Source organism: Acinetobacter sp. ABJ_C5_2, assembly GCF_044538485.1.
Classification (GTDB): domain Bacteria; phylum Pseudomonadota; class Gammaproteobacteria; order Pseudomonadales; family Moraxellaceae; genus Acinetobacter; species Acinetobacter nosocomialis_A.
Genome location: NZ_JBIUCS010000009.1, coordinates 57,672 through 105,856 on the forward strand (window position 1 = coordinate 57,672; position 48,185 = coordinate 105,856).

Below are 48,185 nucleotides of genomic sequence, written 5' to 3' on the forward strand. Positions count from 1 at the left end.
GTAAGTTGTATCGAGGTATTATGTGGCCGTCTATGATTGCCACATTAATTACCGCACACTTTCTTGTAGAGTGGGGCGATGCAACTCGACATTACCATGAAGCCACTTGGTTTTATCTAAAAGTTGGATTAGTGGCTTTATTAGTGGTTTACCATTTTGTTTGTGGTTACTATCGCAAAAAGCTTATTGGAAATGCTCACTATAAATCACATAAGTTCTGGCGCTTCTTCAATGAAATGCCAACCTTAATTTTATTTGCTGTTGTGATTTTAGTTGTTGTAAAACCTCAGTTTTAACTGGGGTTTTTTATTATCTAGGACTCTCACCTCCTTCTCTTATGCATTTTACTGACCCAACCTATTCATAATTTATTATTCAGAGCAAAAGACTTTTACACCAGCCTTAATACATTCTTATAAAAACATCTGATCTTTTTTATAAATTCAATCAACAGAAAGGATAAAGCATGAAAAGTCTGGCTTTTATTCATCGTAACGATACTCGCTTTGCGGTCGGTGATTTTTATCCAGTTCTTTCTATTTTTTCCTACCATGAGTTAGGCAACACCCTCTCACCCTTCTTACTACTCGACCATTTGGGTCCCGGAAAAATTGCACCCTCTATAAAACGTAGAGGAGTTAATGATCATCCTCATCGTGGATTTGAAACGGTAACACTTGTTTATACAGGTGAACTGGAACACAAAGATTCATCTGGTGGAGGTGGGTTTATAAGTGCTGGCGATGTGCAATGGATGACTGCAGCTTCTGGTGTGATTCATCGAGAACTGTTTAGTGAAGAGTTTTCTCGATCTGGTGGTGCTTTTGAAATGATTCAGCTTTGGGTCAATTTACCAGCAGCAGATAAAATGAACTCTCCTCGCTATCAAAGTTTAAAGAAAGCTGAAATACCAGTGGTAAAACTGGACAATGAAGCTGGATTTGTACGTATTATTGCAGGGCAGTTTAACCATGTTATGGGCCCCGCACTTACCCACACTCCTATTACTGTTTTGGATGTAGAGCTCCATGCAGGTCAGCAAGCCACCTTCCCTACTCAATCTGGTGAAACAGCTTTAATTTATTTACGTTCAGGTCGGGCACAATTTCAAAAAGATGAAGATGTTTTAGAGGAGCAAGGCCTAGCAGTCATGTCAAACCAAGGAGAGCATTTCTCTATTACTGCCCTGCAAAGTTGCAAATTACTTATTCTGACAGGACAACCCATCACAGAGCCGATTAATGGTCATGGCCCATTTGTAATGAATACTTATGATGAGATTTTACAAGCCTATGATGATATTAAAAATGGAAGATTTGCCAAGTAAAACAGCCTAACTACTGTATGAAAAACGAATACAGTTATTTGCGTCTGTCTTTCAACATAGTTGATGTATGTTATGCTACAAATCAATAGATGAACTTATTTACTAGCAAAACTATGTTCACTCTCAACGCTTTTAAACTTGTCATATATCGACAATTTATTATTTTCACCCTTTTTATTTTTCGTCACTTAAAAAGCTATCCAATTCGATTTCTTACGCCTGAAGAAAAGGTTTTGGCGCAAAGGGTTTTTGGGGATTTGATAGATTGTGAACGACCTAAAATTATTGCTACTCGTTACTTACCTTGGCAATCTCATGGAATTTTGATGGCTCCAAATGGAAATATTTACGTCAATATTTCTGACTACAGTAGTAATTACGCGCTAGAGTCTAAATTCATTCAGGGTATTTTTATTCATGAGTTGGCTCATGTCATGCAATACCAAAGAGGTATTCATGTACTACTAAAAGGCGCATTACTGCAATCTGCCTACTATCTGAGCCTTAAATATTACAATCCTTATAAATACACTTATCATCCTCAGAAAGCATTTAGCTCTTACAATATTGAACAGCAAGGAGAAATTGCTAGAGATATCTGCTCAGGTAAACTGCCAAATATTATTTGTTCACCTCACTTTGATTTGTAACTAAATAATCAAGATCGTCTTCTACGTAATTTTTTTGCTAACTTACTGGTAGAAAATTTATAAACAAAAAAATATGAAAATAAAGTTGAGATCTAATTTTATTAATGTCAAATTATTGAAAATAAGTATAAAAACTTATTCCAAATTTTGGAGTGTTAAGGCAGTATACAAACAATAAAAATAATGAAGCTTGTTTCTATTGTATACAGAAAATCTCGTTATTTTTACGCAGAAAATATGTGATTGGTATATATTATTGATCTTGACATTTTTGTTTACTATTTTACTTGTTTATTATCGTGCTATACACATCGTTGAAAAATTATATTCATAAAAATCAACACTATGTGTATTTATATTCGTTATGATCTAGGATTAGGTTTGAATGAAAAGTTTTAAAGTTGCCCTTGCTCAGTTTTCTCCGCATATTGGCAATATTGACTCAAACACCCAAAAGATGATTGAGCAAGCAAATCAGGCGAAAAAACAAGACGCTGACCTGATTATTTTTCCTGAGCTTTCTGTGATTGGTTATCCAGCTGAAGACTTATTGTTACGTCCAAATTTAAATAAACGTATGCAAAAAGCTTTTGCTCAACTTAGTGAAGTTAAAGATATTGTGATGGTTTTCGGCTTCGTAAACCAAACAGAAGACGGCGAACGTTATAATTCAGCTGCTGTCATGAAAGACGGTCAGGTTTTAGGTGTCTTCAATAAGCATAACTTGCCAAACTATGGCGTTTTTGATGAAAAACGTTATTTCCAAAAAGGCCATCAGCACTTGGTGTTTGAATACTTAGGCCATAAGTTTGGTGTACTTATTTGTGAAGATATCTGGTCAATAAATACAGTTAAACAATTAAGCCAATTAAATGTTGATACTGTACTTGTGCTTAATTCATCGCCATATGAAGTGGGCAAACCACAGCATCGTATTCAAACATTAAGTGAACTTGCAAAACAGCTTCATTTAAACATTGTTTATGTCAACCAAGTCGGTGGACAAGATGATTTAATTTTTGATGGTACAAGTTTTGTCAGCAACCAAAATGGTGAAATTGCTTTACAAGCTCCAAGCTTTAAAGAAGACCTTTATATTGCTGAGTTTGACCGTGACACAAAACTCTATAAAGTTACCGAGTCTGCGCCTGCATTAGAAACTTTTGCAGAGATCTATCAAGGCTTAGTTATGGCAACGCGTGACTATGTAGAACGTTCAGGTTTCCCTGGTGTGATCTTAGGTCTTTCTGGTGGTATTGACTCTGCCCTTACACTTGCTATTGCTGTAGATGCAATTGGTGCGGAAAAAGTACAAGCTGTAATGATGCCATATACTTACACTTCTCAAATTAGTGTAGAAGATGCGGCTGAACAAGCTCGTCGTATGGGTGTAACTTTTGGTATTGCTGAAATTCACTCAATCGTAAATAGCTTCATGCAAACGCTCTATCCGTTCTTTGGTAATTCACCAGCCGATGCAACTGAAGAAAATTTACAAGCACGTGCTCGTGGCACATTGCTTATGGGCTTATCTAACAAGTTTGGTAATTTAGTACTCGCTACTGGCAACAAATCTGAACTTTCAGTTGGCTACTGCACACTTTACGGTGACATGGTGGGTGGCTTTGCTGTTCTAAAAGATGTTTATAAAACTATCGTTTTTGAATTAGCAAAATACCGTAATAGCTTAAGTGAAACACCTGTTATTCCTGAGCGTGTCATTACTCGTCCACCTTCAGCAGAACTTCGCCCAGATCAAAAAGATCAAGACTCTTTACCAGCATATGATGTATTGGATGCTATCCTTTATGCATACATTGAAGAAGATTTAGGTCAGGCCGATATTATTGCCAAAGGTTTTGATAAAGAAGTTGTTGAAAAAGTCATCCGTTTAGTTGATCGTAATGAATATAAACGTCGTCAAGGTGCGATTGGCCCGAGAATTACTTCTCGTGCATTTAGTCGTGAACGACGTTATCCGATTGTCAACGGTTGGACAGCGAATGACTGAGCAGAAAAACTCATCAAAAACTACAGCACTTGCTCAAGCACTTTTGCTTGAGCAGGTGGAATTTTTCAAAAAACAATTATCTATAGAAAACTCACCTATTTATTTCCAGCAGTTCATTCAGTTATTTATGCAACATGCTGACGAAATCAAGCTACATGAGGTTGTTGATTTAGAACAACTACAAGCCGTTGTGAAACGCTATGCTTTTGAAATGCAGCTAGGTGCCGGTTTACTTGAGTTTATTGGGGAAATCGCGCAGCGTATTTATTTATCTGCTATGAAGTCTCCAATTCAGTTACAAGACTTGGTCTCTGACCACCAATTTGAAATGTGGCTTTCTAAATTTTTAGAAATGGAGCATATTCCTCATTATCTCAATCAGTTTTTAAGAACTAGCCCTTCTGTACAACAGCTTTGCCAATATATTGCAACCTCAACTCTAGAACAAAAATTACCAAAACTTCTAACTGCATCTAGAATAGATGACTACCATTTTGAATGGCAACATAAGCTCAAAAAATTCTCTTTTTTACAACAACAACGCCTCGAGCATAAACTTGAAACTTGGATTGCCAGTTTTATTCATGAGCAACTTACAGAATTAAGTCTTTTATCGAGTGAAGATTTAGAAAGTCTAGTACGTCATGTTTGGGAAGATATTAGACATAAAAAAATGTATGAATTTATGAAACAGCTCACTCCTCTCGATGTTGAAGAGTTTTTTGTTTTAATTTACGAATACTGGAAAGAATTACGCCAGTCACAATTTATGCAAGACCTGATTTTGTATGGCGTTGAAGTTTTTTATGATTTTTATAAAGACCAAAGTTTATTTGAAGTATTAAGTGAGATTGGATTAACCGAAAGCGACTTACAAACAGAAGCTTTACGTTTTTATCCGAAGGTTATGGATGCCTTTAATGAACACGGTATTTTAGAACCTTTACTTCAAGCGCTTTTAGCTCCCTTTTATCAAAGCTCAAAAACACTCGATATGATTGAAAAACATTTTAATGAGTAAAAAATAGATAAAAAGAAACCACGCAGGAGCGTGGTTTTTAAAATGGTGGCTATGACGAGACTTGAACTTGTGACCCCCGCATTATGAGTGCGGTGCTCTAACCAACTGAGCTACATAGCCGTAAACTGTGTGCGCATTATCTATAGTTCTGTATAGCAGGTCAATAGGTAAAAACCCTTAACGCCCATCAATTGAACAAATAAGATTCAGATCATCATTATTTGTTCTTTTTTTTAGCATTTTTTTGCTTTAAACAATCGATCAGCCACAGAAATATATTAAAGATCTAATACTAGTTTTTTACCTTTAGCTCTCGACACACAAATCATCATGCTCTTTTGTGAAGCCTTTTCTGCATCACTTAAGTATTGATCAAAGTGATCTGCTTCGCCTTCTAAAATAGCAGTTTCACATGTACCACAAACCCCTTCTCGGCATAGACATTCCACATCAATATTTAATGTTTCAATAGCTTGTAAAATCGTCTGATTACTTTGTACTTCAATTTCTTGATTAGATTTGGCAAGTACCACTGTAAATGCTTCACCATCTTCAGGAACTGTTGAGGCAAATTGTTCCCAGTGAATGTATTCATCGCGGTAACGGTGCTTATTACAGCAATCAATCACAGCATCAATCATGGGTTTCGGCTCACAAACATACACATGTGTGCCTTTAGGTTGTGATGAAATCAATTCATCCAGCTTTAATGAGCAACCTTCTGAGTCAACATAACTAAACACATGTTCTGCATGTTTCTGCTTTAACTCATCTAACAAAGCCGCATGTTCAGGTGAGCGGTAAGCATAATGTAGCTCAAAATCTGCACCACGTGCTGCAAGCTCATCCATTTGAGGTAAGAATGGTGTAATGCCAATTCCACCTGCAATTAAAATATGTTTATTGCCTGTTTCAGCTAATGGAAATAAATTTTTAGGTTCTGAAATCTGAATTTCACAGCCTTCATTACACTGATCATGCATAAACACTGACCCCCCCTTACCTTCCACATCTTTACGAACGCAGACTTGGTAAGTCGATAGGTCTTGTGTACAACTCATCAATGAATATGCATTTGAAAGCTGTTCATTCATTTTGACAATAATATGGCTTCCCCCACTAAATCGAGGAAAGTTCTGCCCATCTTGACGTTTGAACGTAAACCGTTTGATTAAAGGGGTTAGCTGTTCCACACGAGTAACAACCGCTGGGAACATTTCATAATGATTAGCCATATTAGAATCCTTCTTTTACCGCATATTCTTGTTGTTAGGGCTTATCCTTAAAGCCCTAAACACATGTATTTAATGGTCATAAATTCTTCAAGACCATACTTTGAGCCTTCGCGCCCAACACCTGATTGCTTTACACCACCAAATGGTACAACTTCATTTGAAATTGCTGTGGCATTCATGCCGACCATTCCATATTCAAGCTGTTCTGACACTCGCCATAAACGTGAAATATTTTCGCTATACACATAAGCAGCTAAACCGAAGATAGTGTCATTTGCTTGAGAAACGACGTCTGCTTCATCTGTAAAGCGAATGAGTGGCGCAACTGGACCAAAAATTTCTTCTTGGACAATTTCCATGGTCCGGTCAACGTTAGTTAAAACAGATGGTTCATAAAAGGTTTGCCCTAAAGCATGCTGTTTGCCACCACAAGCGACCTTAGCGCCTTTACTAACTGCATCATCAATCAACTGCTGTGCTTTCAAAACAGCCTTTTCATTAATTAATGGGCCAATTTGCACGCCATCTTCAAGTCCATTTCCGACTTTAAACTTTTGTACTTCTTGTACAAACTTCTCGGCAAAAGCTTGATAAATATTGTCATGGACATAAATACGGTTAGCACAAACACAGGTCTGGCCCGCATTACGGAACTTTGCAAAAATCGCACCTTGTACAGCTTTATCTAAATCGGCATCATCAAAGACAATCAGAGGAGCATTACCACCTAACTCAAGCGCCAATTTTTTTATGGTGCTTGAACACTGCTGCATCAATAAACGGCCCACTGGTGTTGAACCAGTGAAAGTCAACTTTTTCACTTTTTCATGTGAAGTAAATACCGAGCCAATTTCTTGAGATTTACCAGTAACAACATTAATCACACCAGCTGGAATACCTGCTTTCTGGGCAAGTTTAGCAATCGCTAAAGCACAATAAGGTGTTTCATTCGCTGGCTTAATGACAACCGTACATCCTGCTGCTAAAGCAGGAGCTGCTTTACGCGTAATCATGGCAATTGGGAAATTCCACGGCGTAATGGCGGCCACGACACCCACAGGTTCTTTACTAATAATAAAACGCTGCTGGTTATTTACGGTTGGAATCACATCACCATAAATACGCTTACCTTCTTCGGCAAACCATTGAATAAATGACGCAGCATAACGCACCTCACCTTTCGCTTCTGCCAAAGGTTTGCCTTGTTCAATGGTCATAATTAAAGCAAGTTCATCGGTATGATCGAGAACCAGTTTGTACCAAGCCAATAAAATATCCGCACGATTTTGGGCAGTTAAAGCTTTCCAGCTTTGTAAAGCAATATAGGCAGCCTCAACCGCTTGCGTAGCCTCGGCCGCTCCCATATTCGGAATTGTGCCAATTTCTTCACCTGTTGCTGGGTTAGTCACTGGAACCGTTGCATTTGACTGTGCAGCTAGCCATTGCCCGTTAATATAGGCTTGTTGCTGAAATAATTCTGTGCTTTGTAAACTCGACATATCATCTTCCTAACTGAAGAATCAGGTGTAAGTCATCTTTACACCTGAATAAATCCATTTGTTTTATTTGTGATGCTGCGCCACAAGATGCTGGAAGTAAGCAATACCATGCTCACTAATTCCTGAGCGTTGTTTGTCAGTCATAATACGACCCTGACCACGATAACCACGTGATTTCAAACCACGTTGTACGCTTTCTACCAAGTTCAAATCTTCAGGACGGAATACATTGCGATACCACTCAATCAAATCTTTTTGATCTTGAGTAAGTTCTTCGTTGGTGAAGTAAATATCGTAATGCTGCAAAGTCGTTTCTGCATCTACTGGAAACTCATAGATCACCGTCATGAAATTGCTGCCCGGTGGTACGTTGAACATGGTACAAGGCCAAGTCCAGAACCCATGAAATTCAGGATCTGTTACTGATGGATCAAGCTTGAATGATTTCTCTGATGAACGAGCAAAACCGTACTGTAATGTCCAGTTTTGATGTGTTGTATGCCAATATTTGTCGACTTGTACTGAGTCAGCAAAGCCAGGATGTGCAGGTCCACAGTGGTAACATTCTAGATAGTTATCAACAATCACTTTCCAGTTTGCTGGCGTTTCTGTCACGAAACGTGCTGCCAGTTTCAAATCTTTAATTACGCTACATGCTTGATTTAAACGTTCAGCAAATTCCGGAAGTTGGTCTTCTACACAAGTCGCATTTTCATCCATATTAATGAAAACAAAACCAGCATATTCCTCGACTTTTAAAGGAACCATACTTGAGTTTTCTTTATCGAAAGATTCAACATGGTCACAATTACGTGCCAATGCCAAGCTACCGTCTAGCTTGAAAGTCCATGCATGATATGGGCAAGTAATGACATTTTTTGCTTTACCACTGCCACTTAAAAGCTCATGGCCTCGGTGTGGACACACATTATAAAACGCACGTAAAACACTATCTTTACCGCGAATGATGACAATATTTTCACCAATTACTTTACGGGTAATATAGTCATTTGGCTGAGCCAACTCACTGCCATGTGCAACACAAATCCAGCTTTTAGCAAAGATTGATTCTTTTTCATGTTCATAAACTTGAGATGAAGTATAGAAAACTTTAGGGAAAGTCCATGCAACATCTGGGTTTGCGCAAAAATCTTCAGGTAATTTTTCAACTGCACTCATGTTTTTACTCCATTAAATTCTTTTCGTCCAAATGACTCGATATTAAATTGATGTCTTTTCGGCACTACTCAACATGCGGCTTATTGCACTTAGCATGTTTTGATATAAATGTTGAACTTCCGGACAGTCACGCATCAGACGTAAACTGCCATGTAATAAACCTTTACCTAAATGGAATTCGCTCGGGATACCTGCTTGTTGCAATTTTTGGGTAAATAGATATCCGTCATCACTTAAAGGGTCATATTCTGCAACTGCCACAAAACTTGTAGGCATATCTGAAAAATCAGTTGCCAATAAAGGTGCTAGACGAACATCCTGCCAATCTCGTGAGTTAGGTGCATATTCCTTTAAATAAAAATGCATATCTTCCGTTGTAAGTAACGGCGCATGTGCATGCTTTTGTGTGGCTGGTGTATCAAGCGCTGTAGTTAAACACGGATAAACCAAAGCCAGACCTTGAGCTTGCAAACCACTATGCTGTAGATGCACTGCAAGGGCTGCTGCTAAATTACCCCCAGCGCTATCGCCTGCTAGAATGATATTTTCACTATCTATTTGCCAATCAAAACCATGCTGTTTAAGCCATTGATAGACTCCTAAACAATCTTCAAAAGCTGCTGGAAAGCGATACTCTGGTGCCATGCGGTAATCCACACCAATGACAACTGCATTTAAGTCCTGACACAAATAACTGGTAATAAACTCATGTGAATCGAGTCCACCGACCATCCAACCACCGCCATGTAAATACAACACACATGGCCAACCAGCTTCAGGTTGATTAGTTTTTGGTGAATAGATGCGAACAGGTACAAGATGCTCTGCATTTGCAACAACTCGATCTTCTACTTCGATCTTGCCATCACGAGGCAAAGTGTAGTGTCGGCACATCGCGTCATATGCTGCACGAATTGAGTCAATATCTGCATCTGCTGGGGAATAAATGCTGCTCCAGTACACTAGGCTTTGCATTTCTTCACTTAAGACATAAGTAGTCTGTTCACATGTAGTCATTACCGTTCCCTCTAGCTGGTTTTTCTATCCAGTTTGATTGAGCTTGCAAGCTCAAGCTGCATCCGTTTTGCATGTTCATCTTGAGACTGGTTTAAACCAATTTCCGCATCATCATAACCTTGTTGTTCAATCAAATGCGATGGAACTTTGGCATAATCCTGAATCAGCCATTTCACTAAGCCATAGGTTTGAATCAGAATAATCACAATGAATGGTAAAGCTGTAACAATGGTTGCTGTTTTCATGGTGTCTAACGGTGCTTTACTAAAGATCATGGCAATTGGAACCAAAGTCAGCATGACACACCAGAACAAACGGGCATTTGGTGATGGATCTTGCCCTTCACTTAAACCTCGTGTACATGTTGCTGAAACCGCATATCCGACCGCATCCATATGTGCTGCCAAGAACACCACCATGATGCCTAGGAAAATCCACATCATGAGTTTTCCGGCAGGTAACAGGCTGAGTAATTGACCAATTGCAACCTCACCACCTTGTTGACTTAAGATTTGTGGCACATTTACAGCTCCATGAATAAAGCTATAAACACTGTAGTTTTCAAACACACCGAAGATGAACCAAAGACCAACACTGCCGCCAATCACCATGGCAAAGATCACTTCTTTAATGGTACGGCCTTTAGAAACACGCGTTACGAACAGTGCCACACCCGGTGCATATGAAATCCACCACAACCAGTAAAATACAGTCCACTCACGAGTAAACTTGCCATCACCCATTGGGTCGGTAAACAAGCTCATATCAACAAAGTTGGTTGCCATTAACCCAAAACTCATCAATGAGTTATTCAAAATGAACTGAGTTGGACCAAAGCAAAGTACATAAATCGCAAATAACACTACACCTAAGCACACCATGTGACTTAAACGTTGCATGCCCTTGTCCATACCTACATACGAACTTAGTGCGAACAGAACCGAAACACCCAAAATAATGATGACTTTGGTCATAAAGGTATTTGGAATACCCGTGAGCTGAGACAAAATATTGGTAAATGTCACGGCAGTGAGTACCAATGAAATCGTCAATGCGCCAAACATACAAAGCAAGAACATTAGGTCGACTAAACGCCCAACCACGCCGGTTGATTTAAAGCCTGTCACAGCCTCAATCACTGAAGCCAAACTTAATCCTTTGTTTTTTCTTACGTGGTAGCTGTAGCACAAAGAAATTGATGCCAAAGCATAAATTGCCCATGCACTTAAACCTGAGTGAAAAAATGAATAAGCCACGCTATATTTCAAAGCTTCTGCCGACTCAGGCGGTAAGCTCAAACCTGGAGTTTGATAATAGTAGGCCCAGTCTAAAAAGCCCCAGTACAGTGTAGAAGACCCAATCCCTGACAAGATGAACATAAAAATCCATGACATCGTGGTGTATTGAGGTTTACCTTCACCTAGTTTGATTTTGCCGTATTTACTAAAGGCTAGACCAAAAGTAAAAATAATGGCTAAAAAAGCAAACAGTAATACTGGGGTGGTAAATACCGATGTCGTCCACTGCATCCATGTTGCAGCGATCTTGATCGACTCTTGCGAATAAATCGCCAAACCAGCAACTGAAATAAATACAAACAGTAAACTGGTTACGGCAAGAACTTTATCCGTATAAATTTTTGTGTTTTGATTATCCATATCCATACATCCATTTTTGGATGGCGTTATTCCATAGCGAACACGTCCATTTTAATTTGGGCTACACACGATGCAATTGCATCTCCTACCTCATAAGTTTTTGCCTGACCGCCGATATCGGCTGTCTTTGGCCCATTAATTAATACATGCTCAATCGCCTGCATCACGTCCTGACCTGCTTGAATGCAACGCTCGTCTTCTTCACCAAAGAATTCGAACATCATGGCACCCGACCAAATCGCAGCGATTGGATTGGCAATTTGTTTACCGTAAATATCTGGTGCTGAACCATGTACAGGTTCAAACAATGATGGGAATTTTCTTTCTGGGTTTAAATTTGCCGAAGCAGCCAAACCAATAGTTCCTGTACATGCAGGGCCTAAATCGGAAAGAATGTCGCCAAATAAATTCGATGCAACAACCACATCAAAGCGTTCAGGTTGTAAAACAAAACGAGCTGCTAAAATATCAACGTGCTGTTTATCGGCCTGAATTTGTGGATATTGTTTTGCCATCGCATCAACGCGTTCATCCCAATACGGCATGCTGACGGCAATACCATTTGATTTGGTCGCTGCTGTAATTTTTTTCGCGTCACGCTGATTTGCAAACTCAAATGCATAACGCAAAATTCGATCTACACCATAGCGTGTAAATACGGCTTCTTGTAAAACAAACTCTCGGTCTGTCCCTTCAAAAGCTTTACCACCAATGGCTGAGTATTCACCTTCACTGTTTTCACGAACCACGTAAAAATCGATGTCGCCCGGTTTTTTACCTACCAATGGACATTTCACACCCGGCATTAAGCGCACTGGACGTAAATTCACATATTGGTCAAAGCGACGACGGAACTGAAGTAGCGAACCCCAAAGTGAAATATGGTCGGGCACTTTATCTGGCCAGCCTACAGCGCCAAAATAGATCGCATCGTAACCTTGCAAGGTTTCAAACCAGTCATCTGGCATCATTTTGCCGTGCTCAAGATAGTAATCGCAGCTTGCCCAATCAAAAGCATCGAATTGAAGCTCAATACCATGCTTCTCTGCCGCTACCTTTACAACCTTAATGCCTTCTGGTAGAACTTCTAAACCAATGCCATCGCCTGCAATCGTGGCAACTTTATATCTTTTTGCCATAAGCTTCCTTCACACCTTCGACTAATATCCTTGTATGGCTTAAACATGATGTTTTAAGCAAAAATGATCAATAACGGAACTATCACTCCAATGGACACGGATCGTGAATAATCTACCTAACCTATCGGATTTAAAGGTTTTTTGCACAGTCGCCAAACTAAAAAGTTTTGTCGAATCTGCTGAGGAACTTGGGACATCGCCAGCTTTTATTAGCAAGCGAATTAATATTTTAGAAAACACCTTAAGCTGCAAACTTTTTCATCGCAGTACACGTCACGTTAGCCTGACGGAAGATGGCAAACTTATTCTTGAGAGAGTTTCAAATATTCTTGAGGAATTTGATGAAGTTTGTGAACTGGTCAATAACCCGCTCAGTACACCTACGGGTCGTATGGATATTATTAGTAGCTTTGGTTTTGGCAGAAAACATATCGCACCAATTTTGTCTAAATTAATGATGCTTTATCCAAAGCTTCAAATACATTTTGACACCATCGACAATACTAAAGACCTGATTCAACACAGCATTGATTTAGACATCAGAATTGGTAATGAAATTGCGCCAAACATGATTGCGAAGAAGCTGGCTTCTAACTTTCGTATTTTGTGTGCGGCGCCGAGTTATTTACTTAAACACGGCGTACCAGACAGCATTGAAGATTTGCAAACACATGATTGTTTGACGATTAGTGAGCGTGATCAATCGTCTGTATTATGGAAATTTAGACATGCTTCTGAAGATGTCTCGGTTCATGTCAAACCACGCTTTGTTTCTAATAACGGCGAAATTATTCATCAGCTTGCCATAGAAGGCCATGGTATTATTTTCCGGTCAATTTGGGATGTTGCAGATGAATTGATTACAGGCCAACTCCAGCACATTTTGCCTGAGTACTGGCAAGATGCAGACGTCTGGGCAGTTTATCCATCACGACTCAAAAGTTCGTCTAAATTACAAACTTGCATTTTGTTTATTCAAAATGAATTACTTAATCGCTTGCAACATGTGCAAAACCTAAGCCGTGGACAACTCATTTCACCAGCCGTCAATAGAGAACCACCGCCTGAAAAAGTCTTTCTATAAAAAAAGCCCTAAGTGAGCCTATTCACTTAGGGCAGTAGTTTGCTTTCAAATTTTAGAAGTAATATCCAATTGAAAGATAAAACAATTTATCCCAGTCATTACCGCTGCCTTGTGCAAGGCCATTTGCCCCACCACCTACCATTGGGTCATTTTTACTCATAATATATTCACCCTGAATACCAATGGCTTTGTAATTAAAATAAACTCCTGCTATTAAGCGTTCAGAGTCTTTATAGCCATCCTCATCTTTAAAAAAGCGGCTATGAGAGATATAAGGTTTAATATTTTCAAGTTTGTGAAATGGCTGAGCAAAGGTGTAATTAATTTCATTTACTAAATATTTACCTTTATTGGCGACTTGATACGGATAGTCGAATGCACCAATCGTTGAACTATTTGGAAATAAATCATCCCCATTGGTGACATCTTGCTTACCTGCCAAGAACATCCATTGCCATGCTTGATATTGCGTTTGAGCAAAAACGTTCCATGACTTACGATGTCCATCTTCGTTTGTTCTTTTATTTTCTAAATCGGAGTACCAAACTGACCCACCTAGCTCAATCGAAAAGTTTTGAGATTTATCCAGTTCAAATTTTCTAGATGCTCGAGCAATCCACATATTTTTTTCTTCAATATTGGTGCCTGTACTTAAATCATCCGCTTCGACAAAATTACCACTATATCGGCTTGAGTCCTTTGAAGTACCCTTATAATTTCCGCCATCAGATGGATAAAAACCTAAGGTCAAATTGTATTTGTCATCTGCAAATTTATATTTAATACCTAAATTATCAATATCTTCTAAACCAACGGTATTTAAAAGCGTCTCGTAATAACTACTTCCCCAAAATTCGCCAAAGCCAAAATCAACAGGCTGCAAACCTACCGTAATTCTTTGCTGATCAGATAGCTTATAGCCTGCCCATGCTTTTTTTAGGAAAATTGCATCACACAAACGATTGTATTGATAACAACGGGCATCTAGACCTGCAATCCAATCTGGATTTTCATAACCCAAAACTAATTTAATGTCTGTGAGTCGCCAGTCATCATTTTGAGAACCTTCATTCGCCCCAACCACATAATCCTTATGCAAATAACGAGAACGTACTGCACCAGATACTTTAAATTGACCCGAATCTAAAGTTGGATCTCCCCAACTCAAATCAGCCGCAGAGACTTGTGCTCCAGCAGTTAAACTCAAAATTCCTAAAAATAATAATGACCTTTTCATGTCTTCAACATCCTTGTTAAGTGTTATAAGAACATGAAGAAATTGAGTTAGACAAACAATGCCGGAACTATAAAGTCGGTCTTTACAAACTGTGTTTAATCAAAAAATAAGCATAAAAAAAGACCACGCAGGAGCGTGGTCTGTAAAATGGTGGCTATGACGAGACTTGAACTTGTGACCCCCGCATTATGAGTGCGGTGCTCTAACCAACTGAGCTACATAGCCGTAAACTGTGCGCGCATTATCTTAGCTTCTTTACCGCGCGTCAAGAAAAATTTTAAATAAAATGAGGTGAAGTGAGCCTATAAGCCGGGTTCTGTCGAGGATGGTCATTCCTCTAGGCGTACAATCACTCATACGCTCAAGCGACCTACCCGAATCCAGTACGGGCCGTACCTAGGATTCCTATTTGGTCTTGCTTCTGGTGGGGTTTGCCATGCCGTGAACTGTTACCAGACACGCGGTGCGCTCTTACCGCACCCTTTCACCCTTACCTCACGAATGAGGCGGTCTACTCTCTGCTGCACTTTCCGTCGGCTTTCACCGCCCAGGCGTTACCTGGCACCCTGCCCTATGAAGCCCGGACTTTCCTCTCCTGCTTCAGTCACGGAGACCTCCACAGCAGCGACCATCCAGCTCACTTCAGGGGCGCATATTAACAAATTTATTCACTAATTGCTTGTGCTTTTTTGAGCAATTAATCTTTTATATTTGTCTAATAGCTGTTCTTCCGTTTCCTCATGCTGCGGATCTTTAGGAATACAGTCTACTGGACAAAATAATTGACATTGTGGCTGATCATGGTGACCAACGCACTCTGTACATAAATCTGGATGAATTTCATAAATCACTTCACCCATAAAAATAGCTTCATTTGGGCAAACTGGTTCACAAACATCACAGTTTATGCACTCATCGGTGATATATAACGACACTTTACCAACCTTGTTGATGTTTACGTTCAAAAGCTTCAACCACAGCTTGCGGAACAAACTTGGTTACATCACCTTTTAAGCGTGCAATTTCTCGAATCAATGTCGAAGAAATAAATGAATACTGCTCAGATGGTGTTAAAAACACCGCTTCAAAATGTGGGTCCAACTGGCGATTCATATTAGCCAATTGAAACTCATATTCAAAATCAGATACTGCTCTTAAACCGCGAAGTACTGCTGTAGCCTTTTGCTCTTTGAAAAAATTAACCAATAAACCATCAAAACCTACAAACTCAACATTTGATAGATGGCCTAATGATGATTGTGCCAGTGCAACTCTTTCTTCTAGACTGAACAAAGGGTTCTTATGATGTCCAATTGCAATAGCTACTACGACCTCATCAAACATTCTTGATGCTCTAGTAACTAAATCAACGTGCCCATTTGTGATAGGGTCAAATGTTCCAGGATAAATTACACGCGTTTTAGACATCCGCTAGTACTCTAATTGTATTGTGCGCCTATTTTAGCAAAAGTTATACATGAGGCGAAATATTGATATGTGGGAAAAAACTTCACCTTGGCATCAGTTTACGGCACAATAGGGACAATTGTGGAAGTTTGAATTATGGCGAAAGCAACAGTAGTTAAAAAACATAATGGCGGAACCATCGCACAAAATAAACGTGCCCGTCATGATTATTTTATCGAAGAAAAATTTGAAGCTGGCATGTCTTTACTCGGCTGGGAAGTAAAGTCTTTACGTGCTGGTCGTATGAGTTTGACAGAAAGTTATGTCATTTTTAAAAACGGTGAAGCATTCTTATTTGGTGCACAAATTCAACCGCTCCTTTCTGCATCTACACATATCGTGCCGGAAGCTACACGTACACGTAAATTATTATTATCTCGCCGTGAACTTGAAAAGCTAACAGGTTCAGTAAACCAAAAAGGTTATTCATGCGTTCCATTAGCATGTTACTGGAAAGGTCATCTGGTTAAACTTGAAATTGCGCTTGTGAAAGGTAAACAGCTTCATGACAAACGTGCGACTGAAAAAGATCGTGACTGGCAACGTGATAAAGCTCGTATATTTCATAAATAATTTAATAAAAAAAGCCTCTGTTAGAGGCTTTTTTTATATCGCATGATTTATTTAATTTAATCTATATAAAAGCCCGGCAATATACTCACCGAACCATTTAGCGGTATCTAAATCACCTTGCGGCGGTGTGATTTCAACAGGTGCATTATCTGACTGAGTCATTAAACCTAAACAGCTTGATAAACGGTTTAAATCAGTTTCGGTATGACCTGTTGTCATTAAAGGCAAACCAGACCACAGCATGCCGTGCTGCATCGCAAAAATATTAAGCTGTTGCAAAACCGCCAGTTTATCACCGCTCAAACCACCCGAATTTGCAAAACCTGCTGCCAATTTTCCTTGCCATAAACGATTTTTCCAGCGTTTGGAGGTACTGTCCATAAACTTTTTAAAATCGGCAGTTACGCTTCCCATATACGTTGGCGAGCCAAAAATAATACCCTGTGAAGCATCTAAAACATTCCAGTCAATGTGCTCAATATTCATCACATGTACTTTAACACCCATCACCTCTGCACCAGCAGCAATAGCATATGCTACCTTTGCGGTATGACCATAGGGGCTGTGATAGACAATTGAGAGATGTTTTTCAGGCAAAGACATAAGCTTAATTTTTTGAGCGATTTTTTGTATTTTATCATTTTATTAAAACTTGCTAAACCATGATCTATAAATATCAAAGACCAGCTTTTTAATGAATTATTTTAGTAAGTACTGAAAATACAAAAATAAAAAACTCTCTTATGTCATTTTAAAATCTAAATAACATAAGAGAGTGATAACACAACAATCGTACTTCTAAAATGAAATACGATTTTTATAAACTAAATAAAAACAAAAGTTGCCATACGTCCCGTTTTAGCATCACGGCGATAAGAGAAGTACTCATCACCCTGTTGATATGAGCATTGATCGCCACCTAAAACTTGCTTAACACCCAATCTTTGTAAAATAAAACGAGCAATCGCATATAAATCTGCGTGAAATTTATTTGGAGCCGCTCCGTCAATAAATGCAGTTTCCAATTCAGGATATTTATCACAAAAGGCGGTTTTTACTTCGGCTCCAATTTCAAAACAAGGTTGACTAATCGCAGCTCCTAACCATGCCCAAGTTGGAGGGCTCTGCATCGCAGCAACTGTATTTTCAATAATACCACCCGCCAAACCTCGCCACCCTGCATGTAGGTTAGCAACTTCAGTACCCTCAGCATTACCAAGTACCACAGGTAAACAGTCGGCAGTCATCATCATTAGCGCATGACCTTTGGTTTGAGTAACCAAGCCATCGCCGATTAAAGCGTTAAAGGGAATTTGTTCATTTACCGTATGACAAATGGTACTATGCGTTTGAGTCATCCACGTCATTTTCTTAACGCCAAACTGAGCAAACTCTTCTAACAGCATCATTCGATGCTGCTGAACGCGACCAGCTTCATCGTTAACATGTAAAGCAAGATTAAAACCTGTTAATTCGGTTTGATCCGTTGGCAAAGCCAAAGGATGTTGAACACGTGTCTGCCCTACAAATACGCCTTGAGGTAAACCTTGAACAAATTCCATATACATGTCCTTAATATGCAGCGTTTTCTGAACGTAACACATTAACCAACTGAGTAAAATCTTCAGGCCATGGTGCTTCAAATAACATTTCTTCACCAGTACGCGGATGTTTTAAGCCCAACTTAGCTGCGTGCAATGCTTGGCGTTTAAAACCACGTAAAGTTTCAATCAGTAATTCAGATGCACCTGCAGGCACACGTACACGGTTCATATAAACCTGATCACCAATTAAGCCGTAGCCAATATAACTAAAATGCACACGAATCTGATGAGTTCGGCCTGTTTCTAGACGCGCTTGCACACGAGTAAAATCTTTAAAACGCTCTTTTACATTGTAGTGAGTCACCGCATCACGCCCGCCCGGCAAAATTGCCATTTTTACACGGTCAACTGGGTGGCGTTTAATTGGCTCATCAATCGTACCGCCAGCAATAATATTTCCATAAACAACTAAGTCATATACACGATAAACCGACTTATTTGCCAATTGTTTACTTAAAGAAAATTGCGCTTCTAACGTTTTAGCAACAACCAATAAACCGCTGGTGTCTTTATCGATACGATGCACTAAACCAGCACGAGAAAGTTCCGCCAATTTTGGAGAATGGTAAAGCAACGCATTTACTAAAGTTCCAGAAGTATTACCTGCTCCTGGATGTACTACCATCCCTACTGGTTTATTAATGACTAAAATATCGTCATCTTCATAAACAATGTTGAGTGGAATGTTTTCAGGTTGACTCGTCGTCTGAGCTTCAAGCTCAACTTCGAGTGTAAGCAGCTCTGTGCCTTCACAACGGTGCTTAGGTTTGACAATGTTACCATTCACCAACAGATGGCCATCCTTCAACCATTGCTTGAGCTTTTCACGCGAAAACTCACTCCACACCATAGCTGCAACTTGGTCGATGCGTTGCCCTAAGTAGCTTTCATCTAGCTGAACTTGCAACGATAAACGTGTTGCAGTTGTATCAGAAGTATGGTTATCTGCATCCTCAGAATCTTCAAGTAAATTGAAGTCGGTTTCAGAGAAGTTTGTGTTTGAAGATTGTGCTGAAGTCATTTGATCATTGAGATAAAAGTGGTTTAATAGCGCAATTGTAGCTCATTGCCCAACATAACAGAGGAGTTTTTATGTCGCTACCACGTTATAAAATTACGATGCTTGCCTTATCTCTAGGTGTAGCGTCTGCATTTGTGGGCTGTAGCAGCAATCCAAGTAAAAAAGAAGTGGTCGATACTGGACCTCAATCTAGCGAACAGGCATATTTTGAAAAGGCCCAAAAATCTCTTGATCGTGGTCAATATCTTGACGCTGCCAAATCTTTAGAGGCGATTGATACCTATTATCCAACTGGACAATACGCACAACAAGCACAACTTGAACTTCTCTATTCAAAATTTAAACAAAAAGATTATGAAGGGGCGATTGCTCTAGCTGAACGCTTTATTCGTTTAAATCCTCAGCATCCAAATGTAGATTATGCCTACTATGTACGTGGCGTATCTAATATGGAGATGAACTACGACAGCTTATTGCGTTACACGTCTTTGCAACAATCACACCGTGACATCAGTTATTTAAAACTTGCTTATCAAAACTTCGTTGATTTGATTCGTCGCTTCCCAAGTAGCCAATACTCTGTCGATGCAGCACAGCGTATGAAGTTTATTGGTCAAGAGCTTGCTGAAAGTGAAATGAATACGGCACGTTTTAACGTTAAGCGTAAAGCATGGGTTGCAGCGGCTGAGCGTTCACAATGGGTAATTGAACACTATCCACAAACACCTCAAGTACCAGAAGCACTAGCAACTTTGGCATACAGCTATGACCAGTTGGGTGACAAGGCAACTTCACAACAATACATCGAAGTTTTAAAGCTTAATTATCCTAGTCTGGTTAATAAAAATGGCACAGTAAACATGCGTGCTGCCCGTAAAGAAGGCAACTGGATTAACCGCGCTACCTTGGGTATTCTCGGCCGTGAATCTAAGTCTACAACACCAGATACTACGACTACTGAAACAGAACCTAAACGTAGTCTACTTAACCGTGTAAGCTTTGGTTTAATTGGTAATTCTGGCAAAGAAGAAACTCAAGAAACAACAAAAGCACCTGTTGAGACTCCAAAAACTAAACGTAGTTGGACTAACCGTTTAAGCTTCGGTTTACTTGATAAACCAGAAAAAGCAGCAGAAGGTGCAACCACTGCACCTGCAGCATCTTCGTCTGAACCAGATGACGCTGCTCAATAAGCGATAACAGCTTAAAAATAACCAACAAACAGGCAAGTGATATCACTTGCCTGTTTGTTTTTATAAAATAGTAAAATATTTATCGGGCATATCTCGGTTCATCATGTCAGAATAATCTGACCTATCGCATCATTAGTTTAAACACGGTTATCTGAATTATGGCAATTCCACAGCATACGATTGATCAGATTCTAGATCGGACAGATATTGTCGATCTGATTGGTCAACGTGTGAAATTGAAAAAGACCGGACGAACATATTCTGGTTGTTGCCCTTTTCATCAAGAGAAAACCCCCTCTTTCCATGTTTATCGCGATAAACAGTACTATCACTGCTTCGGTTGTCAGGCAAACGGAAATGCTATCCGCTTCTTAATGGATATTGATAACCGAAATTTTATCGATGTAATGAAAGAGTTATCGAGTAATGCGGGTATCGAATTACCCAAAGATAATACTGATAATAAAAAACTGTCTTATACCCGCCAAGTTACTAAGCCACCCGTTCCACAAAAAACGGTTGTAGAACCAAGTACCCAAGCACCTATAGATGATCAGTACAATACGCTTGAACCAGTATATTTTGATGATCCATTTGCACAGTTTGAACAGCCATTTAGTTTTGATGAACCTGTACAAGAAGGTAATTTATATGACCTTCTCGAAAATGTTGCTCAGTTTTATGAACATCAATTACCAACAAGTCAGAAAGCTAAAAATTACTTCAAACAGCGTGGTTTAACTGACCAGACGATTCAATTCTGGCGTTTAGGGTATGCTCCAGAAGACTGGCAACATTTAGAAAAAGCTTTCCCTTACGACATTGATGGTTTAAAACAACTTGGACTCATCCGTTCAAGTGACAGTGGTCGTGACTTTGACCTTTTACGTGACCGTGTCATTTTTCCAATTCGAGACCCTAAGGGCCGTGTAGTTGGCTTTGGTGGTCGTGCACTCAATGACGAAATTAAACCTAAGTACATTAACTCGCCAGACTCGGAAGTTTTCCATAAAAACCAATTACTTTATGGCCTCTATGAAGGTCGAAAATTAAAGTCTAATGACTGGTTAATGGTTGAAGGATATATGGATGTCATTGCTTTACAGCAATATGGCATTACAGGTGCTGTCGCGACTTTGGGAACGGCGAGTAATACTGAACACCTTAATATTTTATTTAAGCAAAATAATCGAATTACCATTGCCTTTGATGGCGATATCGCAGGTCAAAAAGCAGCACGTCGAACTTTAGAAATAGCATTACCTCTCTTAAATGATGGCCGTGAGCTTAAGTTCTTTGTATTGCCAAATGACCACGACCCAGACTCCCTAATCCGACGTGAAGGTCTCGAAAACTTCCAAAGGCTGTTAGATCAAGCTCCCCTGCTCTCTGATTTTGTTTTTGCCCATCTTACGGGTCAACATGACATTAGTACACCTGAAGGCAAAAGTCTTGTCATGGGTGAGTTAAGGGAACTCACCGAATTATTGCCTAAACAAGGTTCCTTCCGTTATCTATTAACCCAATCTTTCCGTGAAAAATTAGGTTTAGGTAAGCGTTTTACCCCACAAGTTAGTCACGATGCATCGTTATCCTTTAATATTCAAACGAAAGATGAAGACTTTGCTGTGGCAATTTTGATGCACCATCCATTTCTTTATATTCATTTTGAAGGATTACGTGCCTATATTCCGCAAGATGAATTATTGGCTAAAATATTAGCAATTTTAAACCGTATATTTGATGAGTTGCCTGATGACCAAGAGCTAGCGACTTATTATGTTTTAGGTGCGTGCAGCAGTTATTGCCATGAAATTGCAGATATTATGCAAAGAACCAATATTCAGGCATTAACTCAAGCGCCTGAAGTGGCCGATAAACTCGCTAAAGAATATGCGTTAGGCTTACAAGAAAGATATTTACGTCAAAAACTGAAATCTAAAATTTCATTAGTTGAGTCAAGAAACTTAAGGCAACAACTCAATGAGCTCACCAAACAAATCAGTTTAAGACTACTGTCTTAACGTTTTGGTTTTCGCTCATGATCAAATACATCCTGTAAATGCTGTTGTAGCCATTCGAAATGATCAGGGTTTTCTGCTTTAGCAGCTTCACGTAGCAACATAGATGTTGGATGCATTAACTTTTGTGTCAAACGATGGGCTAACTGCTGTAGAACTTGCTCTGGATCTCCACCGTGATGCAAAGCTTCTAACGCATGAGCAAGCTCGTGTTGACTAATTTCTTCACTATGTTGGCGATAAGCATGAATGGTGCTACCCGCTTCTTTGACTTTTTGATGTGTGATCAGTTGAGTGGCTAACTGATTCACCATCACTTCCGCTTCAACAGCTGCTTGACGACGTTGAGCCAAGTTTTCATCAATTACACTTTGTAGATCATCTACACCGTATAAATACACCCCATCAAGTGATTCCACTTTAGGGTCAATATCACGCGGTACAGCCAAATCAACCATCAACATTTGTTGATAACGGCGTTTTTTTAATGCACTTTTGACATCTGCATATGCAATAACTTGATGCAAACTCCCCGTACAGCTTGAAACAACATCAGCACGATATAAATTTTCTGATAACGCTGAAAAATCAATAATCTCAACTTCAACACGATGGGCAATTTCTTGTGCTAACTGATCAGCACGCTCACGGCTACGGTTACAGATAATAATCTTGGCCACACCCATTTCCGCTAAGTGTTTGGCAACCAGACTGTTCATTTCACCTGCTGCAACCACCATCACTGTGAGTCTTTCAGGTTTACTAAAAACCTGTAAAGCCAATTGTGCAACCGCATAACCCATTGAAACCGCATGGCTACCTACAGCTGTTTCTGAACGCACACGCTTAGCCGCATAAAAAGCATACTCAAATACACTATTTAATTCAGGAGAAACCGTTTGCGCCTCTTTAGACAATGCTAGAGCACTTTTCACCTGCCCTAAAATTTGAGGCTCACCCAACATGAGTGAATCCAAACCACTTGCGACACGCATTAAATGTGTGATGGCTTGAGCATTTTCGTAACGATAAACATGATGAATTAACTGCTTTACATCAATATTATTGGCATCGGCTAACCATTTCAGAAGGCTTTCGGCATCTTCCGCCATGGCGTAGACTTCTGTACGGTTACAGGTTGAGACAACCACCAAGTCTTTTAAAGACTCGTGATAACGTTGCTCAGCAAGCAAAGTACTTAATCGCTCTGCATTGAAAGCAATTTGCTCGCGGAGTTCTACAGAAGCTGTTTGATGGTTGACACCCAATGCAAAGAAAGACATATCAGATCATCATTTCGCTAAATTTATGCTATTGTGCAACATCGGTGTCATAAAAAGCATTACTTTGGATCAATAAAAATTGCGTCAAATGAATAGCCGTATAAATTTTAACGGTGCTTCGATAAGACAGTATTCTACCACATTCTTATTGTTAGGTAGCATGTCCTCATATGTCTATGCACGTCCGTTGCAAGAGACCTATGCCGTGCATTCATTTGATCAGGCTCTACAACAGAGTATGGTCGCTGAATTTGCCTTAGCTTACGACGATATTCCTACAGCACTACACAATTACACCGTGCTTGCGATTAGAAGCAACTCAACAACAATTAAGCAGCGCGCCTTAGACGTTGCACTTGAATATAACGACTTACAAGCTGCACTGAATATTGCAACACATTGGGTGGTTCAAGAGCCTAAAGACGTCCCTGCTTTGTTTTATTTATCGCATATTGCGTTAAAAACACATGAATATCAGCTTGCTGCCGAAACTTTAGATAAAATTTTAAAAATTGATCCAACTGCCGATCTTGAACAAATTTTGGCAAGTATCGCACCTGAAAATGCACAAGATCGAGAAGTTTTATTAACTGCTTTACGTTCAAGTGCAGAGAAGGAAAATCCTTCTATTTTAGCGCTTATCGCGAACCTAGAAGCACAAAATGGGCAATTAGAACCTGCTTTAAATACCATTAACCGTGCACTACGCCGTCGCCCTAAAGTAACCAGCTTTATCTTGATGAAAGCAAACCTATTGATTGCCCTAAGTGATCAAGAAGGCGCTTTAAAATGGTATGCAAAATCCAGTCGTAAATATAAGAAAAATCTAGATATTCGATTAGCTGAAGTACGTTATCTCATTCAGATTAATCAGCCTCAGCTTGCTCTTGAAAAATTAGAAAAAATTATTGAAAGTAATCCTCGTGCAGAAGAGGCGCTGTTCATTGCAGGTTTAACCAGTATTGACCTTAAGCAATATGATAAAGCTGAACAATATTTGGTTGATTTACGCAACTCTGCAAAGTATCAAAATGAAGCGTATTACTACTTAGCCATTAATGCTGAACGGAAACAGCATTATGAAACCGCCAAAGCCTATTACCGTTTAGTAGATGGTAGTCTCTATATTGTTTCAAGGCGTAATTTGATTGCAATCTATGATAAACAAGAAAATTTACACGATGCTTTACGGTTTTTAACTCAAGAGCGAGTTAATTATCCGCAGCATGCAAGTTTTCTCTATCAGGCTCAAGCCGAAATTTTAAAGAAAATGGGCAATAAAAAGGCTGCTTTAAATTTATTAGATGAAGCAATCAAAAATTTACCAGATGACCCAGAACTCATCTATGCAGAAGTCTTATTATTAGACCCTTATACTGACCGCGATAAACTCGATAAAACACTCAAGCAATTATTGCAGTTAGAACCCAATAGCCCGACCTATCTGAATGCTTATGCGTATACGCTGGCTTTGCAAAACCGCAGGTTAAAAGAAGCACGACAATATGCTGAACAAGCATTGGAATATGCACCAGAACAAGCTTCCATTTTGGATACGCTAGGTTATATCGCATTTTTACAAAATGATTATGAGGGCGCAGCAGAAGCTTTAGGCAAAGCTTATGAGCTTAGTCATAACATAAATATTGGGATTCGTTACGCTAAGGCACTGTATATGCAAGGATCATTAACTGAATTTAGTGCTGTGTTACAACAACTGAAACAAAAACACGCGAATGATCCACAATTACACCAGCTTGATGCGTTAATTTTACCTACATCTGCAAAAAAGAGTTAAATTTATGAGCAAACTTGCCCAACTGTGCACAGCGATCTGTGGATCAAGTGTGTTATTTTTAACCGGTTGTCAGCATTTTACTCAGCCTAAACCCGCAGTTACCCACCAAGTGCAAGACGAAAAACACTTCAATTTGCAAGGTAAAATTGGCGTACGCACTCCGCAACAAAGTGGTAGTGCCTTCTTCACATGGGTTCAACAGCAAGATAATTTCGATATCGAGTTAAGTGGCATTTTAGGTGTTGGAAAAACACAAATTCAGGGAAAACCGGGTGAAGTCACTTTAAACAGTGCTAAAACTGGCGTTATTACAGCGGCATCCCCTGAAGAACTTTTAGAACGTGCTACTGGTTGGCAAGCGCCGATTACTCATTTAACCAGTTGGATTTTAGCAAAGCCAGCAACTTTAAATGCCCAAATTAGCAAAGATAATGCAAATCGTGTGAGCCAACTCATCGAAGATGGCTGGACGGTTAATTTTAGTTATGATGGCGAACAAACTTTGCCAAATAAATTGGTTTTAAAGCAACCTCTTGCTGAAGATAAAGAAAACCGTATTACAATGGTTATCCAAAACCGTTAAACCTAACTTTATAAATCTATGATTCGAGTTCCTTCCCCAGCCAAGCTCAACCTGTTTTTACATATAACGGGACGTCGTGAAAATGGTTACCATGAACTACAGACCATTTTTCAACTCATTGATTTATATGACTGGATGACTTTTTATCCTATTGAGAAAGATGAAATCCAAATTGAAGGTTTAGGTGAGGTTCAACTTGAGCAGAACCTAATTTATCGGGCTGCTCAAATACTAAAACCGCATGCAAAAAAGCTCTGTGGTCTACACATCAAAATTGAAAAAAATATTCCAATGGGTGCAGGTCTAGGCGGAGGTTCTTCGAACGCTGCCACAACACTTATCGTTTTAAATCAATTATGGGAATGTGGCCTGACTCAGGCAGAGCTTGCAGACTATGGTGTAAAACTTGGTGCCGATGTTCCTATTTTTATTTATGGTAAAAATGCATGGGCTGAAGGTATTGGTGAACATTTAACATTCATAGACTTAGATCAAAAACAGTTCATTATTTTAAAACCTGATTGTTTTATCAGCACTCAATTGCTTTTTTCACAAAAAACATTGACAAGAGACACTAAGACCACTAAATTTTGCGCCTATCAGTTAGAACCTTCTAATTTTGGAAATAACTTTGAGCCTTTGGCTAGAAAGTTATACCCCGAAGTTGAAGAAGCGATGCAATATCTTGATCAATTTGGTCATGCAAAGCTTACAGGTACAGGTGCTTGTGTTTTCACTGAAGTAACCGATGAAATGAATGTTGATGACATTCTTAAACATGCACCATGTAAAGCTTACTTGGTACATAGTTTAAAAGAATCTCCTTTACACCATTTTAAAGTTGCAAGTTAGGGGCGTCGCCAAGTGGTAAGGCAGCGGGTTTTGATCTCGCCATCCGTTGGTTCGAATCCAGCCGCCCCTGCCAATTTCACCTGTAATGATGATTATATTAGGGGCGTCGCCAAGTGGTAAGGCAGCGGGTTTTGATCTCGCCATCCGTTGGTTCGAATCCAGCCGCCCCTGCCATCATATATATCATCGAATTTAGGGGCGTCGCCAAGTGGTAAGGCACCGGGTTTTGATCTCGGCATCCGTTGGTTCGAATCCAGCCGCCCCTGCCATTCTCTTATTTTAAAGACAGACTTAATTGCCTTGCTTTTTGTTGATTATTCTTGACATTGCATTGCAAAAATATTAAAGTTCTGCCGCATTAGGGGCGTCGCCAAGTGGTAAGGCACCGGGTTTTGATCTCGGCATCCGTTGGTTCGAATCCAGCCGCCCCTGCCATCTATTTCATTACATACCAACCGCCAAGGGTGCTTCATGCCCAATCTTGTCGTTTTTAGTGGAAATGCTCATCCACAGTTCGCTCAAAAAGTCGTAAGTCACTTACATATCCCTCTAGGTGCTGCATCAGTCGGTCACTTTTCTGATGGAGAAATTTCAGTAGAAATTACTGAAAATGTTCGTGGTAAAGACGTATTTATCGTTCAGCCTACTTGTGCGCCTACCAATGATAACCTTATGGAAATCTTGGTAATGGCAGATGCTTTGCGTCGTGCAAGTGCTGGTCGTATTACCGCTGTTATTCCTTATTTTGGTTATGCTCGCCAAGACCGTCGTCCACGTTCTGCACGTGTGCCGATTACAGCTAAAGTTGTTGCAGACATGCTTACCACTGTTGGTATTGACCGTGTCGTAATGATTGACTTACATGCTGACCAAATCCAAGGTTTCTTCGATATTCCAGTCGACAACATCTACGGTACTCCTGCTTTGCTTGCTGACTTACGTCAACAACAACATGATAACCTTATGGTGGTTTCTCCTGACGTTGGTGGTGTAGTACGTGCACGTGCTGTTGCCAAACAGATGGGTGACATCGATTTAGCAATCATCGACAAACGTCGTCAAAAAGCCAATGAGTCGCAAGTTATGCACTTGATTGGTGATGTAAAAGATCGTGATTGCGTTATTGTAGATGACATGGTTGATACAGCCGGTACATTGTGTAAAGCAGCTGATGCACTTAAGCAATTTGGTGCACGTCGTGTTGTTGCTTATGCAACTCACCCTGTACTTTCAGGTAAAGCAATTGAGAACTTACGCAACTCAGTCATTGATGAGTTAGTTGTAACTGACACAATTCCTCTTTCTGAAGAAGCATTGACCTTGGGCAAAATCCGTCAAGTTTCTGTTGCTAGCATGGTTGCTGAAACGATTCGTCGTATTAATAACGAAGAGTCTATCAGCGCGATGTTCGATAGTTTATAATATTGCAGCTTTTTCTTAACCCTGGCTTTGGCTGGGGTTTTCTATCACTAAACTGGTCGCAAGTTTAGTTTATTTAATCTTTAATGAGGATTTATCTCATGGCAAACTTCGTATTCAACGCTCAAGCGCGTGCTGAAGACAAACAAGGGAAAGGTGCGAGCCGCCGCCTTCGTCGCGAATCTTTAGTTCCAGCTATCATCTACGGTGGTAACGCTGAGCCTGTAACTGTTACTTTAGAACTTCGTGAGCTTGTAAAAGCTTTAGAAAACAATGCTTTCTTTGAAGAAGTTGTAGAAATCAAAGTGGGCGACAAAGTTGAAAACGTTAAAATCCAAGCGTTACAACGTCACCCATCTAAAAACACTCCTATGCACGCTGACTTCAAACGCGCATAAGTGTTTAAAGGCGTAAATTAGTGTCAAATATTTCGCTAATTGTTGGTTTGGGCAATCCTGGTTCAGAATATGCCCAAACCCGCCATAATGCAGGCTTCTGGTTCGTTGAACAGCTTGCAGATAAATATGGCATTACATTAAAAAATGATCCAAAATTTCACGGAATCAGTGGTCGTGGTAATATAGAAGGACACGATGTTCGCTTACTTCTACCAACGACTTATATGAATCGTTCCGGACAAAGTGTTGTTCCTTTCTCAAAATTCTATCAAATTGCTCCAGAAGCAATTCTGATTGCTCACGATGAACTTGATATGAACCCTGGTGTAATTCGTCTAAAAACAGGCGGTGGACACGGCGGTCATAACGGTTTACGTGATATTGTCCCACATATTGGTCCAAATTTTCATCGTTTACGAATTGGTATTGGACATCCAGGTTCAAAAGAAAGAGTTTCTGGGCATGTACTCGGAAAAGCGCCAAGTAGTGAACAAAGCCTGATGGATGGAGCAATTGATCACGCTCTTTCTAAAGTGAAGTTACTTGTTCAAGGACAAGTATCACAGGCCATGAACCAAATTAATGCGTATAAACCAACTTAAATTGTTGAACAATCAAGCTTGCTATCTTGCTTTTTTAGGAGCAAAATGCGCATCAGCCACATTGCCAGAACGGCAAAGGCAAAAGATTTCACTATAAGATCTTCTTAGGTCTACTCAGGAGACGCTAGCCATGCTATCTCGTTTATTAAAATGCAAAATTCACCGTGCAGTTGTAACCCATGCTGAACTTCACTATGAAGGTTCTTGTGCAATTGATGGCGTATTAATGGATTTAGCTGGTATTCGTGAATACGAAGAAATCCACGTTTGGAACGTAACTAATGGCAAGCGCTTCACAACTTACGCGATTCGTGGTGAAGATAACTCTGGCATTATTTCAGTAAATGGTGGTGCTGCTCACCAAGCAGATGTTGGCGATCTTGTAATTATTGCTACTTTTGGTGATTTCACCGAAGCTGAAGCAAATGCTCACAAACCACGTTTGGTATATGCAAACCCAGACAATACAGTCAACCACACAGCGAACTGCATTCCTGTTCAAGTTGCCTAATTAAAGATTTAAAAGTAAAAAAGCCCGTAAATACGGGCTTTTTTATACGCCTTTATAAACTTCTAGCAGTCCCCTTCCACCAACTGTGCTGTTGCTTACAGTTTAAAGGCTGTAGCTCTTCTCCACGTAAATCAAATAAAATCGCCTCTCCTTTTGTATTTACCTTAAATTCAGCATATTTTGCTTTCTCATAGCATTGAGCTAGACCTTCGGCAAATAAGAAGCTTCGAGAAGCTGGATATAAAGCCTGTAAACGATTTTCAGGATTTTTTAAAATTAAACGCTGCCCAGTAAATGAATTGTGAGTATCTAAAATGGTACGAACTACTCGATTTTGTGAATCTAAAATAACTTTTGCTGGAACAGAAGCATGATTAAAAATCACTTGATCTAAAGCCTCACTTTCACTTCCCGAAAGCACTTTGAGAGATTGTAAATTTAATTCATATGCGAGCGCCATATAGTCCCCCTGTAAAATAGAGCGAGGGTCAACCGGCTTAAGCTTAATAAAAATACTTTTACTCTGATGCAGGTGCCATTCATTTTTCGCAACCAAACCTGCAAAAAATAATACAGTGGCTACTGCAAGCATAAGGGAGAAATACTTTTTCATTACTTTTCCCCCTCAATAAAATTGCTTTTAGCTTCTTTCATAAGTAGCCCATATAGAGCCAGCAATATAATGCCCGACACCAAAATTGATGCACTTTTAGCTAAAAAACTTAATTGTAAACTGTAATAAAGTTGCCAAAGCACAAAGGCAAATACTACGAGCGTAACACCATAAACAATGCGATCTTTATTTTTTAAAGCCCATGTCAAAATAACAAATAAGATGAATACTTCAAAATAGCCGAGTGCAATAAGTAATATGCCAAAAACTAAAAAGGCAAAAAAAGTTATACCGTGAAGTTGCCGATAGAGATAGAAAAAACTAAAGCATAATAACCATACGCACGGCAATGCATAAAGGAACCATAGTGACTGATCAGCCGAATCAACAAGTGCTAATCCTATAAAGGTATCAAAGAATGAACTCACCCAAATTACAACGAGCGTACATAAGAAGATACTCCGCTTATACGATACGACCGCTTTACTTCCTATCAGTAGTACCGAGCTAAAAACCAAATAGTTAAGTAAGACTAAATTTAAATAAGTCTGAGTAGAGTTTAAGGACCATAATGAATGATCCATTTGTAGTAGATAGATTACTGCTATACCATAAGTTGCAAGCATTTGAATTAAAATAAAGAACCAGTGAGGCTTAAGAAAATAACTAATACATAAAATAAAGATCTGGGCAATCAATACCCATAAAATTTGATCTGTTTTAGAACCAAGATGGAATAAAAAAGCAGTCTGCCCACTCACAAATAAACAATATGCAAATTGCCGAATGAAATAGCTTTGAGATTTTGTTAGTAAAGTTATAGCTATAGCAACAAAGATGATTCCAATAATTAAAGAAATAGTCTCCCAAAATACGAGTGTAAATGCTGCAAGTGCTAAACCAGCCAGCCAAGCACCAATTGCTAACGGAATGACATAAAAACGGCTTTGGCGAAAAATTCTTATTAAGAAGTAGCTAATAAGTGCAAACCAAGTAAAAATAATGCCGGCAATCAATAAAAAAATGAACTCATTAGAATCTTTAAATAAATGATTAATACCATCTACAAGCCATATTGTTGCGGTCACACCGAGAACAGCAGCCATTAAACTGGCACATAGCTGATCATTCTTTTTAAAGAAATAGTAGAAAGCAATAATTCCTAGTAAGAACGCCGAGATCAGATAAGGTAAATTTTCACTTGATAAGAATTGAATCATCCCTGTTATTGAAATAACAGCAAACCAAGCAATAAAAACAAAACGTAAGGCTGTATATTTCTTTTGACAGATCCAGAACTGTACAAGACTTAATAAATTTAGAGCAAAAAGATAAAGATAAGGAAACTTTTCTGCCCAGAAAGTCTGTTTAAAAAATAAAAATAGGGCGAGTTGGCTTGTAATACAAATTAAAGCAAAGATTCCAATATTTGGTCGATATAGCCACGGCAATAAAAGCAAAGTCCAAATCAAGAAAAGTAAATAACTGTCTGCACCTGTTTGATAAACTTGTCCTATTACAGCCAGACTCAAACCGACCATCAAGCCACAAATGCTATGTAAGGTCTGCCGAACCCCCTCACTTAAGGTATCTTTTACGCTCACCCAAGCTGTGACAAGTAATATAACAGGTGGAATGATGAGCTGAATGCTATCAGGAAGCATCAACCAGTTAGCAGCAATTAAATACAGAATACTGAGCGCCATAAATACATAACTGAAAATATGGAGATGCTGAATAAATAAAGTATTCTTAAAGGGATAATCGTCTCTAATCTGCATGAAAAACCTGTTTTATTTATAATTTTCTATAAAAAACATAGCATTCCATTTTCATATCAACAAGTAAGCTCTTGTTAAAAAGCTTAATTCTGTTTATGAAAATACTTATTCATAATGAGACTTAGCATTCTACAAAAGCATCTAGCCAATTTTGCCAAGCGCGCTATAATAAAACCCATCGCTTCAGGGCGGGGTGTAATTCCCCACCGGTGGTAAAGTTAATTTTATGAATAGATTAACAAGCCCACGAGCTTAAATTGTGTAATTTGAGCAGATTTGGTGAAACTCCAAAGCCGACGGTATAGTCCGGATGAAAGAAGACGACGAACTGGGATAAATCCGTTTTATTTCAGTGCCAGCCTGTTTTTACATCAGTCCTGAAATGTTCAACCGTATTTTTACGAGAGCGTTTCATTATGTCTAGCTTAATTCAACCAGAACTTTTTTTCTCAGCCCTCTCTCCTGCTGAGCAGCGTATTCAACAAGCATTAGAAGATATCCGTCAAGGCAAACCTGTCTTGGTTATGGATGACTTTGACCGTGAAAATGAAGCAGATTTAATTGTTGCAGCAGAAACTCTAACTGTTGAGACCATGGCACGTATGATTCGTGACGGCTCAGGTATTGTATGTTTATGCCTGACAGAAGAATTAGCCGATCACCTTGAACTCCCTCCAATGGTTTCTCAAAACTCAAGTCAGTTTCATACTGCATTTACAGTAACCATTGAAGCTGCTCAAGGCGTTACCACTGGTGTCTCTGCTAAAGACCGTGTAACAACGATTAAAACTGCTATTAAAGATGGTGCTGTTGCAAGTGACTTAAATCGTCCTGGTCACGTTTTCCCATTACGTGCACGTAATGGTGGTGTGCTTACTCGACGTGGTCATACTGAGGGAACAATTGATTTAGCAAGATTAGCCGGTCTAAAACCTGCTGGTGTGTTATGTGAATTGACTAATCCAGATGGCACTATGGCATCAGGCATTCAAGTTTTAGCATATGCGCAAACTCATCACTTAACTGTGATTACGATTGAAGAACTTGTTCAATACCGTCAACAACACGGTATTTAAATAAAAAAGGTTTGGCTTTACGACAAAGCCAAACCTATAAATTAAAACTTATTTATATTTAAGAAACTTTCTTTTGTGCTGCCAGTTCTTCAACATAGTCCAAAAGTTCAGAGAACTGATTAATCATTGCTTTTGGCTGTGCTTGAGCAAGTTCCTCTGCTGTTCCATAACCGTAAGTCACAGCTACCGCCTCAATACCATTGTGGCGAGCACCTAAAACATCATATTGACGGTCACCTACCATTAAACACTCTTCTGGGTTTAATTGCTCATGCTCAAGAATATAACGAATGAGTTCAGCTTTATTAGTCCGCTCACCCGTCAATTCACTGCCATAAATATGTACAAAATATTGGCTTAATTCAAAATGATCTAAAATTCGTTTCGCATAAATTGTTGGTTTAGCAGTAGCAACAAATAAACGATATCCTTCTTTTTTTAAAGCGCTAAGCGTTTTTGCAACAGATGGATATACTTCATTTTCAAATAAACCAATGACCGAGAAACGCTCACGATAAGCCATTAAAGCTTGTTCAGCTAAATCATCATCTTGAGTAGCTAATAATTTTGCAAGTGATGGCTTTAATGGTGGACCAATTGTCCAGTCAATATCTAAATCGGCAGCCAATGGATAGCCTAGTTTTTCCATTGCATAGCGAATTGAAGTATGGATACCAACTTTTGGGTCTGTTAAGGTTCCATCTAAATCAATCAAAATATGTTTTATAGCCATTCAATCATTAACCCAGTAAAGTATTTAATTCAATTGGTCGAGAGTTTAATCAAACTCTCTTATACTAACGTAAATTTAAATTGAAAAGGAAATAACCGTGCGTCCAACCGTACTTTGTTTCTCGGGTTTAGACCCTTCAGGTGGTGCAGGTTTACAAGCCGATATTGAAGCGATTGGACAAAGTGGCGCCCATGCAGCAATTGCATGTACAGCTCTTACCATTCAAAACTCACAACAAGTATTTGGCTTTGAAGCAACCTCAAAAGAACTATTACTAGCTCAAGCTAATGCTGTGGTAGGTGACTTACCAATTAGATGCGTTAAATCAGGTATGCTGGGCACCACAGATAATATTGCTGCACTCGCTGAATTTTTACGTGCTCATCCTGACTATCAATATGTACTTGATCCTGTTTTAGTTGCAAACAGTGGCGGTTCGTTAGGAGACCAAGCAACTTTAGTTAAAGCATTTGTTGAACTGATTCCCCTAGCGACTCTTATTACCCCAAATACAGTTGAATTACGAGCATTAACAGGTACAGATGACTTAGAGCAAGCAACACAAAAGTTATTTGAAATGGGTGCTAAAGCTGTATTAGTAAAAGGTGGACACGAAGATACTCCCGACTTCATTAAAAATAGTTTATATATCGATGGTGAACTTGCGGCGAGTAGTAGTTGTCCTCGCCTTGAAGGGGAATATCATGGATCAGGTTGTTCATTAGCGAGTTTTATTGCAGGTCGCTTAGCTTTAGGTGATTCTCTAAAAATTGCAGTACAACATGCAGAAACATGGTTATTTGGTGTTTTAAAAAATGCCGAAACACCTGTACTTAATGGACAAAAGATTCCAAAACGATTTTAACAACCAAATAAAAAGGCGCTTAAAGCGCCTTTTTATTTATTCCAATTACTGTGGAATACGTAAAACTTGTCCAGGGAAAATCTCATCTGGATCTTTCAACATTGGTTTATTTGCTTCAAAGATTTTCGGATACTGGTTTGCATCACCATAAAATTCTTTCGCAATTTTTGAAAGATTATCACCAGATTTTACTGTATAAAATTTGCTTTCCGGCTCTGGAGTCACAACAGTCATCTGGTCATCTACGTGTGCAACATGATCGATGTTACCAACAATAAGAATAATCTTTTCTTTATCCGCCTGGCTTTGTACTTGACCATTAATAGTCGCAGTATCAGTTGAACCATCATATGTTACAGATAAGCCTTCCACCCCAAGGCCTAAACTTTTAATTAATCCTAATAATTTATTTGCCACTTCTTGTGCAGAAGGTTCTGCCGGCGTTGCTGGAGCTGGTTGTGGTTCTGCTGGTGCGGTATTTTTTTTACCAATACCTTTTACAAAATCAAAAAGACCCATTTTTAGTCCTCATCTTATTGTTTATAGTAAAGTCATTAAACTGACCCTTATTGTTATACTTGAAAAAAGAGACACCTCTGCTATCAATTAAGGTTGATCTTGTAAAAATATGTATCTCTCTCAATTATTTTACTCAAATAAAAAAAGCCACCTTACGGTGGCCTTCTTTTTAATCAGCAATATGCGAATTAACCAAGTTTTTTAGTTACATAGTCAATTGCAGATTGAACTGTAGTGATTTCGTTTGAATCTTCATCAGGGATAGTGATGTCGAAGTCATTTTCGAAAGACATAACAAGTTCAACTAAATCTAAAGAGTCAGCACCCAAGTCATCCATGAAAGATGCTTCGTTTTTAATCTCTTCAGCTTTAAGACCAAGTTGTTCTGCAACCGCTTGTTTAACGCGTTGTTCGATATCGCTCACAGGAATTCTCCTCATTGCTTGTGGCGTTTGATTTGCCACTAGTTTAATTGAATATAAAAATTTTTAAAAGTTTATACATCGGCGTTAGGCCATGTATAAACCACCATTTACATGTAATACCGTACCGGTAATGTAACCTGCTTTATCACTTGCAAGGAAACTCACCGCATTTGCGATATCTTGTGGCTCACCTAAGCGATTTAAAGCCACTTGATCACTCATTTTTTTGCGAATGTCTTCACTAAGTGCATCTGTCATTTCTGTTGCAATAAAACCTGGTGCCACACTGTTTACAGTAATTTGGCGGCTACCCATCTCTTTTGCAAGGCTACGGCTAAATGCTTCAATACCTGCTTTAGCAGCAGAGTAGTTTGCTTGGCCTGGGTTTGCAAAATGAGCAACAACAGAACTGATATTAATAATTCGACCAAAACGTGCTTTCGTCATACCTTTAAGTACGCGTTTAGATAAACGATAAACGGCTTTAAGGTGGATATTGAGAATGTCATCCCAATCATCTTCAGACATACGAAGCAACAAATTATCTTTCGTAATACCTGCATTGTTAACAAGAACAAGTACAGGACCATAGCTCTGTTCAATATGAGACACGACTGCTTCAATCTCATCGAGATTACGCACGTCGAGCGCCAAACCTGCACCTTGTTCACCAAAGCTATCAGTTAGCTTTTGTGCACCAGATTCAGAAGTCGCAGTACCTACGACAAAATAACCGTCTTGAATAAGTTGCTGGGCAATTGCAGCGCCAATGCCCCGACTCGCGCCCGTTACTAATGCAACTTTGCGTTCTTGTGTCATGCAATTTTTCCTTCTGCCACTAAAACAGCATTTAGGGCATCTTCCATTTTGCTCTTACTATCAATAGAAAAAGCTTTTTCAATATTTGGTAAACGCTTTGCGAGATTACTCAATACTGTACCTGGACCACACTCAACAATGTACTGAATACCTTGGTCTTGTAGAGACTGCATGGTACGAGTCCATTGTACAGACTGGTACAATTGTGCCGTTAAAGCCTGACGTAATTGAGCAACATCGGTAGCAATTCCCGCGTTGACATTTTGTATTACAGGAATGGTAGGTAGCTCAATGGCAGTTTGTTCCAAAGCTTCTGCAAATTTCTCTGCAGCAGGTTTCATCAATGAACAATGCGAAGGTACAGAAACTGGTAAAGCAATTGCCTTAGCAGATTGTTCTTTTGCCAATGCCATAACTTGCTGTACAGATGCAGTACTACCCGCAATTACAACCTGACCTTGTGAATTATAATTTGCAGCTTCAACTGAACCTTGACCCGATGCAGTCACGCTTTGGCACAATTCAACTACTTTATCATCGGCCAAACCAAGAATTGCAGCCATAGCACCTTCCCCTTGAGGAACAGCACTTTGCATGAGTTTTCCACGCAAATTAACTAATTTAACTGCATCTGCCAAACTCATTGAACCCGCTGCAACTAAAGCGCTGTATTCACCTAAAGAGTGCCCTGCAAGGTATTTAGGGGCTAAACCACCTAAATCTAACCATAGACGCCATAAAGCGATGCTGGCAGTTAATAATACAGGTTGGGTGTTTTCTGTTTGGTCTAAACCTTCACCACTTTGCGCAATGTGCCAAAGATCAAATCCTAGCGCGTCTGAAGCTTCAGCAAAAGTTTGCCCAACTCCACTAAACTGTTCTGCGAGTTCAGCGAGCATACCAACTTTTTGTGAACCTTGACCCGGAAACACAAATGCAGTTTTTGTGGCTAAAGCTACTTGTTCAAGACGTTTAGCAGACATAAGAAATCCTTTTTGGGTTTTCACTCATTTCTCTGGAGCGGAAATTTAACATTTAATTTGTATATTTATAATTGCGAAAAACAACAAAAAAAGGGAGCTTTCGCTCCCATTTTTTCTATACTTAAGCATCACGCTTAATGCATATCATGCAATTATTCAGCATCAGCTGCTTTAGCGAATAATTGGCGACCACGGTAGAAACCGTCTTTAGTCACGTGGTGACGACGATGAGTTTCACCAGTTGCTTGGTCTACTGTTAATGCATTCTCGGTTAAAGCGTCATGTGAACGGCGCATGTCACGGCGAGAGCGACTTTTACGGTTTTGCTGAACGGCCATGATGGCTCCTTACAAAGATCGAAAAAATGGATCAGAACAAATTCAGTTGTCTTATCTCATAATCATAACACAAATTATGAGTTAAGTTTACCCTTCAAACCTGCCAAAACATCAAACGGGTTATCCCGTTTCTCTTCGACAACGTTCTGAATGGTAGGTTGATGTTTATGTTCACAAGCATCATGCTTGGGAGATAAAGGCATCAACAATAACAGTTCATCTTCTAGTAATGCGAGTAAGTTGATCGAAGCAGGTGTATCAAAATCACCTTTTGTCGAAGACTCACTTTCACCTAAAACGATGAAATCAGCATCCTCATCCAAGCGCTCTATCAGTGACTCATCATCTACAAGTGCAATATGAAAGTCAGAAACAATTGGCATTTCAACAGGTTCCAAACAACGTTGGCACTCCATCGGAACTTTTGTTTCCATATGACCATCTAACCACACAATGCGATGATAGGCATCCATTGATAGCTTACAGTCTATGTTGATCAATTGGTTATCAATTGACCCAACAGCTTCACGAGCAATACGAGCAAGACGAGACAATGGCAGTTGACCTGACCATGTAAAGCCTTGTTCAGCCCATTTAAACGGCTCAATCTGTGCCGGAAAGGTATTTGCTGACATAATTAAGGCGGCAATTCTACAAATTCATCGGTACTCTGTCAAAGATTAAGATACAATTTTGTACTTCTTTAGACAGAACTCGGGGTAAATTAAGCAATGCACCTGTTGCAGCCGCAACCTGAAGTTAACACTTCATTACTCGTTTGCACCCATTCAACTCACCAAAACACTCTTTTACCTGACGTGGTGCAACTCTCACCATGGCCAAGCTCAAAATTAGAGTCTGAGCAAGTTGATTGGCTTATTTTACACTTTAATCACTGGTTTTCCCACCATAATGTGACATTAGTTCGTGGAGAATTTGAACCAGAATATTTCCCAGCGAATGAACATGAGCCAGCTAAAATTCAATTTGCCCATGGTTTTTTCAATAGCGCCTTGCATGAAATTAGCCATTGGACAATTGCGGGTGCAAAACGTCGCCTACTACCCGATTTAGGTTATTGGTATGCGCCCGATGGCCGAACTAAAGAACAGCAGGATTTATTTGAACAAGTAGAAGTCAAACCTCAAGCCATTGAATGGCTATTTGCTCAGTCTTTTGGCCGAAAATTTAGAGTATCTCTAGATAACCTGACAGGTGATAGCGGAGATGGCAAAAAGTTTAAAGATAATGTTTATGCCCAAGTACAACGTTACTTTTCTGGTGAAGCTAAACTACCCGTCGATGCAGCAAGATTCATTGAATGTATTTGCCAATGTACGCGAGCAGGTGCAGCGTTACAATTAAATGAATTTAAACGTGAACTCCTTGATTAAATGACAAAAAAACTACGTAAGTTACTTGCTTCCCAAGTTTGAAAAGTCTAATACTATTTTAATACTGGCGTGATGGAGTCTCTAAAATATGCTGCATTTACATGTACATCCTGAAAATCCACAGCAACGCCTCATTGACCAAGCGGTTGAGCGTATTCGTGCAGGAGATGTTGTGGTCTACCCTACCGATGCTGCCTATGCAATCGGATGCCAGATTGGTAATAAAAATGCGATGGAACGTATTGCCCAAATTCGTGATTTAGGTCCTAAACATCAATATGCAATTATGTGTTGCGATTTATCAGATATTGCCACTTATGCAAAAGTTGATAATGCGACTTATAGATTATTAAAGGCAAATACACCTGCCATTACGACTTTCATTTTACCTGCAACCAGCGAAGTTCCACGCAGGTTAATGCATCCTAAAAAGAAAACAATTGGTTTACGTATTCCGAGTAATCCGATTTGTCAGGCTTTATTAAAAGAACTTGGTGAACCTTTACTGACAAGTACATTGATTTTGCCAGGGCAAGAAGACCCACTTGATGATCCTTATGATATTGAAAATCAGTTGGCTAAACGTATTGATGTCTTTATCGATGGTGGGTTCGGTACTTTAACTACCACTAGTATTGTTGACTTATCGTGTGAACATCCAGAAATTATCCGTCATGGTGCTGGAGATGTAAGTGCTTTCGAATAAGCACTTATTCTCCTTTTTACCAACAGTTAAAAAAAAAGTATTATCAAGAAAAAAAATACTCTTTATTTAGTTTGGATTTTTTTTACACTTTAGTCGTTAAGCAATTTATTAAAAGTCACAATTCCTTTAGAATGTTTTTCACTATCTGCTGTTCTTCTGCTACAGCTCTTATTGACTTGAAAACAAGTCTCATGCTTTTGAAAATTCGCGTGGCTTATAATCGTAATGAACCAATCACTTCATCAATCCATGGAAGACGTTCCACACATCCGTGTTTTAGATGAGTGGCACGACACGATTCCTGAAGATCTTTATATTCCTCCGGCTGCCTTTGAGATTTTACTCGAACAGTTTGAAGGACCACTCGACTTTTTAATTTATCTGATTCAGAAAAACGGTTTTGATTTAGTTCAGCTCGATATCGCCCCTATTGCCACTCAATATTTAGCTTATATGGATAGCATGAAATCCTTAAATATTGAGCTGACTGCCGACTATATGGTGATGGCTGCTTTATTGGCTGATTTGAAGTCTCGCTTACTTTTACCTAAGCCAACTGTTGTTAGTATTGAAAAAGATCCGAAGCAGGATCTTATTAATCGACTAGAAACTTATTTACGCATTAAGCAAGCTGCTGAGCGTTTAGGTCAAATGCCAGTTCTTGACCGTGATACATTTAGTGCCAATGTAAGCTTAGGACATATTGCACCTGTTTATGAAGGTTATGATGTTTCAGCATTACACGATGCTTTGTTTTGCGTATTTAATCGTCCAGAACCTATAACGCACACAATTGCACAAGAGCCTGTACTGTTAGAAGAACGTATTGCTTATATTGAAGAGAAATTAGAGTCAGGCGACGTGTTAAGTTTTAAAGAATTACTGAACCCCCAACAAGGCCGTATGGGAATGGTTGTAACTTTTATGGCTGTTTTAGAATTGACCCGACAACAAAAGATTAAAATTATTGCGACAGGTGTTGAAGCTCCATTGGCTATTCAAGGGTCTGCGGCATGAGTTTTGAACAAAATAATACCGATTTGTCATTAGCTGACATTCATCACGAAGTTTTATTGCAACTTGAAGCGATTATTTTTGCCAGTGAAGCACCTGTTTCAATTGCTCGTTTAAAAGAAGCTTTTAATAATCAATATAACAAACAACAGCTTCGTCAGCTTTTACAACAGCTTGCCCTCTTACAACATGGCCGCTCTATTGAGTTGATTGAAACCGCGCAAGGCTTCCGTTTTCAGGTAAGATCCAAATATCGCAATATTATTGCGCAGATTTGGCCAGAGCGACCAACAAAACTGTCGCCATCTTTACTAGAAACGTTGGCCGTCATTGCGTATCATCAACCAGTCACGCGTGCTGATATTGAACAAATTCGTGGTGTATCTAATAATAGTCAGATTCTCAGAACGCTATTTGACTGGAACTGGATTAAAGAAGCTGGTTTTAGAGATTTACCCGGAAGACCTGCGTTGCTAATTACAACGCCTCAATTTCTGAATGCTTTTGGTCTAGCCTCTTTAGGCCAATTGCCTCCCCTACAGAACGCCAAGGAAGCATTTATGGCTCTCGATGCGAATGCACCGAAATCATAAAGAGGTGGACTGTTGATCATTATGTCTAAGGTTGTGCTGTCATGAGTGAAAAATTGCAAAAAGTATTAGCGCGAATCGGATTAGGTTCCCGTCGATATATGGAAGAGGTTATTGCCGCAGGACGCGTGAGTGTAAACGGCAGCGTTGCCCAAGTGGGTGAGCGCATTGAACCAGGCGATGAATTACGCATTGATGGCCGTAAAGTTCAGTTCCAAATCGAGGACGAAATTCGTCGTCGTGTACTGATTTATTATAAACCTGAGGGTGAGATCTGTTCACGTAATGACCCAGAAAAACGCCCAACCGTATTTGATCATTTGCCACAAATTGCAAATGACCGTTGGGTAATGGTAGGTCGTCTGGATATTAACAGTACAGGTTTATTACTATTCACAAATGATGGTGAGCTTGCTAACCGCTTAATGCACCCATCTAATGAAATTGAACGTGAATACGCTGTACGTGTAATGGGTGAAGTAACCCCACAATTACGTCAAAACATGGTCAATGGTGTAGAGCTTGAAGATGGTCCAGCCAAGTTCGAATCTTTCTCTGAAATTGGTGGTGAAGGTATTAACCGCTGGTATCAAGTTGTAGTGAAAGAAGGCCGTAACCGTGAGGTTCGCCGTATTTTCGAATCACAAGGCCTTAAAGTAAGCCGCTTATTACGTACTCGCTACGGTACTGTGATTTTACCACGTGAACTACGTACTGGTCGCTGGATGGAGTTAGACAAAACTGACATCGACAACTTGGCAAAATCTGTTGAATTAAAGCCACGTCAAGGTACAGGTTTATTTGGTATGGCAAAACGTCGTACTGACCGTATGACTGAAAAGCCAATGGCAGCACGTCGTGGTGGTTATTTACGTCAACAACGTCGTGATGATGAAAAAGAAGCGCCAGCTAACACAGGCAATCAGCGTAAATCGACTAGTTTTAACCGTGGATTTAAAAAGTTCTAAGTAAAGCTTTTAAATCAAAAAAACCGCTCACATTAGAGCGGTTTTTTATTGCTGGTTTGCACTTAATTCATTTTTGCTAATTCAATCCACTCAGCTTCAGGGAAATGAATGGCTAAATAGTCCTTCAAATAATTTGAAGTATCTTGCGAAATTAATGGATCTTTTGATTCATCTTTTAAGTTATAAACCAAAGCTTTTAATTTCAGGCCGCGTGACTTAAGTGCCTCAAGACTAAGCAAAGTATGGTTAATACTTCCTAGACGACCAGAAGTCACTAAAATAACGGGAAACTGATGCTGAGCTACATAGTCAATGGTGAGTAGACTGCTGGTTAAGGGCACCATTAAGCCCCCTGCACCTTCTAACAATACAATTTCAAAACGCTCAGCCAATGTTTGAGTCGCATTTTCAATTTTTTGAAAGTCGATTTCTCGATTATCAAGTCGTGTTGCTAAATGAGGTGAAGCAGGATAGCTAAAGATTTCAGGCATAGTCAGCTTATCGTGATCTTCCTGAAACCAACCTTGCCCCATAATTTCACGATGCTTCTCGATATCTTCAGAAATATCAGCATTACCTGTTTGAATGAGTTTTTGGGTAATTACTTTTTTACCCTGCTCAGTCCATAATTTTGCTAAAAAGCCTGTCGCGTAGGTTTTACCAATTTCGGTATCAATCCCACTCACAAAATAGACCTGACCACTCATTTACTTCATTCTCCGGGCAATACAATAAATTGGATGATATGTTAAGGCATATCCCTCAGCATGCTTAAACCGCTCATAATCTTGATAAAACTGCTGTAAACTTTGCTTGGTCCAACGATGCTGAGCTGTAGCAGTTACACCTGTTGCTTTTAAATGCTGCAACACGGCTTTAGGTGAATCGAAATAGAGCTGAGTTTGTGACTCTGACAAATGCAAAATCTCAAAACCAGCCTGAGTTAAGGCACTGGTCCAATTTTCAAGCGACCAGTAACTTAGGCCTTGTCCAGTTAGCTCTTTAATTTCAATTAAGTTCTTAGCTCCAAATGTTGAAAAGCATAACCAACCGCTGTCAGTTAAAGCTTCATTACAACGCTTAAGCAAACGCAGTAAATCTTGCATCCATTGCAAAGCAGAACCTGAAACAATCATATCGAGCTGTTGAGGGAGTTCTAACGTTTCAACATCTCCAATTAACCATTTCAAATGTTCTTGATGATTAAAGGGCTGCTGCACCTCTGCATACAGATCATTCAAAATTAAATCTTCAATTTGAAAAGCTTCAACAAGCAGACGAGTTAAGTTGCCAGAACCACAACCGATTTCAAAAACACGTGACATCGTACTTGGGCAAAACTGCTTTAGTAAACCCATTAAATTTTGGCAAATTTGTTTTTGAACAACAGCATGCTCTGAATAGCTTTGCCCTGCTTTAGCAAAACGCTCGGCAACTAAATTTTTATTCAGACTCACAGAAAACTCACCAGTGCTTCAAGCTCGTGTTGTTCAACCATTGACGTTAAAGAAATACGCAAACGTGCACTATTTTTAGGTACTGTTGGTGGGCGTACAGGCATGGCATAAAAGCCGCTTTCTTGAACATGTTTCGCCTTATCGATCGCAGCCTGACTCTCTCCCACAATAATTGGAACAATATGACTAGTCGACGGACTTACATAACCCTTTTGTACAACAGCTTGTTGAAGATATTGGCTAATATTCTTTAAGTGTTCACGCTGAGGTTGAGCAACCAATACTTTTTGGAATATAAAGTTTACCCAGGCTACAATAATCGGAGGTTGAGAGGTTGTAAAAATAAGCGGGCGCATTTTATTAATAAGATAGTCTTTAATAATTGGATCGCAAATAATGTAACCACCGACTGCTGCCAATGCTTTACCGAAAGTACCAACTAGAAAATCAATTTCCTGAATGACATTATATTGTTCAGCACATCCTAAGCCTTGCTGACCACGTACACCAATTGAGTGTGCTTCATCGACATACAGCATGGTTTTAGCAAAACGTTTTTTAAGCTGGACTAATGCAGCTAAGTCCGTTTCATCACCATCCATACTAAAAATACTTTCTGTGACCACAATGATTCGTTCAATATTGTCATCATCATGATATTTTTGCAGAAGTTGTTCTAAGTGCTGTAAATCATTATGTCGATAACGCACATACTGCGCACCAGATAAACGTATACCGTCAATCATGCTCGCATGAACTAACTTATCAGCCAAAATTAAAGTTTTGTTATCAGAAACAGCTGGCAAAATACCAATATTCATGTGATAGCCACTATTAAATAACAGAGCCGACCGACCACCAAATGCTTTGCTTAGGCTATTTTCAAACTGCTCATATTCATCAAAGTTACCCGTCAATAAACGGGCCGATGAAGAACTAAAATAGCTGCGCTCTAAAGGTAAGCTATCTAAAAACTCTTGGCGAAGATTAAGATCAGCCGCAAGTCCAAGATAGTCATTTGAAGCTAAGTTGAGCATTGTTTTATTTTGAATAGTAATAAAACGGCCATGCTGTACATTTTGGGTAAATTGTCTAAAGTTACCTTGTTGTTTTAACTCATCTAACTCTGTAGCAAAATGATCAAGCAATGACATCTTAATGCGCTCCCTGCAATGTTTTAACAACTTCAACTAATTGTTCAAGCAAATCGCTTAGCTCTTGTTGAGTAATGACATAAGGTGGCATCACATAAACCAGTTTGCCAAAAGGGCGAATCCAGATTCCACGGTCTACAAATTGTTGCTGTAAAGTTTTCATATCAACATTAAAGGTGAGTTCTACTACACCAATTGCACCCAACACTCTTACGTCAGCAACATAATCAAGCTGACTTAAAGGCGTTAAATATTGGCTAAGTTGTTGCTCAATTCGCTTAATATTGGCTTGCCAATCTTGCTCAATTAACAGTTGCGTACTTTTCAAGGCAACAGCGCAAGCAAGTGGATTGGCCATAAAGGTTGGGCCGTGCATAAATACTCCAGCCTCACCACGACTAATGGTTTCTGCAACATGCTTTGTTGTTAAGGTCGCAGATAACGTCATATACCCGCCTGTTAACCCTTTACCTAGGCACATAATATCCGGCTCGACTTGAGCATGTTCCCACGCAAAAAGCTTACCCGTACGGCCAAAGCCAGTCGCAATTTCATCAAAAATTAATAACAGATGATACTTCTCGCAAAGCGCTTTAGCCTGACGTAAATATTCAGGATGATAAAAACGCATGCCCCCTGCACCTTGAACAATTGGTTCAATAATGAGTGCAGCAAGGGTTTCATGATTTTGCTGAATAGACTGTTCTAGCTCGGCAATATCTTGAGGGTTCCATTCTTCATGAAATTTAATTTGTGGTGCTGCCACAAAAAAGCGGTTTGGTAAGCTGGTACCAAAAATTTGGTGCATGCCTGTAACAGGATCACACACAGACATCGCATTCCATGTATCACCGTGGTAACCAGAACGCGTAGTAATAAAATTTGTTTTTTGCGGTTGGCCCTGTGCGGTCCAGAATTGCACAGCCATTTTTAAAGCAACCTCAACAGCGACCGAACCTGAATCTGCATAGAAAATTTTTTCGAGACTTGGCGGTGTAATTTTTAAAAGAATTTTTCCAAGCTGAATCGCAGGATCATGAGTTAACCCACCAAACATGATATGTGACATGTTCTGTAATTGATCGGTCACTGCCTGATTAAGTTCAGGGTGGTTATAGCCATGAATTGCACACCACCAAGAGGACATGCCATCAATTAAAGTTCTACCATCATCGAGTTCAATCGTTGCACCATAAGCACGTTTCACTTTAAATGTTGGTAACGGTTGGGTCATTGAAGTATATGGATGCCAAATATGTTCCAAATCAAAATTATCGGTCATCCTCTATACCCTTTTACAGCAATCAAATCTTTCATTTAGCACATGTTAAACCTGTTAAGAATGAAAGAGAATTGCGATATCAATCAAAGCTTATTAACTTTGCTGATGAATTGTTAAAAACTGGCAGATTTCTTCAATTATTCTTTCGAACTGTAGGTAGGGAAAAGCATGTGTAGCATCTTTTAGCAACTTATAAGTCATGTTTTCTGTAGCGAAATCCTTAAAATTCTCCATAATTTTGCAAGGAATGACATTGTCTTGCTCAGCAAACAGATGAAGCTGTAGACCTGGATAGTTTTTCAAATTATCTACCAGATTTAACTGTTCAAGCATTTTTAAACCGTCTAACAGTATTTCCTGTGCGGGTGGATTTGCGATGTTTTGTACACTCATCCAATCTTGTTTCGCTTGAGATGAGCCAAGTGTAATCAAATAATAAAAACGCTTTAAAGTGGCTTGCGGATTCTGTAAAAAAGACGCTTTAAATTGACTAAATACATCAGTAGGCATTGCTGTTTGCCAATTATCGTTAGCAACAAAACATGGATTCGACGCGAGCGTAATTAACGTTTTAGTTTGCCCAGTTTGTTTATAAAAAAAGTCAACGAGATGAGTTGCTAACTGTCCGCCTAAAGACCAGCCTATCACCACATCAATTTCAGCCACTAAATCAAGCTGTGCTTGAAAGTTACTCTCTAAAATATCAAAAATATTAATTAGTTGTGTTTCGAAACCAGCTTTTTCCAAATGCAATTTAAGTGATTGCAAAGGTTCTATCCCTACTCCCCAACCTGTAATCAATAAAATTTTATTTTGTAACTTCATATGCATGTCCACAGCCAACTTTTGCAAGATTATATATTAATATCAATTTTAAATATCCTTTAAAATCAATATAAAAATTAAATTTCGAAAAGTAAAATCAGACATTTAGAGGCTTTTAATATTCTGAAATATATTGATAAGTAAGGCCTAAATTATTCATATGAAATATACAAAAATTTAATTATGTAAACATTGAAGCAAATCAAAAAACAACATAATCCACACTTCACCCATAAATCCATTGTGCAATGTAATTAATGT

50 protein-coding genes, 6 tRNA genes, 1 other RNA gene and 1 riboswitch (1 of these 58 only partly in view) are annotated in these 48,185 nt (G+C 39.2%); of the genes, 27 read left to right on the forward strand and 30 right to left on the reverse strand.

Translation table 11 applies throughout. From position 1 onward, the window contains the following. The 5 genes from hemJ to ACH8JV_RS10875 all read left to right on the forward strand — a co-directional run. Window positions 1-296, forward strand: the 3' portion of a protein-coding gene (hemJ, locus tag ACH8JV_RS10855) for a protoporphyrinogen oxidase HemJ (RefSeq protein ID WP_004738397.1). The gene continues 157 nt to the left of window position 1, outside the view; only the last 296 of its 453 coding nucleotides appear in the window; its start codon lies beyond the left edge, outside the window; it ends in the stop codon at window positions 294-296. A gap of 170 nt (window positions 297-466) precedes the next feature. After that, window positions 467-1,327, forward strand: a complete 861-nt coding sequence (locus tag ACH8JV_RS10860; protein WP_396521192.1) for a pirin family protein — start codon at window positions 467-469, stop codon at window positions 1,325-1,327. An 89-nt stretch (window positions 1,328-1,416) separates the two neighbouring features. Further along, window positions 1,417-1,977 carry a hypothetical protein gene (locus tag ACH8JV_RS10865; RefSeq protein ID WP_396521194.1) on the forward strand — a complete coding sequence of 187 codons (561 nt, stop codon included), beginning with the start codon at window positions 1,417-1,419 and terminating at the stop codon, window positions 1,975-1,977. Between the two features lie 385 nt (window positions 1,978-2,362). Continuing rightward, window positions 2,363-3,988: an NAD+ synthase gene (locus ACH8JV_RS10870; RefSeq protein WP_022575859.1), complete on the forward strand. Its 1,626-nt coding sequence runs from the start codon at window positions 2,363-2,365 to the stop codon at window positions 3,986-3,988. Beyond that, window positions 3,981-5,009 carry a hypothetical protein gene (locus ACH8JV_RS10875; RefSeq protein WP_005070922.1) on the forward strand — a complete coding sequence of 343 codons (1,029 nt, stop codon included), beginning with the start codon at window positions 3,981-3,983 and terminating at the stop codon, window positions 5,007-5,009. The genes ACH8JV_RS10870 and ACH8JV_RS10875 overlap by 8 nt, the downstream gene beginning before the upstream one ends. Window positions 5,010-5,052: 43 nt before the next feature. Here ACH8JV_RS10875 and ACH8JV_RS10880 read toward each other — a convergent pair. The 7 genes from ACH8JV_RS10880 to ACH8JV_RS10910 form a co-directional block, all read right to left on the reverse strand. Continuing rightward, window positions 5,053-5,129, reverse strand: a tRNA-Met gene (locus tag ACH8JV_RS10880). A 158-nt stretch (window positions 5,130-5,287) separates the two neighbouring features. After that, window positions 5,288-6,244: a carnitine monooxygenase, reductase subunit CntB gene (cntB, locus tag ACH8JV_RS10885; RefSeq protein WP_396521197.1), complete on the reverse strand. Its 957-nt coding sequence runs from the start codon at window positions 6,242-6,244 to the stop codon at window positions 5,288-5,290. 47 nt (window positions 6,245-6,291) lie between these two features. Beyond that, window positions 6,292-7,743 carry an NAD-dependent succinate-semialdehyde dehydrogenase gene (locus ACH8JV_RS10890; RefSeq protein ID WP_202744708.1) on the reverse strand — a complete coding sequence of 484 codons (1,452 nt, stop codon included), beginning with the start codon at window positions 7,741-7,743 and terminating at the stop codon, window positions 6,292-6,294. 63 nt (window positions 7,744-7,806) lie between these two features. After that, a complete protein-coding gene (gene cntA, locus ACH8JV_RS10895) occupies window positions 7,807-8,922 on the reverse strand; it encodes a carnitine monooxygenase subunit alpha (RefSeq protein ID WP_068529013.1) in 1,116 nt (371 codons plus the stop codon). A gap of 42 nt (window positions 8,923-8,964) precedes the next feature. Further along, window positions 8,965-9,939 carry an alpha/beta hydrolase gene (locus ACH8JV_RS10900; RefSeq protein WP_202744709.1) on the reverse strand — a complete coding sequence of 325 codons (975 nt, stop codon included), beginning with the start codon at window positions 9,937-9,939 and terminating at the stop codon, window positions 8,965-8,967. A gap of 11 nt (window positions 9,940-9,950) precedes the next feature. Beyond that, complete coding sequence (locus ACH8JV_RS10905) at window positions 9,951-11,603, reverse strand: BCCT family carnitine transporter (RefSeq protein WP_080631146.1); 1,653 nt, start codon at window positions 11,601-11,603, stop codon at window positions 9,951-9,953. A gap of 20 nt (window positions 11,604-11,623) precedes the next feature. After that, window positions 11,624-12,736: a tartrate dehydrogenase gene (locus tag ACH8JV_RS10910; protein WP_396521200.1), complete on the reverse strand. Its 1,113-nt coding sequence runs from the start codon at window positions 12,734-12,736 to the stop codon at window positions 11,624-11,626. A 103-nt stretch (window positions 12,737-12,839) separates the two neighbouring features. Between ACH8JV_RS10910 and ACH8JV_RS10915 the strand changes: the two genes are divergently transcribed. Continuing rightward, window positions 12,840-13,820, forward strand: a complete 981-nt coding sequence (locus tag ACH8JV_RS10915; RefSeq protein WP_396521202.1) for a LysR family transcriptional regulator — start codon at window positions 12,840-12,842, stop codon at window positions 13,818-13,820. Between the two features lie 52 nt (window positions 13,821-13,872). Here the strand turns inward: ACH8JV_RS10915 and ACH8JV_RS10920 are convergent, their stop codons facing one another. The 5 genes from ACH8JV_RS10920 to coaD form a co-directional block, all read right to left on the reverse strand. Beyond that, window positions 13,873-15,057, reverse strand: coding sequence for a porin (locus tag ACH8JV_RS10920; protein WP_396521204.1), 1,185 nt, complete (start codon window positions 15,055-15,057; stop codon window positions 13,873-13,875). Between the two features lie 148 nt (window positions 15,058-15,205). Further along, a tRNA-Met gene (locus tag ACH8JV_RS10925) sits at window positions 15,206-15,282 on the reverse strand. A 64-nt stretch (window positions 15,283-15,346) separates the two neighbouring features. Further along, an RNA gene (rnpB, locus tag ACH8JV_RS10930) (RNase P RNA component class A) lies at window positions 15,347-15,701 on the reverse strand. Window positions 15,702-15,728: 27 nt separating this feature from the next. Continuing rightward, window positions 15,729-15,992, reverse strand: coding sequence for a YfhL family 4Fe-4S dicluster ferredoxin (locus ACH8JV_RS10935; RefSeq protein WP_004703368.1), 264 nt, complete (start codon window positions 15,990-15,992; stop codon window positions 15,729-15,731). Window position 15,993: 1 nt separating this feature from the next. Beyond that, window positions 15,994-16,485 (reverse strand): pantetheine-phosphate adenylyltransferase, encoded by a 492-nt coding sequence (gene coaD, locus ACH8JV_RS10940; protein WP_000047853.1) that lies wholly within the window; start codon window positions 16,483-16,485, stop codon window positions 15,994-15,996. A gap of 135 nt (window positions 16,486-16,620) precedes the next feature. Between coaD and smpB the strand changes: the two genes are divergently transcribed. Continuing rightward, entirely contained in the window at window positions 16,621-17,097 is a 477-nt protein-coding gene (gene smpB / locus ACH8JV_RS10945) for an SsrA-binding protein SmpB (RefSeq protein ID WP_263613070.1), read from the forward strand. Window positions 17,098-17,148: 51 nt separating this feature from the next. Here smpB and ACH8JV_RS10950 read toward each other — a convergent pair whose 3' ends face one another. The 3 genes from ACH8JV_RS10950 to rluD form a co-directional block, all read right to left on the reverse strand. Continuing rightward, window positions 17,149-17,700: a flavodoxin family protein gene (locus ACH8JV_RS10950; RefSeq protein WP_396521206.1), complete on the reverse strand. Its 552-nt coding sequence runs from the start codon at window positions 17,698-17,700 to the stop codon at window positions 17,149-17,151. A gap of 221 nt (window positions 17,701-17,921) precedes the next feature. After that, the gene (gene pgeF / locus ACH8JV_RS10955; RefSeq protein WP_396521208.1) at window positions 17,922-18,659 is read right to left on the reverse strand and encodes a peptidoglycan editing factor PgeF; all 738 of its coding nucleotides are present in this window, start codon (window positions 18,657-18,659) and stop codon (window positions 17,922-17,924) included. A 10-nt stretch (window positions 18,660-18,669) separates the two neighbouring features. Continuing rightward, window positions 18,670-19,722 (reverse strand): 23S rRNA pseudouridine(1911/1915/1917) synthase RluD, encoded by a 1,053-nt coding sequence (rluD, locus tag ACH8JV_RS10960; RefSeq protein WP_311070476.1) that lies wholly within the window; start codon window positions 19,720-19,722, stop codon window positions 18,670-18,672. 71 nt (window positions 19,723-19,793) lie between these two features. On the opposite strand from rluD, the gene ACH8JV_RS10965 reads away from it, so the two are divergent. Further along, window positions 19,794-20,915, forward strand: coding sequence for an outer membrane protein assembly factor BamD (locus tag ACH8JV_RS10965; protein ID WP_343570179.1), 1,122 nt, complete (start codon window positions 19,794-19,796; stop codon window positions 20,913-20,915). 158 nt (window positions 20,916-21,073) lie between these two features. Next, window positions 21,074-22,939 (forward strand): DNA primase, encoded by a 1,866-nt coding sequence (locus ACH8JV_RS10970; RefSeq protein WP_396463610.1) that lies wholly within the window; start codon window positions 21,074-21,076, stop codon window positions 22,937-22,939. On the opposite strand, the gene hemA is transcribed toward ACH8JV_RS10970, so the two are convergent. Next, window positions 22,936-24,219 carry a glutamyl-tRNA reductase gene (hemA, locus tag ACH8JV_RS10975; RefSeq protein WP_263613063.1) on the reverse strand — a complete coding sequence of 428 codons (1,284 nt, stop codon included), beginning with the start codon at window positions 24,217-24,219 and terminating at the stop codon, window positions 22,936-22,938. The genes ACH8JV_RS10970 and hemA overlap by 4 nt on opposite strands. Before the next feature lie 88 nt (window positions 24,220-24,307). Here hemA and ACH8JV_RS10980 point away from each other — a divergent pair, with 88 nt between their 5' ends. The 11 genes from ACH8JV_RS10980 (at window position 24,308) to panD (ending at window position 30,382) form a co-directional block, all read left to right on the forward strand. After that, window positions 24,308-26,017, forward strand: a complete 1,710-nt coding sequence (locus ACH8JV_RS10980; protein ID WP_263613062.1) for a tetratricopeptide repeat protein — start codon at window positions 24,308-24,310, stop codon at window positions 26,015-26,017. 4 nt (window positions 26,018-26,021) lie between these two features. Continuing rightward, entirely contained in the window at window positions 26,022-26,600 is a 579-nt protein-coding gene (gene lolB / locus ACH8JV_RS10985) for a lipoprotein insertase outer membrane protein LolB (RefSeq protein ID WP_304591776.1), read from the forward strand. Between the two features lie 18 nt (window positions 26,601-26,618). Next, the gene (gene ispE / locus ACH8JV_RS10990) at window positions 26,619-27,452 is read left to right on the forward strand and encodes a 4-(cytidine 5'-diphospho)-2-C-methyl-D-erythritol kinase (RefSeq protein ID WP_311070480.1); all 834 of its coding nucleotides are present in this window, start codon (window positions 26,619-26,621) and stop codon (window positions 27,450-27,452) included. Further along, a tRNA-Gln gene (locus ACH8JV_RS10995) sits at window positions 27,451-27,525 on the forward strand. The genes ispE and ACH8JV_RS10995 overlap by 2 nt, the downstream gene beginning before the upstream one ends. A gap of 26 nt (window positions 27,526-27,551) precedes the next feature. Then, window positions 27,552-27,626, forward strand: a tRNA-Gln gene (locus ACH8JV_RS11000). A 20-nt stretch (window positions 27,627-27,646) separates the two neighbouring features. Continuing rightward, a tRNA-Gln gene (locus tag ACH8JV_RS11005) sits at window positions 27,647-27,721 on the forward strand. Window positions 27,722-27,812: 91 nt separating this feature from the next. Next, a tRNA-Gln gene (locus ACH8JV_RS11010) sits at window positions 27,813-27,887 on the forward strand. A 36-nt stretch (window positions 27,888-27,923) separates the two neighbouring features. Further along, entirely contained in the window at window positions 27,924-28,874 is a 951-nt protein-coding gene (locus tag ACH8JV_RS11015; protein WP_002120445.1) for a ribose-phosphate pyrophosphokinase, read from the forward strand. Window positions 28,875-28,972: 98 nt separating this feature from the next. Next, window positions 28,973-29,269 (forward strand): 50S ribosomal protein L25, encoded by a 297-nt coding sequence (gene rplY / locus ACH8JV_RS11020; protein WP_263613059.1) that lies wholly within the window; start codon window positions 28,973-28,975, stop codon window positions 29,267-29,269. Window positions 29,270-29,289: 20 nt separating this feature from the next. Then, window positions 29,290-29,871, forward strand: coding sequence for an aminoacyl-tRNA hydrolase (pth, locus tag ACH8JV_RS11025; RefSeq protein ID WP_087605973.1), 582 nt, complete (start codon window positions 29,290-29,292; stop codon window positions 29,869-29,871). 130 nt (window positions 29,872-30,001) lie between these two features. Further along, window positions 30,002-30,382, forward strand: coding sequence for an aspartate 1-decarboxylase (gene panD / locus ACH8JV_RS11030; RefSeq protein WP_000952664.1), 381 nt, complete (start codon window positions 30,002-30,004; stop codon window positions 30,380-30,382). A gap of 52 nt (window positions 30,383-30,434) precedes the next feature. Here the strand turns inward: panD and ACH8JV_RS11035 are convergent, their stop codons facing one another. Further along, window positions 30,435-30,995: a GDYXXLXY domain-containing protein gene (locus ACH8JV_RS11035; protein WP_396521210.1), complete on the reverse strand. Its 561-nt coding sequence runs from the start codon at window positions 30,993-30,995 to the stop codon at window positions 30,435-30,437. Beyond that, window positions 30,995-32,776, reverse strand: coding sequence for a DUF2157 domain-containing protein (locus ACH8JV_RS11040; RefSeq protein WP_396521212.1), 1,782 nt, complete (start codon window positions 32,774-32,776; stop codon window positions 30,995-30,997). The genes ACH8JV_RS11035 and ACH8JV_RS11040 overlap by 1 nt, the downstream gene beginning before the upstream one ends. A gap of 176 nt (window positions 32,777-32,952) precedes the next feature. Continuing rightward, window positions 32,953-33,102, forward strand: a riboswitch (FMN riboswitch). A gap of 90 nt (window positions 33,103-33,192) precedes the next feature. Here ACH8JV_RS11040 and ribB point away from each other — a divergent pair. After that, window positions 33,193-33,852: a 3,4-dihydroxy-2-butanone-4-phosphate synthase gene (gene ribB, locus ACH8JV_RS11045; protein ID WP_000096537.1), complete on the forward strand. Its 660-nt coding sequence runs from the start codon at window positions 33,193-33,195 to the stop codon at window positions 33,850-33,852. Window positions 33,853-33,910: 58 nt separating this feature from the next. Here ribB and ACH8JV_RS11050 read toward each other — a convergent pair whose 3' ends face one another. Further along, on the reverse strand, window positions 33,911-34,585 hold the full coding sequence (locus ACH8JV_RS11050) for an HAD-IA family hydrolase (protein WP_396521214.1): 675 nt from the start codon (window positions 34,583-34,585) through the stop codon (window positions 33,911-33,913). A gap of 97 nt (window positions 34,586-34,682) precedes the next feature. Here ACH8JV_RS11050 and ACH8JV_RS11055 point away from each other — a divergent pair, with 97 nt between their 5' ends. Further along, on the forward strand, window positions 34,683-35,450 hold the full coding sequence (locus ACH8JV_RS11055) for a hydroxymethylpyrimidine/phosphomethylpyrimidine kinase (protein ID WP_396521216.1): 768 nt from the start codon (window positions 34,683-34,685) through the stop codon (window positions 35,448-35,450). Between the two features lie 45 nt (window positions 35,451-35,495). On the opposite strand, the gene lysM is transcribed toward ACH8JV_RS11055, so the two are convergent. The 6 genes from lysM to ACH8JV_RS11085 form a co-directional block, all read right to left on the reverse strand. Beyond that, on the reverse strand, window positions 35,496-35,969 hold the full coding sequence (lysM, locus tag ACH8JV_RS11060; protein WP_396521218.1) for a peptidoglycan-binding protein LysM: 474 nt from the start codon (window positions 35,967-35,969) through the stop codon (window positions 35,496-35,498). Between the two features lie 188 nt (window positions 35,970-36,157). Beyond that, window positions 36,158-36,394, reverse strand: a complete 237-nt coding sequence (gene acpP / locus ACH8JV_RS11065) for an acyl carrier protein (RefSeq protein WP_001279871.1) — start codon at window positions 36,392-36,394, stop codon at window positions 36,158-36,160. Window positions 36,395-36,478: 84 nt separating this feature from the next. Continuing rightward, window positions 36,479-37,213, reverse strand: a complete 735-nt coding sequence (gene fabG, locus ACH8JV_RS11070) for a 3-oxoacyl-ACP reductase FabG (protein ID WP_396521220.1) — start codon at window positions 37,211-37,213, stop codon at window positions 36,479-36,481. Then, entirely contained in the window at window positions 37,210-38,196 is a 987-nt protein-coding gene (gene fabD, locus ACH8JV_RS11075) for an ACP S-malonyltransferase (RefSeq protein WP_311070148.1), read from the reverse strand. The genes fabG and fabD overlap by 4 nt, the downstream gene beginning before the upstream one ends. A 152-nt stretch (window positions 38,197-38,348) precedes the next feature. Continuing rightward, complete coding sequence (gene rpmF / locus ACH8JV_RS11080; RefSeq protein WP_000290730.1) at window positions 38,349-38,534, reverse strand: 50S ribosomal protein L32; 186 nt, start codon at window positions 38,532-38,534, stop codon at window positions 38,349-38,351. A gap of 74 nt (window positions 38,535-38,608) precedes the next feature. Next, window positions 38,609-39,169, reverse strand: a complete 561-nt coding sequence (locus ACH8JV_RS11085; protein WP_002050389.1) for a DUF177 domain-containing protein — start codon at window positions 39,167-39,169, stop codon at window positions 38,609-38,611. Window positions 39,170-39,265: 96 nt separating this feature from the next. Here ACH8JV_RS11085 and ACH8JV_RS11090 point away from each other — a divergent pair, with 96 nt between their 5' ends. The 5 genes from ACH8JV_RS11090 (at window position 39,266) to rluB (ending at window position 43,206) form a co-directional block, all read left to right on the forward strand. Continuing rightward, complete coding sequence (locus ACH8JV_RS11090) at window positions 39,266-39,928, forward strand: elongation factor P hydroxylase (protein ID WP_343570193.1); 663 nt, start codon at window positions 39,266-39,268, stop codon at window positions 39,926-39,928. An 88-nt stretch (window positions 39,929-40,016) separates the two neighbouring features. Beyond that, window positions 40,017-40,634: an L-threonylcarbamoyladenylate synthase gene (locus ACH8JV_RS11095; RefSeq protein WP_396521223.1), complete on the forward strand. Its 618-nt coding sequence runs from the start codon at window positions 40,017-40,019 to the stop codon at window positions 40,632-40,634. A 225-nt stretch (window positions 40,635-40,859) separates the two neighbouring features. Then, window positions 40,860-41,651: a segregation and condensation protein A gene (locus ACH8JV_RS11100; RefSeq protein ID WP_396521225.1), complete on the forward strand. Its 792-nt coding sequence runs from the start codon at window positions 40,860-40,862 to the stop codon at window positions 41,649-41,651. Further along, window positions 41,648-42,241, forward strand: a complete 594-nt coding sequence (gene scpB, locus ACH8JV_RS11105) for an SMC-Scp complex subunit ScpB (protein WP_004703403.1) — start codon at window positions 41,648-41,650, stop codon at window positions 42,239-42,241. Before ACH8JV_RS11100 ends, scpB begins: the two co-directional genes overlap by 4 nt. A 41-nt stretch (window positions 42,242-42,282) precedes the next feature. Continuing rightward, window positions 42,283-43,206, forward strand: coding sequence for a 23S rRNA pseudouridine(2605) synthase RluB (gene rluB / locus ACH8JV_RS11110; protein ID WP_396521227.1), 924 nt, complete (start codon window positions 42,283-42,285; stop codon window positions 43,204-43,206). A 62-nt stretch (window positions 43,207-43,268) separates the two neighbouring features. On the opposite strand, the gene bioD is transcribed toward rluB, so the two are convergent. The 5 genes from bioD to ACH8JV_RS11135 all read right to left on the reverse strand — a co-directional run bounded on the left by bioD (window position 43,269) and on the right by ACH8JV_RS11135 (window position 47,924). Further along, the gene (gene bioD / locus ACH8JV_RS11115) at window positions 43,269-43,913 is read right to left on the reverse strand and encodes a dethiobiotin synthase (RefSeq protein WP_263613050.1); all 645 of its coding nucleotides are present in this window, start codon (window positions 43,911-43,913) and stop codon (window positions 43,269-43,271) included. Further along, entirely contained in the window at window positions 43,914-44,663 is a 750-nt protein-coding gene (gene bioC, locus ACH8JV_RS11120) for a malonyl-ACP O-methyltransferase BioC (protein ID WP_396521228.1), read from the reverse strand. It lies immediately after the preceding gene. Beyond that, window positions 44,660-45,817, reverse strand: coding sequence for an 8-amino-7-oxononanoate synthase (locus ACH8JV_RS11125; RefSeq protein WP_396521230.1), 1,158 nt, complete (start codon window positions 45,815-45,817; stop codon window positions 44,660-44,662). Before ACH8JV_RS11125 ends, bioC begins: the two co-directional genes overlap by 4 nt. A gap of 1 nt (window position 45,818) precedes the next feature. Continuing rightward, window positions 45,819-47,099: an adenosylmethionine--8-amino-7-oxononanoate transaminase gene (gene bioA, locus ACH8JV_RS11130; RefSeq protein ID WP_396521232.1), complete on the reverse strand. Its 1,281-nt coding sequence runs from the start codon at window positions 47,097-47,099 to the stop codon at window positions 45,819-45,821. A gap of 93 nt (window positions 47,100-47,192) precedes the next feature. Further along, entirely contained in the window at window positions 47,193-47,924 is a 732-nt protein-coding gene (locus ACH8JV_RS11135; protein ID WP_396521234.1) for a hydrolase, read from the reverse strand. Window positions 47,925-48,185: the final 261 nt, after the last annotated feature.

What these genes read in the sequence shown, in the direction of transcription:
- ACH8JV_RS10860 (WP_396521192.1), top strand. Translation starts at nt 467, where the DNA reads ATGAAAAGTCTGGCTTTTATTCATCGTAACGATACTCGCTTTGCGGTC.
- ACH8JV_RS10865 (WP_396521194.1), top strand. Translation starts at nt 1,417, where the DNA reads ATGAACTTATTTACTAGCAAAACTATGTTCACTCTCAACGCTTTTAAA.
- ACH8JV_RS10870 (WP_022575859.1), top strand. Translation starts at nt 2,363, where the DNA reads ATGAAAAGTTTTAAAGTTGCCCTTGCTCAGTTTTCTCCGCATATTGGC.
- ACH8JV_RS10875 (WP_005070922.1), top strand. Translation starts at nt 3,981, where the DNA reads ATGACTGAGCAGAAAAACTCATCAAAAACTACAGCACTTGCTCAAGCA.
- cntB (WP_396521197.1), bottom strand. Translation starts at nt 6,244, where the DNA reads ATGGCTAATCATTATGAAATGTTCCCAGCGGTTGTTACTCGTGTGGAA.
- ACH8JV_RS10890 (WP_202744708.1), bottom strand. Translation starts at nt 7,743, where the DNA reads ATGTCGAGTTTACAAAGCACAGAATTATTTCAGCAACAAGCCTATATT.
- cntA (WP_068529013.1), bottom strand. Translation starts at nt 8,922, where the DNA reads ATGAGTGCAGTTGAAAAATTACCTGAAGATTTTTGCGCAAACCCAGAT.
- ACH8JV_RS10900 (WP_202744709.1), bottom strand. Translation starts at nt 9,939, where the DNA reads ATGACTACATGTGAACAGACTACTTATGTCTTAAGTGAAGAAATGCAA.
- ACH8JV_RS10905 (WP_080631146.1), bottom strand. Translation starts at nt 11,603, where the DNA reads ATGGATATGGATAATCAAAACACAAAAATTTATACGGATAAAGTTCTT.
- ACH8JV_RS10910 (WP_396521200.1), bottom strand. Translation starts at nt 12,736, where the DNA reads ATGGCAAAAAGATATAAAGTTGCCACGATTGCAGGCGATGGCATTGGT.
- ACH8JV_RS10920 (WP_396521204.1), bottom strand. Translation starts at nt 15,057, where the DNA reads ATGAAAAGGTCATTATTATTTTTAGGAATTTTGAGTTTAACTGCTGGA.
- coaD (WP_000047853.1), bottom strand. Translation starts at nt 16,485, where the DNA reads ATGTCTAAAACGCGTGTAATTTATCCTGGAACATTTGACCCTATCACA.
- smpB (WP_263613070.1), top strand. Translation starts at nt 16,621, where the DNA reads ATGGCGAAAGCAACAGTAGTTAAAAAACATAATGGCGGAACCATCGCA.
- ACH8JV_RS10950 (WP_396521206.1), bottom strand. Translation starts at nt 17,700, where the DNA reads ATGTCTTTGCCTGAAAAACATCTCTCAATTGTCTATCACAGCCCCTAT.
- pgeF (WP_396521208.1), bottom strand. Translation starts at nt 18,659, where the DNA reads ATGGAATTTGTTCAAGGTTTACCTCAAGGCGTATTTGTAGGGCAGACA.
- rluD (WP_311070476.1), bottom strand. Translation starts at nt 19,722, where the DNA reads ATGACTTCAGCACAATCTTCAAACACAAACTTCTCTGAAACCGACTTC.
- ACH8JV_RS10965 (WP_343570179.1), top strand. Translation starts at nt 19,794, where the DNA reads ATGTCGCTACCACGTTATAAAATTACGATGCTTGCCTTATCTCTAGGT.
- ACH8JV_RS10970 (WP_396463610.1), top strand. Translation starts at nt 21,074, where the DNA reads ATGGCAATTCCACAGCATACGATTGATCAGATTCTAGATCGGACAGAT.
- hemA (WP_263613063.1), bottom strand. Translation starts at nt 24,219, where the DNA reads ATGTCTTTCTTTGCATTGGGTGTCAACCATCAAACAGCTTCTGTAGAA.
- ACH8JV_RS10980 (WP_263613062.1), top strand. Translation starts at nt 24,308, where the DNA reads ATGAATAGCCGTATAAATTTTAACGGTGCTTCGATAAGACAGTATTCT.
- lolB (WP_304591776.1), top strand. Translation starts at nt 26,022, where the DNA reads ATGAGCAAACTTGCCCAACTGTGCACAGCGATCTGTGGATCAAGTGTG.
- ispE (WP_311070480.1), top strand. Translation starts at nt 26,619, where the DNA reads ATGATTCGAGTTCCTTCCCCAGCCAAGCTCAACCTGTTTTTACATATA.
- ACH8JV_RS11015 (WP_002120445.1), top strand. Translation starts at nt 27,924, where the DNA reads ATGCCCAATCTTGTCGTTTTTAGTGGAAATGCTCATCCACAGTTCGCT.
- rplY (WP_263613059.1), top strand. Translation starts at nt 28,973, where the DNA reads ATGGCAAACTTCGTATTCAACGCTCAAGCGCGTGCTGAAGACAAACAA.
- panD (WP_000952664.1), top strand. Translation starts at nt 30,002, where the DNA reads ATGCTATCTCGTTTATTAAAATGCAAAATTCACCGTGCAGTTGTAACC.
- ACH8JV_RS11035 (WP_396521210.1), bottom strand. Translation starts at nt 30,995, where the DNA reads ATGAAAAAGTATTTCTCCCTTATGCTTGCAGTAGCCACTGTATTATTT.
- ACH8JV_RS11040 (WP_396521212.1), bottom strand. Translation starts at nt 32,776, where the DNA reads ATGCAGATTAGAGACGATTATCCCTTTAAGAATACTTTATTTATTCAG.
- ribB (WP_000096537.1), top strand. Translation starts at nt 33,193, where the DNA reads ATGTCTAGCTTAATTCAACCAGAACTTTTTTTCTCAGCCCTCTCTCCT.
- ACH8JV_RS11050 (WP_396521214.1), bottom strand. Translation starts at nt 34,585, where the DNA reads ATGGCTATAAAACATATTTTGATTGATTTAGATGGAACCTTAACAGAC.
- lysM (WP_396521218.1), bottom strand. Translation starts at nt 35,969, where the DNA reads ATGGGTCTTTTTGATTTTGTAAAAGGTATTGGTAAAAAAAATACCGCA.
- fabG (WP_396521220.1), bottom strand. Translation starts at nt 37,213, where the DNA reads ATGACACAAGAACGCAAAGTTGCATTAGTAACGGGCGCGAGTCGGGGC.
- fabD (WP_311070148.1), bottom strand. Translation starts at nt 38,196, where the DNA reads ATGTCTGCTAAACGTCTTGAACAAGTAGCTTTAGCCACAAAAACTGCA.
- rpmF (WP_000290730.1), bottom strand. Translation starts at nt 38,534, where the DNA reads ATGGCCGTTCAGCAAAACCGTAAAAGTCGCTCTCGCCGTGACATGCGC.
- ACH8JV_RS11085 (WP_002050389.1), bottom strand. Translation starts at nt 39,169, where the DNA reads ATGTCAGCAAATACCTTTCCGGCACAGATTGAGCCGTTTAAATGGGCT.
- ACH8JV_RS11090 (WP_343570193.1), top strand. Translation starts at nt 39,266, where the DNA reads ATGCACCTGTTGCAGCCGCAACCTGAAGTTAACACTTCATTACTCGTT.
- ACH8JV_RS11095 (WP_396521223.1), top strand. Translation starts at nt 40,017, where the DNA reads ATGCTGCATTTACATGTACATCCTGAAAATCCACAGCAACGCCTCATT.
- ACH8JV_RS11100 (WP_396521225.1), top strand. Translation starts at nt 40,860, where the DNA reads ATGAACCAATCACTTCATCAATCCATGGAAGACGTTCCACACATCCGT.
- scpB (WP_004703403.1), top strand. Translation starts at nt 41,648, where the DNA reads ATGAGTTTTGAACAAAATAATACCGATTTGTCATTAGCTGACATTCAT.
- rluB (WP_396521227.1), top strand. Translation starts at nt 42,283, where the DNA reads ATGAGTGAAAAATTGCAAAAAGTATTAGCGCGAATCGGATTAGGTTCC.
- bioD (WP_263613050.1), bottom strand. Translation starts at nt 43,913, where the DNA reads ATGAGTGGTCAGGTCTATTTTGTGAGTGGGATTGATACCGAAATTGGT.
- ACH8JV_RS11125 (WP_396521230.1), bottom strand. Translation starts at nt 45,817, where the DNA reads ATGTCATTGCTTGATCATTTTGCTACAGAGTTAGATGAGTTAAAACAA.
- bioA (WP_396521232.1), bottom strand. Translation starts at nt 47,099, where the DNA reads ATGACCGATAATTTTGATTTGGAACATATTTGGCATCCATATACTTCA.
- ACH8JV_RS11135 (WP_396521234.1), bottom strand. Translation starts at nt 47,924, where the DNA reads ATGAAGTTACAAAATAAAATTTTATTGATTACAGGTTGGGGAGTAGGG.